The 56,233-nt window shown below is 73.3% G+C and carries 53 protein-coding genes and 1 pseudogene (1 of these 54 cut by a window edge); 31 read left to right on the top strand and 23 right to left on the bottom strand.

What is annotated here, in order from left to right; translation table 11 throughout:
• Window positions 1-484, top strand: the 3' end of a protein-coding gene (locus tag SPOPO_RS26605; RefSeq protein WP_019872782.1) for an iron-siderophore ABC transporter substrate-binding protein. It extends 614 nt beyond the left edge of the window; the window shows 484 of its 1,098 coding nt (coding positions 615-1,098); its start codon lies beyond the left edge, outside the window; its stop codon occupies window positions 482-484.
• A 71-nt stretch (window positions 485-555) separates the two neighbouring features.
• Here SPOPO_RS26605 and SPOPO_RS0100265 read toward each other — a convergent pair whose 3' ends face one another.
• A complete protein-coding gene (locus SPOPO_RS0100265) occupies window positions 556-1,878 on the bottom strand; it encodes an FAD-binding oxidoreductase (protein WP_019872781.1) in 1,323 nt (440 codons plus the stop codon).
• Between the two features lie 174 nt (window positions 1,879-2,052).
• Here SPOPO_RS0100265 and SPOPO_RS35995 point away from each other — a divergent pair.
• Window positions 2,053-3,813: pseudogene (locus SPOPO_RS35995) on the top strand (AfsR/SARP family transcriptional regulator); the annotation flags it as partial.
• A 1,158-nt stretch (window positions 3,814-4,971) separates the two neighbouring features.
• On the opposite strand, the gene SPOPO_RS35990 reads toward SPOPO_RS35995, so the two are convergent.
• Window positions 4,972-5,718 (bottom strand): PIG-L family deacetylase, encoded by a 747-nt coding sequence (locus tag SPOPO_RS35990; RefSeq protein ID WP_084670809.1) that lies wholly within the window; start codon window positions 5,716-5,718, stop codon window positions 4,972-4,974.
• A 162-nt stretch (window positions 5,719-5,880) separates the two neighbouring features.
• Between SPOPO_RS35990 and SPOPO_RS0100250 the strand changes: the two genes are divergently transcribed.
• The 3 genes from SPOPO_RS0100250 (at window position 5,881) to SPOPO_RS26590 (ending at window position 10,556) form a co-directional block, all read left to right on the top strand.
• Entirely contained in the window at window positions 5,881-6,792 is a 912-nt protein-coding gene (locus tag SPOPO_RS0100250) for a hypothetical protein (RefSeq protein ID WP_019872780.1), read from the top strand.
• Between the two features lie 423 nt (window positions 6,793-7,215).
• The gene (locus tag SPOPO_RS26595) at window positions 7,216-8,880 is read left to right on the top strand and encodes an ABC transporter ATP-binding protein (RefSeq protein ID WP_019872778.1); all 1,665 of its coding nucleotides are present in this window, start codon (window positions 7,216-7,218) and stop codon (window positions 8,878-8,880) included.
• Window positions 8,877-10,556: an ABC transporter ATP-binding protein gene (locus SPOPO_RS26590; protein WP_019872777.1), complete on the top strand. Its 1,680-nt coding sequence runs from the start codon at window positions 8,877-8,879 to the stop codon at window positions 10,554-10,556. The genes SPOPO_RS26595 and SPOPO_RS26590 overlap by 4 nt, the downstream gene beginning before the upstream one ends.
• A 19-nt stretch (window positions 10,557-10,575) precedes the next feature.
• Here SPOPO_RS26590 and SPOPO_RS0100230 read toward each other — a convergent pair whose 3' ends face one another.
• Entirely contained in the window at window positions 10,576-11,505 is a 930-nt protein-coding gene (locus tag SPOPO_RS0100230; protein WP_019872776.1) for a hypothetical protein, read from the bottom strand.
• Window positions 11,506-11,589: 84 nt separating this feature from the next.
• Window positions 11,590-12,528, bottom strand: a complete 939-nt coding sequence (locus tag SPOPO_RS0100225; RefSeq protein WP_019872775.1) for a hypothetical protein — start codon at window positions 12,526-12,528, stop codon at window positions 11,590-11,592.
• Between the two features lie 149 nt (window positions 12,529-12,677).
• Here SPOPO_RS0100225 and mshB point away from each other — a divergent pair, with 149 nt between their 5' ends.
• The 4 genes from mshB (at window position 12,678) to SPOPO_RS0100205 (ending at window position 16,548) form a co-directional block, all read left to right on the top strand.
• Entirely contained in the window at window positions 12,678-13,568 is an 891-nt protein-coding gene (gene mshB / locus SPOPO_RS0100220; RefSeq protein ID WP_019872774.1) for an N-acetyl-1-D-myo-inositol-2-amino-2-deoxy-alpha-D-glucopyranoside deacetylase, read from the top strand.
• The gene (locus SPOPO_RS32095) at window positions 13,565-14,047 is read left to right on the top strand and encodes a DUF6113 family protein (protein WP_019872773.1); all 483 of its coding nucleotides are present in this window, start codon (window positions 13,565-13,567) and stop codon (window positions 14,045-14,047) included. Before mshB ends, SPOPO_RS32095 begins: the two co-directional genes overlap by 4 nt.
• Before the next feature lie 115 nt (window positions 14,048-14,162).
• Window positions 14,163-16,076: a VanW family protein gene (locus SPOPO_RS26580; RefSeq protein WP_019872772.1), complete on the top strand. Its 1,914-nt coding sequence runs from the start codon at window positions 14,163-14,165 to the stop codon at window positions 16,074-16,076.
• A 13-nt stretch (window positions 16,077-16,089) separates the two neighbouring features.
• Window positions 16,090-16,548 (top strand): Lrp/AsnC family transcriptional regulator, encoded by a 459-nt coding sequence (locus tag SPOPO_RS0100205; protein ID WP_019872771.1) that lies wholly within the window; start codon window positions 16,090-16,092, stop codon window positions 16,546-16,548.
• A gap of 88 nt (window positions 16,549-16,636) precedes the next feature.
• Here the strand turns inward: SPOPO_RS0100205 and SPOPO_RS0100200 are convergent, their stop codons facing one another.
• Window positions 16,637-17,215 (bottom strand): dienelactone hydrolase family protein, encoded by a 579-nt coding sequence (locus SPOPO_RS0100200; protein WP_019872770.1) that lies wholly within the window; start codon window positions 17,213-17,215, stop codon window positions 16,637-16,639.
• A gap of 210 nt (window positions 17,216-17,425) precedes the next feature.
• Here SPOPO_RS0100200 and ddaH point away from each other — a divergent pair, with 210 nt between their 5' ends.
• Window positions 17,426-18,325, top strand: a complete 900-nt coding sequence (gene ddaH / locus SPOPO_RS0100195) for a dimethylargininase (protein ID WP_084671587.1) — start codon at window positions 17,426-17,428, stop codon at window positions 18,323-18,325.
• 28 nt (window positions 18,326-18,353) lie between these two features.
• Complete coding sequence (rocD, locus tag SPOPO_RS0100190; RefSeq protein ID WP_019872768.1) at window positions 18,354-19,571, top strand: ornithine--oxo-acid transaminase; 1,218 nt, start codon at window positions 18,354-18,356, stop codon at window positions 19,569-19,571.
• 132 nt (window positions 19,572-19,703) lie between these two features.
• Here the strand turns inward: rocD and SPOPO_RS0100185 are convergent, their stop codons facing one another.
• From SPOPO_RS0100185 to SPOPO_RS0100165, 5 genes are all read right to left on the bottom strand, one after another.
• Complete coding sequence (locus SPOPO_RS0100185; RefSeq protein WP_019872767.1) at window positions 19,704-20,258, bottom strand: hypothetical protein; 555 nt, start codon at window positions 20,256-20,258, stop codon at window positions 19,704-19,706.
• Window positions 20,255-20,908: a hypothetical protein gene (locus SPOPO_RS32090; RefSeq protein WP_019872766.1), complete on the bottom strand. Its 654-nt coding sequence runs from the start codon at window positions 20,906-20,908 to the stop codon at window positions 20,255-20,257. Before SPOPO_RS32090 ends, SPOPO_RS0100185 begins: the two co-directional genes overlap by 4 nt.
• Complete coding sequence (locus SPOPO_RS0100175; protein ID WP_156869408.1) at window positions 20,905-21,867, bottom strand: serine hydrolase domain-containing protein; 963 nt, start codon at window positions 21,865-21,867, stop codon at window positions 20,905-20,907. The genes SPOPO_RS32090 and SPOPO_RS0100175 overlap by 4 nt, the downstream gene beginning before the upstream one ends.
• A gap of 6 nt (window positions 21,868-21,873) precedes the next feature.
• On the bottom strand, window positions 21,874-22,710 hold the full coding sequence (locus tag SPOPO_RS26570) for a transglutaminase family protein (RefSeq protein ID WP_019872764.1): 837 nt from the start codon (window positions 22,708-22,710) through the stop codon (window positions 21,874-21,876).
• A 79-nt stretch (window positions 22,711-22,789) separates the two neighbouring features.
• The gene (locus tag SPOPO_RS0100165) at window positions 22,790-23,788 is read right to left on the bottom strand and encodes a GNAT family N-acetyltransferase (RefSeq protein ID WP_019872763.1); all 999 of its coding nucleotides are present in this window, start codon (window positions 23,786-23,788) and stop codon (window positions 22,790-22,792) included.
• A gap of 102 nt (window positions 23,789-23,890) precedes the next feature.
• Here SPOPO_RS0100165 and fdxA point away from each other — a divergent pair, with 102 nt between their 5' ends.
• Both fdxA and dapC read left to right on the top strand, forming a co-directional pair.
• Window positions 23,891-24,217, top strand: a complete 327-nt coding sequence (gene fdxA, locus SPOPO_RS0100160; protein WP_028984380.1) for a ferredoxin — start codon at window positions 23,891-23,893, stop codon at window positions 24,215-24,217.
• A 30-nt stretch (window positions 24,218-24,247) separates the two neighbouring features.
• Window positions 24,248-25,354: a succinyldiaminopimelate transaminase gene (gene dapC, locus SPOPO_RS0100155; protein WP_019872761.1), complete on the top strand. Its 1,107-nt coding sequence runs from the start codon at window positions 24,248-24,250 to the stop codon at window positions 25,352-25,354.
• A gap of 20 nt (window positions 25,355-25,374) precedes the next feature.
• Here the strand turns inward: dapC and SPOPO_RS26565 are convergent, their stop codons facing one another.
• From SPOPO_RS26565 to SPOPO_RS34045, 3 genes are all read right to left on the bottom strand, one after another.
• On the bottom strand, window positions 25,375-25,557 hold the full coding sequence (locus SPOPO_RS26565; RefSeq protein WP_033384839.1) for a hypothetical protein: 183 nt from the start codon (window positions 25,555-25,557) through the stop codon (window positions 25,375-25,377).
• 37 nt (window positions 25,558-25,594) lie between these two features.
• Window positions 25,595-26,287, bottom strand: a complete 693-nt coding sequence (locus SPOPO_RS26560; RefSeq protein WP_019872759.1) for a class F sortase — start codon at window positions 26,285-26,287, stop codon at window positions 25,595-25,597.
• A 77-nt stretch (window positions 26,288-26,364) separates the two neighbouring features.
• The gene (locus tag SPOPO_RS34045; RefSeq protein ID WP_156869406.1) at window positions 26,365-26,505 is read right to left on the bottom strand and encodes a hypothetical protein; all 141 of its coding nucleotides are present in this window, start codon (window positions 26,503-26,505) and stop codon (window positions 26,365-26,367) included.
• Between SPOPO_RS34045 and SPOPO_RS0100140 the strand changes: the two genes are divergently transcribed.
• Window positions 26,498-27,571 carry a hypothetical protein gene (locus tag SPOPO_RS0100140; RefSeq protein ID WP_019872758.1) on the top strand — a complete coding sequence of 358 codons (1,074 nt, stop codon included), beginning with the start codon at window positions 26,498-26,500 and terminating at the stop codon, window positions 27,569-27,571. The two genes, SPOPO_RS34045 and SPOPO_RS0100140, sit on opposite strands and share 8 nt — an antisense overlap.
• Before the next feature lie 105 nt (window positions 27,572-27,676).
• Here SPOPO_RS0100140 and SPOPO_RS35810 read toward each other — a convergent pair whose 3' ends face one another.
• Both SPOPO_RS35810 and dapD read right to left on the bottom strand, forming a co-directional pair.
• The gene (locus tag SPOPO_RS35810; protein WP_019872757.1) at window positions 27,677-28,609 is read right to left on the bottom strand and encodes a VldE C-terminal domain-containing protein; all 933 of its coding nucleotides are present in this window, start codon (window positions 28,607-28,609) and stop codon (window positions 27,677-27,679) included.
• 25 nt (window positions 28,610-28,634) lie between these two features.
• Entirely contained in the window at window positions 28,635-29,585 is a 951-nt protein-coding gene (gene dapD, locus SPOPO_RS0100130; RefSeq protein ID WP_019872756.1) for a 2,3,4,5-tetrahydropyridine-2,6-dicarboxylate N-succinyltransferase, read from the bottom strand.
• Window positions 29,586-29,636: 51 nt separating this feature from the next.
• Between dapD and dapE the strand changes: the two genes are divergently transcribed.
• Window positions 29,637-30,713, top strand: a complete 1,077-nt coding sequence (gene dapE, locus SPOPO_RS0100125) for a succinyl-diaminopimelate desuccinylase (protein WP_019872755.1) — start codon at window positions 29,637-29,639, stop codon at window positions 30,711-30,713.
• A 68-nt stretch (window positions 30,714-30,781) separates the two neighbouring features.
• Here dapE and SPOPO_RS0100120 read toward each other — a convergent pair whose 3' ends face one another.
• Complete coding sequence (locus tag SPOPO_RS0100120) at window positions 30,782-31,324, bottom strand: C40 family peptidase (protein WP_019872754.1); 543 nt, start codon at window positions 31,322-31,324, stop codon at window positions 30,782-30,784.
• Window positions 31,325-31,712: 388 nt separating this feature from the next.
• Between SPOPO_RS0100120 and SPOPO_RS0100115 the strand changes: the two genes are divergently transcribed.
• The 3 genes from SPOPO_RS0100115 to SPOPO_RS32085 all read left to right on the top strand — a co-directional run bounded on the left by SPOPO_RS0100115 (window position 31,713) and on the right by SPOPO_RS32085 (window position 35,200).
• Window positions 31,713-32,546 (top strand): LOG family protein, encoded by an 834-nt coding sequence (locus SPOPO_RS0100115; RefSeq protein WP_019872753.1) that lies wholly within the window; start codon window positions 31,713-31,715, stop codon window positions 32,544-32,546.
• 13 nt (window positions 32,547-32,559) lie between these two features.
• On the top strand, window positions 32,560-33,180 hold the full coding sequence (locus SPOPO_RS0100110) for an LOG family protein (RefSeq protein ID WP_019872752.1): 621 nt from the start codon (window positions 32,560-32,562) through the stop codon (window positions 33,178-33,180).
• Window positions 33,181-33,559: 379 nt separating this feature from the next.
• Window positions 33,560-35,200 carry an HNH endonuclease signature motif containing protein gene (locus tag SPOPO_RS32085; RefSeq protein WP_019872751.1) on the top strand — a complete coding sequence of 547 codons (1,641 nt, stop codon included), beginning with the start codon at window positions 33,560-33,562 and terminating at the stop codon, window positions 35,198-35,200.
• Between the two features lie 50 nt (window positions 35,201-35,250).
• Here SPOPO_RS32085 and SPOPO_RS0100100 read toward each other — a convergent pair whose 3' ends face one another.
• Window positions 35,251-35,745, bottom strand: coding sequence for a GtrA family protein (locus tag SPOPO_RS0100100; RefSeq protein ID WP_019872750.1), 495 nt, complete (start codon window positions 35,743-35,745; stop codon window positions 35,251-35,253).
• A 120-nt stretch (window positions 35,746-35,865) separates the two neighbouring features.
• Between SPOPO_RS0100100 and SPOPO_RS0100095 the strand changes: the two genes are divergently transcribed.
• Genes SPOPO_RS0100095 through SPOPO_RS0100080 form a run of 4 tightly spaced genes read left to right on the top strand, consistent with a single transcriptional unit; the run spans window position 35,866 to window position 39,712 of the window.
• Entirely contained in the window at window positions 35,866-37,017 is a 1,152-nt protein-coding gene (locus tag SPOPO_RS0100095) for a 5-(carboxyamino)imidazole ribonucleotide synthase (protein WP_084670808.1), read from the top strand.
• On the top strand, window positions 37,010-37,513 hold the full coding sequence (gene purE, locus SPOPO_RS0100090) for a 5-(carboxyamino)imidazole ribonucleotide mutase (RefSeq protein ID WP_028984377.1): 504 nt from the start codon (window positions 37,010-37,012) through the stop codon (window positions 37,511-37,513). Before SPOPO_RS0100095 ends, purE begins: the two co-directional genes overlap by 8 nt.
• A 1-nt stretch (window position 37,514) precedes the next feature.
• The gene (locus tag SPOPO_RS26545; protein WP_019872747.1) at window positions 37,515-38,393 is read left to right on the top strand and encodes a S1 family serine peptidase; all 879 of its coding nucleotides are present in this window, start codon (window positions 37,515-37,517) and stop codon (window positions 38,391-38,393) included.
• Between the two features lie 11 nt (window positions 38,394-38,404).
• Window positions 38,405-39,712, top strand: a complete 1,308-nt coding sequence (locus tag SPOPO_RS0100080) for a PD40 domain-containing protein (RefSeq protein WP_019872746.1) — start codon at window positions 38,405-38,407, stop codon at window positions 39,710-39,712.
• Between the two features lie 7 nt (window positions 39,713-39,719).
• Here SPOPO_RS0100080 and SPOPO_RS0100075 read toward each other — a convergent pair whose 3' ends face one another.
• Both SPOPO_RS0100075 and SPOPO_RS0100070 read right to left on the bottom strand, forming a co-directional pair.
• Window positions 39,720-41,117, bottom strand: coding sequence for an FAD-binding oxidoreductase (locus tag SPOPO_RS0100075; RefSeq protein ID WP_019872745.1), 1,398 nt, complete (start codon window positions 41,115-41,117; stop codon window positions 39,720-39,722).
• A gap of 105 nt (window positions 41,118-41,222) precedes the next feature.
• Window positions 41,223-42,530 carry a UDP-glucose dehydrogenase family protein gene (locus SPOPO_RS0100070; protein ID WP_019872744.1) on the bottom strand — a complete coding sequence of 436 codons (1,308 nt, stop codon included), beginning with the start codon at window positions 42,528-42,530 and terminating at the stop codon, window positions 41,223-41,225.
• A 258-nt stretch (window positions 42,531-42,788) separates the two neighbouring features.
• Between SPOPO_RS0100070 and SPOPO_RS26540 the strand changes: the two genes are divergently transcribed.
• From SPOPO_RS26540 to SPOPO_RS26530, 6 genes are all read left to right on the top strand, one after another.
• Window positions 42,789-44,222: an LCP family protein gene (locus tag SPOPO_RS26540; protein WP_019872743.1), complete on the top strand. Its 1,434-nt coding sequence runs from the start codon at window positions 42,789-42,791 to the stop codon at window positions 44,220-44,222.
• On the top strand, window positions 44,200-45,252 hold the full coding sequence (locus tag SPOPO_RS0100060) for a glycosyltransferase family 2 protein (protein ID WP_019872742.1): 1,053 nt from the start codon (window positions 44,200-44,202) through the stop codon (window positions 45,250-45,252). Before SPOPO_RS26540 ends, SPOPO_RS0100060 begins: the two co-directional genes overlap by 23 nt.
• Window positions 45,253-45,304: 52 nt before the next feature.
• Window positions 45,305-46,396, top strand: coding sequence for a glycosyltransferase (locus SPOPO_RS0100055; RefSeq protein WP_019872741.1), 1,092 nt, complete (start codon window positions 45,305-45,307; stop codon window positions 46,394-46,396).
• A 63-nt stretch (window positions 46,397-46,459) separates the two neighbouring features.
• Complete coding sequence (locus SPOPO_RS0100050; protein WP_169577131.1) at window positions 46,460-47,263, top strand: ABC transporter permease; 804 nt, start codon at window positions 46,460-46,462, stop codon at window positions 47,261-47,263.
• Complete coding sequence (locus SPOPO_RS26535) at window positions 47,263-48,351, top strand: ABC transporter ATP-binding protein (RefSeq protein WP_019872739.1); 1,089 nt, start codon at window positions 47,263-47,265, stop codon at window positions 48,349-48,351. The genes SPOPO_RS0100050 and SPOPO_RS26535 overlap by 1 nt, the downstream gene beginning before the upstream one ends.
• Window positions 48,352-48,585: 234 nt before the next feature.
• Window positions 48,586-49,953 (top strand): peptidoglycan recognition protein family protein, encoded by a 1,368-nt coding sequence (locus tag SPOPO_RS26530; RefSeq protein ID WP_019872738.1) that lies wholly within the window; start codon window positions 48,586-48,588, stop codon window positions 49,951-49,953.
• Window positions 49,954-49,971: 18 nt separating this feature from the next.
• Here SPOPO_RS26530 and SPOPO_RS0100035 read toward each other — a convergent pair whose 3' ends face one another.
• Window positions 49,972-50,706 carry a TIGR03089 family protein gene (locus SPOPO_RS0100035; RefSeq protein WP_019872737.1) on the bottom strand — a complete coding sequence of 245 codons (735 nt, stop codon included), beginning with the start codon at window positions 50,704-50,706 and terminating at the stop codon, window positions 49,972-49,974.
• Window positions 50,707-50,872: 166 nt separating this feature from the next.
• Here SPOPO_RS0100035 and SPOPO_RS0100030 point away from each other — a divergent pair, with 166 nt between their 5' ends.
• Window positions 50,873-52,051 (top strand): glycosyltransferase family 4 protein, encoded by a 1,179-nt coding sequence (locus tag SPOPO_RS0100030; RefSeq protein ID WP_019872736.1) that lies wholly within the window; start codon window positions 50,873-50,875, stop codon window positions 52,049-52,051.
• A gap of 11 nt (window positions 52,052-52,062) precedes the next feature.
• Window positions 52,063-53,148 (top strand): mannose-1-phosphate guanylyltransferase, encoded by a 1,086-nt coding sequence (manB, locus tag SPOPO_RS0100025; protein ID WP_019872735.1) that lies wholly within the window; start codon window positions 52,063-52,065, stop codon window positions 53,146-53,148.
• A gap of 32 nt (window positions 53,149-53,180) precedes the next feature.
• On the opposite strand, the gene SPOPO_RS26525 is transcribed toward manB, so the two are convergent.
• The 3 genes from SPOPO_RS26525 to SPOPO_RS0100010 form a co-directional block, all read right to left on the bottom strand.
• Window positions 53,181-53,738 (bottom strand): PGPGW domain-containing protein, encoded by a 558-nt coding sequence (locus tag SPOPO_RS26525; RefSeq protein ID WP_019872734.1) that lies wholly within the window; start codon window positions 53,736-53,738, stop codon window positions 53,181-53,183.
• A gap of 52 nt (window positions 53,739-53,790) precedes the next feature.
• Window positions 53,791-54,567 carry a thioredoxin-like domain-containing protein gene (locus SPOPO_RS26520; protein WP_051098245.1) on the bottom strand — a complete coding sequence of 259 codons (777 nt, stop codon included), beginning with the start codon at window positions 54,565-54,567 and terminating at the stop codon, window positions 53,791-53,793.
• 150 nt (window positions 54,568-54,717) lie between these two features.
• Window positions 54,718-55,461, bottom strand: coding sequence for a DUF3105 domain-containing protein (locus SPOPO_RS0100010; RefSeq protein WP_028984375.1), 744 nt, complete (start codon window positions 55,459-55,461; stop codon window positions 54,718-54,720).
• Between the two features lie 121 nt (window positions 55,462-55,582).
• Between SPOPO_RS0100010 and SPOPO_RS26515 the strand changes: the two genes are divergently transcribed.
• Window positions 55,583-56,233, top strand: a 651-nt coding sequence (locus SPOPO_RS26515) for a DNA-3-methyladenine glycosylase family protein (RefSeq protein WP_019872733.1), incomplete at its 3' end; no start/stop codon positions are given.

Genomic DNA, 56,233 nt, shown 5'->3' with positions numbered 1-56,233 from the left:
CGAGGTCGAGAATGCCTTCACCGCCGCCCGCGCGGCCCACCCCGAGTTCGCGGGCGTCCAGGCGGCGTACGCCGGTGTGCTGGAGGACGGGTTCTACACGGAGAACTCGCGCAGCTCGCGGGTCGCCATCCTGACCCAGCTCGGCTTCGAGATCCCGGCCGAGATCGACGACCTGGCCGACGCCGACGCCTCGTTCTCCGCGATCAGTGCCGAGCAGCTCGAGCTGCTCGACCGGGACGTCCTGGTCTGGGAGCTCGCGAGCTCCGACCAGCGCGCCACGGTCGAGAACCACCCGGTGTACGCCACCCTCGACGTCTCCCGGGAGGAGCGGGACGTCTTCGTCGACGAGGAGGAACTCGTCGCCGCGATGGCGTACATCTCGGTGCTCAGCCTCCCGACCGCGATCGACCTGCTGGTCCCGAAGCTCGCGGCGGTGCTGGGCGGGGACTCGGCTGACGAGGCGTCACCCAGCCCGACGTCCTGATCGAGACGCACGACGGCGGGCCCGGAGGGGGATCCGGGCCCGCCGCCGATCTTTCGGGGGGGGGGGGGGGGTCAGGGTCGGGCCGCGGCGGCGGCGAAGAGCCCGTCCGGGTCGTAGGTCGCGCGGACCTGATCAAGGCGCGCGGCCGCGGAACCGAAGACCTTCGCCGGGTCGGCCTGTTCATGCACGTCGGCGAAGTTCAGGTAGACGCCACCGTTGGCGAAGCGGGCCATGGCGGCGTGCGAGCGGCGGGCCCACCCCATCGCGGTCGCGTCGAGAGCGGGGTCGCTCCACGCCGCGTCGATCGAGAGGTTGAACCGCGCCCCGCGGTGCGCCCACGCGCCGCCGTCGGTGACGTGGTCGATCGCGCCGCCCATCGTCCGCACGATGGTCAGCGACCGCGGGGTGGGCCGGGTCGCGTCGCACTCGACCATCGCGTCGATCGCGGCGTCGGTGAGCTCGTCGAGGAAGTGCGACGTGAACAGGTACCGGTCGCCGGCGGGGAACCGGGCGTCCGGCGACCGCTGCACGTCGACGTAGTCGAACGTCCCCGACAGGTCGATCACCGCGGTGCCGAGCGAACGCAGCGGGGCGAGCACCGGCTCGGCCGGCAGGCACCACAGCCCGGCCTCGGGGGAGAGCGTGTCGGGCGCGGTGACCGCGTAGTCCCGGAAGCCACGCAGTACCTGGGCCGCCTCGTCGTAGCGGTACGCCACCAGCGCCTGCGCGACCTGCGGCCCGAGCGGGTGCAGCTCGAACTCGAACGACGTCACGACGCCGAGTCCGCGGCCGCCGCCGCGCAGTGCCCAGAACAGGTCGGCGTTCTCGGTCCGGCTCGCGGTGCGGACGACACCGTCGGCGGTGACGATCTCCACCGAGCGCAGGTTGTCGCAGGCGAGGCCGAACCGACGCTGCAGGATGCCCATCCCGCCGCCGAGGGTGTAGCCGGCGACGCCCGTGTCCGACACCTCGCCGCCGGGGGTGACGAGCCCCCACACCTGCGTCGCGCGGTCGACGTCGGCCCAGCGGGCACCGGCCTGGACGCGCGCCGTGCGGGCCACCGGGTCGACGTGCACGCCGGTCATCGCGGACACGTCGATCACGAGCCCGTCCTCCACCACCGCGGAACCCGCGACCTGGTGCCCGCCGCCGCGGACGCTGAGCAGCGGCCGGTGCTCCCGCGCCACCCGGACGGCGGCGACGACGTCGGCGACGCCGGCGCAGCGCGCGATCACCGCGGGGTAGCGGTCGATCAGCCCGTTCCAGACGTGGCGAGCCTCCTCGTACTCGGGGTGGGAGCGGTCGATCACCTGACCGCGCAGGGTGGCGCGCAGCTCCGCTGCGATCGCCTCCGCGCTGCCGGTCCGGGTGGCCCGGTCCTCGATCGCCGTCATGGCGTTCTCCTTCGTTCGCTTCGTTGCGTCTGCTCGATGGGCGCCGACCCTGTTCGCACCGGCTGCCACGGCGCTGACAGCGCACTGACACCGGGGCCGGCACGGCGTCGGTCCGCCGCGGGCACTGGGCCGGACGGGCGAAAATGAGGCCCGGAACTCGGGGTCCGGGCTGGGATGCTGAGCGCCATGGCGACCGGGACCACGCGCGCGGGGTTGCGCGTCGACGTCCTGGGGCCCCTGCGAGTCGGCGCAGGGGACGCCGAGGTCGACGTGCGCGGGCCGAAGCGCCGCGCGGTACTCGCGCTGCTCGCGGTCGTGGACGGACGGGCCGTCACCGACGACGCCCTGCTCGACGCCCTCTGGCCCGACGAGATCCCGGACTCCGGACGGGCGGCCCTGCACAGCCACGTCTCGCGCCTGCGCGCCCAGCTCGGGGCGGCGGGCGAGAACCTCGAACGGCTCGACGGCGCCTACCGGCTCCGGCTCGCCGCCGACGGCCTGGACCTGTCGCGCGCCGCGGCCGCGCTGGCGGACGCCCGGCGCCGGCTCGCAACCGACCCCGCCGCGGCCGACGACCTCGCCCGCGGGGCGCTCGCGCTGTGGCGTGGTCCGGTGCTCGCGGAGTTCGGGGACGTCCCGCCGCTCGCCGCCCAGTCGCTGGCGTGCGCGGACCTGCGGCGCGACCTGTCCGACCTCTCGATCACCGCCGCGCTCGCCGCGAACCGCCTCGAGGGGCTGGTCTCCGAGGCTGTCGCCGCGCTCGCGCTCGACCCGCTGCGGGAACCCGCGGTCCTGCTTCTGATGCAGGCTCAGGCCCGCACCGGCCAGGCGGCCGCGGCCCTCGACGCGGCCCGGACCTTCCGCGCCCGCCTCGCCGACGAGACCGGCCTGGACCCCTCCCCGGCCCTCGCCGCCCTGGAGCGCTCCATCGCCGCCGGCGCCCTCGCCCCCACTGGAGATGTCATCTCCAACGATTCCGCCCGATCCGGTGGAGATGTCATCTCCAGTGGGGGGCGGACGCGGGTCCGGGCGGGGGACTTCGCGACCCCGCCGGCGGTGCATCGGCTGGTCGGCCGCGACGACCAGGTCGCGGAGCTCGTCGAGCTGCTGCGGACCGAGCGGCTCGTGACGCTGATCGGGCCGGGTGGGGTGGGAAAGACCCGGCTGGCGCAGGCGGTGGCGGACCGGGTCGAGGCCGCGGGGTTCGTCGTCCTCGCCCCGGTGACCGAGGCGGCGGGGATCCCGGCCGCGCTCGCGACCGCGCTGGACGTCCGCGGGCACCACCCCGACCTGCTCGCGGCGTGCGTCGCGGTGCTCGCGGCGCGGCCCGCGGTGCTGGTCGTCGACAACTGCGAGCACCTGATCGAACCGGTCCGCGACGGGCTGGCGGCGCTGCTCGCGGGCTGCCCGGACCTGCACCTGCTCGCGACCAGCCGGTCCCCGATCGGGTTGTCGGCCGAGGTCCGCCACCGGGTCGGCCCGCTGGCCGACGACGCCGGCGTCGACGTGTTCTGCGACCGCGCCGCGCGTGTCCGGCCCGGGTTCGCGCCGACGGCGGCGGAGCGGCCCGTGGTGGCCGACATCGTCCGACGGCTCGACGGGATGCCGCTCGCGATCGAGCTCGCGGCCGGCCGGCTCGCGTCGTTCTCCCTCGCCGACCTGCACGAGCGACTCGACCGCGCCCTCGACCTGCTCGGCGACGGGCGCCCCAGCGCGGACGCCCGGCATCGCACGCTGCGCGACACCGTCCAGTGGTCGTACACGCTGCTGCCCGAGGGGGAGCAGCGCCTGTTCCGGCACCTCGCCGCGTTCGCCGACGGCGTCGACCTCGCGACGGCCGAGCGCCTCGCCGCCGACCTCGACGTCCCCGGCGACCCCGCCACCGCGCTGGCGCACCTGGTCGACGCATCGATGCTCGAGGTCGACCTCACGACCGGCCGCACCCGCTACCGGATGCTCGAGACCCTGCGCGCGTTCGGCGCCGACCGCCTCGCCGCGGCCGGCGAGAGCGCCACCGCCGCGGCGCGGGTCGTGTCGTGGTCCGTCGACCTCGCGGCGCACATCGACGAGCGGGGCCACAGCGCGGCCGAACCGGAGGCCGACGCGACGCTGCGCCGCGAGGTGCTCAACCTGCGCGCGGCGTTCGCCCTCGCGCGCGAGCACGGCCGGCTCGACGCCGCGGCCGCGATCGTGACGAGCCTGGCGGACGCCCGGTCCTGGCGCGACCTGACCCGGCTCACGGGCTGGGCGGAGGAGCTGCTCGCCGCGGGCTTCCCCGACGACCACCCGGGCGCGGTCGCCGTCCACGCCGGTGCCGCGATGGACGCCTACATGCGCGGCGACCACGTTGCCGCCGAGCGGTTCGGCCGAGGCGGGCTCGAGCTCGTCGAACGGGGTGGCGGGACGGGCGACGCGCGCCGCTTCCTGCTCGTCGCGCTGTCCTCCGCGGCGCTGACCCGGGCGGACTGGGACGCCGCGGTCGCCTACGACCTCGACGCCGAGAAGTACGCGACGCGGCCGTCCTCCTCACCCGCGGTCGGGGCGCTGGGTGCGCTGTACGGCGGCGACCTCGACCTCGCGCGCGAGCTGACCCGCCGCACGTTGGAGCGCGCCAACTACCCGGCGCTGCGCGCCTTCGCGCTCTACGTCGAGGGCGAGATCTCCTCGACGGCCGGCGACCTCGCCGAGGAGCGCTACGCCGAGGCGATCGCCCTCGCCCGGGCGGCGGGCGCGACGTTCGTCGTCGGCATCGCCTCGGTCGGCCGGCTCGCGGCGCTCACCGAGCGGGGCGGGTCGCCGAGGCGCTCGCCGGCTTCCGGGACGTCGTCGAGTACTGGGCGCGCGCGGGCAACTGGACGCACCAGTGGGTCACGCTGCGGAATCTCGCCGACCTCCTCGACGTCCTCGGCGACCCGGAGCCGGCGGCGATCCTGCGCGCCGCCGCCCACCGCGACCCCGACGCCCCGCCGTTGCCGCCCCCGACCGGGACGCTCCCGCCCGGGGCCGACCTCTCCCGCCCCGGTGCCCTCGCCACCGCCCGCGCCGCCCTGGCCCGCCACCTCACCCGAGCGCAGTCGGCCGGGTGAGGGTGGGTCAGGTCGCGTCGACGAACGACTCGTCGCGGACCCAGCGGGCGTAGAGGTCGGGGCCCATGCCCGCCTCGATGCCGGCGGTCTGGCTGGTCTGGGCGCGGAGCGCGGCGACCTTGCGGGCGAGCAGGCCGTCGTCGAGAACGAGGTCGAGGGCGAGGGAGTCGTCCGGCACCACGATCGGGCTCCCGGGTTCGAACGCGGGGAACTCGTCGTTGAGGTGGCCGAACTCGGCCCACCAGCGCGCGGGGACGGCGGTGTGGAGCAGGCGCGCACCCGGGGCGGCGGCGCGGCGGAACGCGGCCGTCGTCCAGGTCGAGACCGCGATGTGGTCGGCGTGCCCGGTCTCGCCGTCGGGGCCGAACGTGAGGACGGTGTCCGGCCCGATCGCGGTGATCAGCGCCGCGATCCGGGCGATCTGCGGCTCCGGGTCGAGGTCGGCGCAGCCGCCGTCGGGCAGGTCCAGCCAGTGGTGCTCGACGACGCCGAGGACGGCGAGCGAGGCCGCCATCTCCGCGGTGCGGACGGCCGCGAGGCGCTCCGGCGGCTCCTGCACCGGGTCGCCCCCGGCCTCGCCGCGGGTGGCGGTCACGCAGACGACGCGGGAGCCGGCGTCGCGGGCGGCCGCGTAGATCCCGCCGCACAGGTACGCCTCGTCGTCGGGGTGGGCCCAGACGCCGAGGATCGTGCCGAGGTCCGCGACCGCGGCCGGCAAATTGATCACGCTGCGTGCAGTTCTCACCGGAGTCATGGGGGTAGCGTCACCCGAACGGCTTACACGGCACTGACAGCGCCGCTGACAGCATCACTGACAGCGACGGAATCTGGCACGAACCGAGCGCTTGCGGCCCCGGCTCACCCGCCCCGGCGTTAGCCTCCCGCCAAGGCGAATTTCTTTCGGGTGAGGGTGACGGTGACGCTTCCGGAGACGATCTCCGCCCCGGCCGGGCTCCCGGCCCGGGCCCGGGACTGGCTCGACGTCGACCTCCCGCGCCTGCTCGTCGAGTTCGAGGCGGAGCTCGAGACCCGCCCGGTGCGGGTCGCCGACCTGCTCGCCGACGACGCCGCGCTCCTGCGCGGCTGGGCCGCGCGGATGCGCGAGGCCGGCACGACCGACCAGGCCGCCGCGACCTACGTCGCCGGCTGGTTCCCCGGGAGTGCCGGCCGGATCGTCGGGGTCGGTCTCGGCGCCGCCGGCGCGGGACTGCTGCTGTCGGCCGGGGCCGTGCGGTGGAACGTCGCCGCGGACGAGGGGTGGCCGCTCGACGGGCGGATCGACGACATTCCGGTCCTGGTCCCCCCGGGGCACCCCTGGGCCGGCCAGGACGGCGTCGAGACCGTCGCCGAGGACGAGCTGTTCGGGCGCACCGTCGAGAACCTGATCGCGTTCGCGGCGCCGCTGATCGAGGCCTGCAAGACCCTCGGGCCGGTCAGCCGGTCGAGCCTGTGGGACGAGGTCGCCGACGGGGTGGCCTGCGCGTTCAACTACCAGCCGCGCCCGCTCGACGCCGCCGCGATGGAGCGACTGCGCCGGGCGGTCGGGCGCCCCGGCGTCCCGTGGAAGGGTCGCCCGCGGCTCGCCAACGCCGACTCGGCCGTCCTCGGCCCCGTGCACGTCGCCCAGAAGGGCGGCTGCTGCCTCGCCTTCACGTGTGCCCAGGTCGACCCCGACGAGTCCACGCTGACCGACCGCGAGCGCGCCTGGCGCGCCCGCTTCCCGCTGGAGGCGAAGAAGCGGTACTGCGCCACCTGCAAGTTCCGCGATCCGGCGGACTCCGTCGCGCGGCAGGTCTACTGGCTGGAGCTCGAGCACGCGGAGTCCTGAACGGCCGTGACGCTCGTCCCACCGCCGGGACAAGCCGTCCCAAGTCAGGTTAGGCTTACCTAACTGGACTTGAGGAGGCGTCATGGCGGACCGGGAGTACGGGCTCACGGCCGGACCGGATGCGGTGACGGCCTGGGCGGTGCGGCTGGGCCGCGGACGCCGGATCTCCGGGTCGGCGTTCCGGGCGGGCGGGTTCGCGCTGCGCGTGCCGCGGCGACCGCACGCCGCCGCCGCTTCGGCCGCCGGTTCAGCCGCCGGAAAAGACGTTGACCGGGCCGACCGGACTCCCGATCGTGTCCCCGCGCAGCGGACCGCTCGGGTGAGCGAGGATCGGGGCGCTCCCTAGCTTCCCAGCTCCCCAGCTCCCGAGCCCGCGAGGATCCGCTGACCGGTCGCGCACTTCTCCGTTCGATCCTGCGGGCCGTGCGCCGGCCGCTGGGTCTCGCGCTCGTGGTCGGCCTTCTCTGGCAGGCGGCCGGCATCGCCGTCCCCTACGCGATCGCTCGCGCGATCGACGACGGCGTGCTGCCCGACGACCGGGCGGCGCTGGGGCTCTGGTGCGGGGTGCTGCTCGGGCTCGGCGTCCTGCGCGCGGTCGCCGCGGCCGGCCGGCACTGGTGGATCGACCGCGCCGGGATCCGCGGCGCGGTCTGGATGCGGCGCCGCCTGCTGGCGCACGTCGTCGACCTCGACGCCGACACGGCGGGTCGGCTCGGCGAGGGCCAACTCATCGCGCGGGCCACCGCCGACGTCGACACCCTCGACGACTGGGTCCGTGGCATCGCGACGCTGGTGACGGCGAGCTTCACGCTGATCGCCGTCGGGGTCGCGCTGCTCGTCCTTGGTGCCGGCCCGGCCGCGGTGGGGGCGGCTGCGGTTCCGCTCACCGTTCTGCTGACGGTTCGTCACGTCCGCGGTCAGCACCGGGCGTCCGCCGAGTTCGCCGAGGCCACCGGGGCCTTCACCGGGACGGTCAGCGAGCTCATCACCGGCGTCACGGCCGTGAAGGGGCTCGGCGGGGAGTCGGTCCTCGCCGCGCGAATCGGTCGCGCGTCCGACGAGCTGCGCGCCACCGCGATGCGCCGCGAGCGCGTCGAGGCCGCCTGGGTCTCCACCGCCGCCCTCGTGCCCGGCCTGGCCATCGCCGCCGGCGTCTGGCTGATCGGGGACGCCGCGCTGTCCGGTGATCTGGCGCCGGGTCAGTTGCTCGCGTTCATCGGCTGGATGGCGCTGCTGGTCGACGCCACCGAGACGCTGACGAGCCGCATGATCGACCGCGGTCAGGCGATGGCGGCCGCCGACCGGTTGCTCGAGGTGCTGGACGCCCCGGCGGCGGCGCCGGAGCCGGCGACGCCCGCCCCCGCGCCGCGCGGGGGCGGGGTCCGGTTCGCCGCCGTGCACGTCCACCGCGGCGGCCGCGAGGTGCTCCACGGGATCGACCTCGACGTTGCCGCGGGCGAGTGGGTGGGCGTGCTCGGGACGACAGGCGCGGGCAAGTCCAGCCTGCTCCGCCTGCTGCCGCGCCTCGCCGACCCGGCCGCCGGCCAGGTGCTCCTCGACGGCGTCCGCGTCGATCACCTCGCCCGCGTCGACCGCTTGGCCCACGTCGGCTACCTCGGGCAGTCGCCGGCGCTGCTCGCCGGAACGCTGGCCGAGAACCTGCGCCTGGCCGCACCCGATGCCGACGACGCGGAGCTGCGAGCCGCCCTCCGCACGGCCGTGGCCGACGACGTCCTCGACCAGCTCGGCCTGGACGGGGCGGTCGGCGCCGGCGGCGGGACCCTGTCGGGCGGGCAGCGGCAGCGGGTCGCGCTGGCCCGCGCGCTCCTCGGCGGCCCGCCGGTCCTCGTCCTCGACGACCCGACGTCCGCGCTCGACCCCGCCACCGAGGCCGTGGTGCTCACGCGTCTGCGCGCCGACCACCCGGGCGCGACCGTCCTCTGCGCCACCCACCGGCTCGCCACCGCCCGCGCGATGGACCGCCTGGTCGTCCTCGGCGAGGGCCGTGTCCTCGCCGCCGGCCCGTCCGCCGAGGTGCTCGCCGACGGTGGGCTCGGGGCGGCCGTCCTCGACCTGGTGGCGCGATGACCGGGCCGGAGACCCTGCCCGCCGAGCCGGACGTCCGCGGCGCGCTGCGGCGGGCCCGGGGCGTGCTCGCCCCGCACCGGTGGTGGTTGCTCGCGGCCGCGGTCGTCGGGCTGTTCGCGGCGGTCACCGAACTGGCGGTCCCCGTCCTGGCGGGTCTCGCCGTCGACGCGGTGGTCGACGGCGACCGCGACCGCCTCCGCGCCGTCGCGATCGCGTTCGCCGTCCTGGCCCTGGTCGGGTTCGCCGCCGAGCGGGCGAGCCTGCTGCTGACCGCCGCCGCGGGGGAGCGGGTCCTGCTCGACCTCCGCACCCGGGTCACCCGGGCTCTGCTCGCCCAGCCGCTCGGGTTCTTCGACGCTCACCGCGCCGGCGACCTGATCGCCCGCGCGACCACCGACGTCGCCGCCCTGTCGCGGTTCGTGCGCGACGGGCTGCGGCAGCTGCTCCACGTGTTCCTGCTGCTCGCGGTCACGCTCGTCGTCCTGGTCGTCACCTCCTGGCAGCTCACGCTGGTCGCGCTCTCCGTCGTCCCGATCCTCGTGGTCGCGATGCGGGCGTTCCACCGTGACTCGACCTCGGCCTACGCCCGCTACGCCGTCGGCCAGTCGTCGGTGACGGCCGTCGTCGCCGACCTCGTGCGGGCCCGCGAGGACGTCCAGGCCTCCGGCGCGCGCGCCGCGGCGCTGGCGCGCGGGGCCGGCCCCGACGCCGAGATGCTTGAGGCCAACGACCAGGCCCTGCGGGCGGAGAACAAGCTCGTCGCGGACCAGCTGAGCCACCTGATCGCGGTCGCGGCCGTCGTCGGCGTCGGCGGCCTGCTCGCCGCCGAGGGCGTCATCCGGGTCGGGGCGGTCGCCACCGTCGCCCTGGCGCTGCGTCAGATGTTCGACCCGCTTTCCAGTTTTGCCTGGCTCGTCGGCGAGGCGATCGAGGCGCGGGTCCGCCTGGTCCGCGTGCTCGATCTGGTCGACGCGGCCCCGCCGCCGCGCGCCGCGGAACGGACCCCACCACCCGGCGGCGGCGTGGAGCTCGCTCGCGTCTCCTTCGGCTACGTCCCGGGCCGTCCGGTGCTGCACGAGGTCAGCCTGCGCATCGCGGCCGGTGAGCACGTTGCGCTGGTCGGCCCGACCGGCGCGGGCAAGTCCACGGTCGCAAAGCTCGCCGCCGGGCTGCTGACGCCGGACTCGGGCGAGTGCCGCAGCGGGCCCGCGGTCTTCCTGCCCCAGGACGCGTTCCTGGTCGCGGGGACGCTGGCCGACAACCTGCGCCTGGTGCCCGGCGAGCACACCGACGCCGCGCTCGAGGCGGCCGTGCGCGCCGCCGGCCTGGAGGCCTGGTGGGCGCGGCTGCCCGCCGGGCTCGCGACCCCGGTCGACCCGGCCGGCGGCAATCTGTCCGCGGGAGAGCGCCAGCTCGTCGGCCTCGTCCGCGCGGCCCTCGCCGACCCCGACGTCCTCGTCCTCGACGAGGCGACCGCCGACATCGATCCCGCGACCGACGCGCTCGTCTCCGCGGCCCTCGGTCGCCTCGGCGCCGGCCGGACGCTGATCGTGATCGCGCACCGGCCCGTCACCGCGGCCCGCTATCCGCGCGTGATCCGCGTCGAGGACGGTCGGGTCACCGCGGGCGGGCAGGCCGCGCTCGACGGCGCCCGCGAGACGGAACCAGGGATCTGACTACCCGTCAGGATATTCGTCAGAGCGGGAGCGCGGTCTCCGGGCAGCTCGTCGGGGGCGGCTCGGGCAGGTAGAACGGCAGGTCGATCGGGAAGCCGTTCTGGATGTTCCAGGTGATCGAGAGGTACTCCGCCTCGCCGGCGCTGCGGACCAGCACCGGGCCGTCGGCGCGGAAGCCCTTGCCCACCGGGTAGGCGCTGGTGTCGGTGCACCCGCGGGCGACGTCGAGCTGCCCGGCGACCGGAATCACCAGCGTCGGCCAGTACGGGGAGTGCCAGCCGCTGGAGTACCCGGCCGGGACCTGGTGGCGGTACACGACGATCTGCGTGTGGTCGGTGAGGTCGATGCCGGCCGAGGAGTCCATGACCGCGGACGCGAGCTCGGTCGTCTCGCCCTCCACCCCGATGGGGCACCCGTTGGCCGCGGTGACCGGGTCGCCGATGCCGCCGGGGTTCGGCTCCTCGCCGGCGAGGATGTCGCCGGCCTGCGGGGTCGTCGGCTCGCGGTGCAGCTGGCCGTCGCTCTGCGGGACACCGAGCGCCTCGGACTTGACCGTGTAGAACTCGATCGCCACCGACGACGGGTTGTGCGTGACGCCGCGCAGCGTGCCCGCGTCCTTCGACCGCGCGACGTAGTACGCGGGGTACGGCCGCCAGTTCTGGACCGAGTTGCAGTTCGGGTAGTTCTGCAGGAGCCCGTCCTCGTTGCCGTGCATCGCGACGACGGTCGAGGGGCCCTTCCACGTGAGGATCTCGCCGGGGTCCAGGACGTGCCGCTGCACGGTGACCCGCTTCCCGGCCTCGACCGGGTAGGTGAAGTCACCGAACGCGACGCCGCCGATGACGACGTTCACGCCGCCGATCGGCATGGCCTCCTCCGCCGCCGCGGGTGCGGTCACCGACAGGGCCAGGGCACCCGCGAGGAGCGGGGCGAGGACGGATCGGCGCATGCAACAACTCCCAAAAGCTGAGGATTCCTTCGACGGTACGTTCCGTCCCGAACCCGGACAAGACGTCCGCGGTCGACGGTGCGGCTACTGGAGCACCGCGTCCGGGCAGTCGGTGGGCGGCAGTTCGGGCACGTAGAGCGGTCGGTCGACCGGGAACCCGTTCTGGATGTTCCAGGCCACCGTCACGTACTCCGCGGCCTCCGCGGTGCGGACCAGCACGTGCGGATCGAGGGCGAACGCCTGCCCGGGCCGCCGGACCGTGGCGTCGGTGCACTCGTGCTGGGTCGTGATCTCGCCGGCGACCGGGATCGCGAACGTGACGTCGTACGGCGAGAAGAATCCGCTGTTGTACCCGGCGGGAACGCGGTGCCGGTAGATCGCGATCTGGTTGTGGTCGACCAGGTCCAGCTGCGGCGGGGTGCCGGTGAAGGCGCCCTCGGCCAGCGTCTCGGTCTGCGCGAGCGTGCCGTCCGGGCAGCCGTTGGCGGGGACGACCGGGTCGACGGGCGCGCCGTCGGTGTTCTCGCCGACGTCGCCGATCTCCGGGATCTCGTCGCCCGAGTGCCGGTGGATCTGGCTCTCGTTCTGCACGGCGCCGACCACCTCGGAGGTGATCGTGAACAGCACGACCGGCACCTTGCCCTGGTTGACGGTCACGCCCTTGACCGTGCCCAGCTGCTCGGAGCGCACGGTGTAGTAGGCGGGGAAGGCGCGCCAGAGCTGCGTGCTCCGGCACGACGGGAAGTGCTGCAGCGGGCCGCTCTGGTTGATCGCGACCGTCGTACCCTCGCCGTCCCAGCGCACGATCTCGCCCGGGTCCAGGACGTGGCGCTCGATCGTGACCTGCTTGCCACTCGCCAGCGGGTAGGTGAAGCCGCCGAACGCGAGCCCGCTGGTCACGAGCGTGGTCTCGGCGCCGAGGGGCGAGCCGGCGGGCGCCGCGGCGGCCGGCGCGGCGAGCGGCAGCGACAGGGCGCCCGCGAGGACCCCCGCGAACAGCGAACGGACGGCCAACCGCGACATGGGACGACTCCGAAACTGAGGATTACCTAAACGGTACGTTCCCCCCGATACCCGAGCAATACGTCCGCGGCACCGGGCCCATCGTCCGGAGGGTCTGCGCCGCGGGCAGCCGCACCGGCCCCGTCAGGTGGGTCGACTAGATTCCGCCCATGCCCGCCCCGACCGCCGACCGCCGGATCGTCCTCGTCCACGCCCACCCGGACGACGAGGTGATCAACAGCGGGATCGTGATGGCCAAGTACGCCGCCGAGGGCGTCCACGTCACGCTCGTGACCTGCACGTTGGGGGAGGAGGGCGAGGTCCTCGTCCCCGAGCTCGCCCACCTCGCCGCCGACGCCGACGACGCCCTCGGGCCGCACCGCATCTCCGAGCTCGCGGACGCGATGGCGGCCCTCGGCGTCACCGACTTCCGGTTTCTCGGCGGCCCCGGCCGGTACCGGGACTCCGGGATGATGGGTGTCGCCTCCAACGACCGCGAGAACTGCTTCTGGCGGGCCGAGCTGGACGAGGCCGCCGCGCACCTGGTCGAGGTGCTCCGCGAGGTCCGGCCCCAGGTGCTCGTGACCTACGACGAGAACGGCGGCTACGGCCACCCCGACCACATCCAGGCCCACCGGGTCACGATGCGGGCCGCCGAGCTCGCCGCCGATTCCGCGTTCCGGCCCGACCTCGGCGCGGCGTGGACCGTCGCGAAGATCTACTGGTACGCGATCCCGTTCTCGTTCCTGCAGTCCGGCATCGACGCCCTCCGCGCGGCCGGGGACAACGAGTTCTTCAACGGCGTCGAGCGGGTCGAGGACCTCGGCATGGGCGTGCCCGACGAGCTCGTCACCAGCTACGTCGAGGGCGAGGAGTACATCGAGGCCAAGATGGCCGCGATGCGCGCCCACGCCACCCAGATCACCGTCGACGGCCCGTTCTTCGCGCTCTCGAACCACCTCGGACAGAAGATCTGGGGTGTCGAGTGCTTCCGCCTCGTCGGCGGCACCGTCCCCGCCCCGGCCGACGGCCCCGAGTCCGACCTGTTCGCGGGACTGTGAGCTCCAAGCCGTCCGCGGCGAAGCGGCGCTCCGCTCCCGCCAAGGCCCCGGCGAAGGTCGCCCCGCCGCACGCGACCCAGCCGCTCCCGGCGGTGCTGGGGACGGCGGCCGGACTGGTGGCGCTGGGGTTCCTCGTCGGGGCCGGCGGGTCGTTCCTCCAGGCGCGGACGGTCTCGGCCGGGGTCCGCTGGCCGCTCGGGTGCGTGTTCATGCTGGTCGTGCTCGGGGCGGTCGCGCTCAGCGCGGGGATGCTCACGCGCAGCCGCCTCGCGGTCGGGATGCTCGCCGCGGGCTGGGTGATCAGCGTCCTCGTCTTCACCGCGGGGCGGCCGGAGGGCGATGTGATCATCGCCGCCGACCTCGCGGGCTATCTGTACCTGTTCGGCGGTGTCACCGCGCTCGCCGCCGTGTCCGCCGTCCCGTTCGCCACGCTGCCGGCGCCTGCCTCGATCGCCGACCCGGAGACACCGCCGGCGTGATCCCGGCGCGGCGAGTACCCGGTTCCGCCGCCCGCGCCGCGGGCGTTTGGTGTACTTGTCGGCGTTGTCGTTCGGCGGGGCTGGTGGCCACGCGCCTTCAAGGGGAGCAGGTTTCGTGACCGAGTCCACCCCGGTCTCCTCGGCCGGTGGGTCCGGCGGGCGCCGGACCGCACTGCGTGTCGGGATCGTCGCCGGCGGGGCCGTCGCTGCCGTCGGGCTGCTGTACGGCGTCGCGGTGGCGACGACCGGCGGCAACATCCCGCGCAACACCGAGGTGCTCGGCATCCCGATCGGCGGGAAGTCGGTCGAGGACGCCCGGATGCACCTGTCCGTGGCGCTGCCCGAGCGGCTCCCGGACGCGATGACCGTTGTGGCCGGGGACAAACGACTGTCGCGGCCGACCGGCGAGCTCGGCCTGGACGTCGACCTCGAGGCCACCGCCGAGAAGGCGCGTGAGGGCTGGGCGTCCCCGTTCCGCGCGATCAAGACCCTCTTCGGGGCCGGCCGGGAGGTCGACCCGGTGCCGGCGGTCAACACCGAGACGCTGCAGACGGCCGTCGAGGAGATGAACGACGAGGTCAGCCTCGGGTTCGTCGAGGGCGGGCTGGACTTCTCCACCGGCGTCGCGAAGCCGATCGCGCCCGTCCCCGGCCGCGGCCTGGACGACGAGGCCGTCGCCGCCGCGCTGACCGACGCGTTCCTCGCCGGGGACAGCGAGGTCGCGGCCGCGATCGTCGACGTGCAGCCGGAGATCGACCAGGCCGCCGTCGACCGCGCCCTCGCGGGCATCGGGGCCAAGGCCATGTCGGGGCCGGTGACGATCACCGTCGCCAAGAACGCCGTCGAGCTGACGCCCGCCGAGTTCGGCCCGTTCCTGTCGACCGAGCCCGCCGACGGCGAGCTCCGCCTGGTCGTCGACGCCGAGGGGCTGGTCGACAGCCTCGAGGACGAGGTCGAGGACCTCGGCCGTCCGCCGCGCGACGCGAAGTTCCGGTTCGACGAGGAAGAGGAGACCGTCGAGATCATCCCGAGCCGCGCGGGGATCGTCCTCGACGCGCGGGTGCTCGGCGACAAGCTCGCGGACGTCCTCATCGGCGACGGGCCCCGCACCGTGGACGCCGGTGCGCGCACGCAGGCGCCGGAGTTCAGCACCGCCGACGCCGAGGCGCTCGGCATCTCGGACAAGCTCTCCAGCTTCAAGACCGAGTACCCGTACGCGGCCTACCGCGTCACGAACATCGGCCGGGCCGCCGAGCTGATCAACGGCTCGATCGTCATGCCCGACGAGATCTGGAGCCTGAACAAGACCGTCGGCGAACGGACCGTCAAGAACGGCTTCGTCCGCGGCTACATCATCAAGAACGGCCAGTTCATCGAGGACCTCGGCGGCGGTGTCTCGCAGTCCGCGACGACGACCTACAACGCCGCGTTCTTCGCGGGGCTCAAGGACATCGAGCACCACCCGCACAGCCTCTACATCAGCCGGTACCCGGCCGGCCGCGAGGCGACGGTCGCGTGGGGCTCGAAGGACCTGCGCTTCCAGAACGACTCCGGCCACCCCGTCTACATCCAGGCGACGCACAAGGTCGGCTCCATCGAGGTCTCGATGTGGGGCACCAAGGTGTGGGACGAGATCGAGTCGATCTCCTCGCCGCGGCGCAACATCGTCTCGCCGAAGACGGTCGAGTCCGAGGACCCGGACTGCGAGGAGCAGTCGCCGGTCGACGGCTTCGACATCACCATCACGCGCGTCTTCATAAAGGACGGCGAGGAGGTGAAGCGGGAGACCTACGACACCCACTACTTCCCGACCGACAAGATCGTCTGCGTCGAGCCGGGCAAGGGCACCAAGTCGCCGACGCCGGGCTCGAGCTCCTCGCCCGACCCGAGCCCGTCCCGCACACCGAAGCCGCCGAAGTCGACCCCGACGCCGAAGCCGGAACCGTCGCCGTCCGCGACCCCGACGACGACCTCGTCGGCCCCGCCGCTGCCCGTCGGTTCGGGCGACGACGACTCCGGCCGCGACTGAGCCGGAGGCTGGCGTGCCGGACCTCGACCCGCTGGACGCGCAGATCGTCGCGGCGCTGCAGGCCGACGCGCGCACCAGCTACGCCGACATCGGCTCCGAGATCGGCCTGTCCGCCCCCGCGGTGAAGCGGCGCGTGGACCGGCTGCGGTCGACCGGGGCGATCCGCGGCTTCACCGCCGTCGTCGACCCCGCCGCGCTGGGCTGGACGACCGAGGCCTTCGTCGAGCTCTACTGCGAGGGCCGCACGTCCCCGGAGAAGATCCGCGCCGCCGTCGCCCGGTTCCCCGAGGTCGTCTCCGCCTCGACCGTCACCGGCGACGCCGACGCCCTTCTCCACGTCCTCGCCCGGGACATCAAGCACCTCGAGCGGGTGGTGGAACAGATCGCCGCCGAGCGCTTCGTCACCCGCACCCGGTCCGCGATTGTGATGTCGTCCCTCCTCCGCCGCGCGGAGGGCAGCGGCCTCGCCTGACCGCCCTGATGTGAAAAAAGGGTGACACCCCTTACTGCGCAGTAAGGGGTGTCACCCTTTCTTGACATCGCGACTTCGGTCGAAGGAGTCAGCGGGCGGCGCAGAAGGCGAGGGTCCGCTCCCAGAACAGCTCGGTGCCGGCCTCGTCGTACTCGTCGGCCTTGGACGGGTCGGTGAACAGGTGGCCGCCGGCGTGGTAGTCGAAGACGTCGATGTCGGCGCCGGCCTGCTGGACCTGGCCGACGAAGTCGATCATCTGCTGCGGTTCCTTCCACGGGTCGTCCATCGCGTGGTGGAGCTGGACGGCGACCTCGGACGGCCAGGCCTTCCCGCCGATCTCGGCAAGCTCGACGGCGGTGGAGACGAGCACGACGCCGCTGACCGGCCGCTGGAGCGCGACGTACTGCGCCATCACGGCGCCGTTGGAGAACCCGAGCGCGAGAAACCCGTCGGGGAGGTCGAGCGTCGAGGCGAGGGCCCGGCCGATGAGCTCGTGGTAGCCGACCGTGCGGGCGAACGCGGTGGCGTCCTCGTAATCGTCGAAGACCTCACCGTCGTACTGGTCGACGACACGGACCTCGTGCCCGGCCTCGGTGAGGCGGCGGGCACCGTCGAGCTCGCCGGGACGGACGCCGAGGATCGAGTGGAACAGCGCGATGTGGGCCATGGGGAAGATCCTGCCCCGTTGCGTCCCGGCCGGCGCGGCTGACCCCGCTGCGACGGCGGAAAGTTCCGGCCGTGTTACCGACTCGGACATAACGGGGGCCGGTGATCCATCGCGTCGATTCGTTGCGCCAGAACGCAACGAAACGACGCTTACGCGCAACGCTTTGACCTGACGGGGGCGACGTCGCTTCCTACCGTCATAGGTATGACGATGCCTCACGTGACCGGGACTCCCGCGATCCCGGCTCCCGCCTCCGGCGCCTCGACCAGCCCGGCCACCGTCACCACGCTGCCCGGCGTCCGCGTCGCGCGCCCGCGGCACTACCTGATGTGCCGGCCGACCCACTTCGAGGTCACGTACGCGATCAACCCGTGGATGGACCCGAACGGTGAGCCCGTCGACACCGGCCTGGCGATGCGGCAGTGGGAGGGCCTGCGCGACGCCTACCGCGCGCTCGGCCACACCGTCGACATTCTCGAGGGCGTGCCGGGTCTTCCGGACATGGTCTTCGCCGCGAACGGCGCGCTCGTCGTCGACGGCAAGGTGCTGGGCGCGAGCTTCCTCGCCGCCGAGCGGCAGCCCGAGGGCCCCGCGTACCTGGAATGGCTGCGCGCGACCGGGCGATTCTCCGACTTCGGCTCGACGAGCACCGTCAACGAGGGCGAGGGCGACTTCCTCGACCTCGACACCGTCCTCCTCGCCGGCACCGGGTTCCGCACCTCGCGCATGGCGCACGGCGAGGCGCAGGAGTTCTTCGGCAAGCCGGTGATCTCGCTGCAGTTGGTGGACCCGAGCTACTACCACCTCGACACCGCCATCGCCGTCCTCGGCGACCACGACATCGCCTACTACCCGGGTGCGTTCTCGCCGGGCAGCAACGCGGTCCTGCGCCGGATGTTCCCGGACGCGATCACCGTCGACGCCGACGAGGCCGCGACGTTCGCGATGAACTCGGTCTCCGACGGCAAGCACGTCGTCGTCCCCGTCGAGAGCGTTCGGTTCGCCGCGGCCCTGCGCGAGCGGGGCTACGATCCCGTGCCCGTCGAGCTGTCCGAGTTCAAGAAGTCCGGCGGAGGTCCCAAGTGCTGCACCCTGGAACTGCGTTCATGACCTCGCCCCGCGCGCTCGGAGGTGCCGAATGACCGTTCCCGCTGCGCGCACCGCCGCCGCGGACCGCGCCGACCTGCGTGACCGCTGCGCGCACAACTACCACCCGCTGCCGGTCGTGGTGCGCGAGGCGGCCGGGTCCTGGGTGACCGACGTCGACGGCAAGCGCTACCTGGACTGCCTCGCGGCGTACTCGGCGCTGAACTTCGGCCACGGCCACCCCGAGCTGCTCGCCGCGGCGCGCGACCAGCTGGACCGGCTCACGCTGACCAGCCGCGCGTTCGACCACGACGGGCTCTACGAGTTCTGTGCCGAGCTCGGTGACCTCGCCGGCAAGCAGATGGTCCTGCCGATGAACACCGGCGCCGAGGCCGTCGAGACCGCGATCAAGGTCGCGCGCAAGTGGGGCTACGAGGTCAAGGGCGTCGCCCGCGACCGCGCGAACATTCTCGTCGCCGCGGACAACTTCCACGGCCGGACGACGACGATCGTCTCGTTCTCGACCGACCCCGACGCGCGCGACAACTTCGGCCCGTTCACCCCGGGCTTCACCGTCGTGCCCTACGGCGACGCCGCGGCGATCGAGTCCGCGATCGACGACAACACCGTCGCGGTGCTGATCGAGCCGATCCAGGGCGAGGCCGGGGTCCTCGTCCCGCCGGCGGGCTACCTGACCGCCGTGCGCGAGATCTGCACCCGGCGCGGGGTCCTGTTCGTCGCCGACGAGATCCAGTCCGGGCTGGGCCGAACGGGTGCACTGTTCGCGTGCGACCACGAGAACGTCGTCCCGGACATGTACCTGCTCGGCAAGGCCCTCGGCGGCGGCATCGTGCCGGTCTCCGCGGTGGTCGCGGACGCCGACGTGCTCGGTGTTCTGAAGCCGGGTCAGCACGGCTCGACATTCGGCGGCAACCCGCTCGCCTGTGCGGTCGGCCGCGCCGTCGTCCGGCTGCTTACGACCGGCGAGTTCCAGGAGCGGGCCCGCGTCCACGGCGCTCGCATGCACGACGGCCTCGGCGAACTGACGTCGATGGGTGTCACCGCCGTCCGCGGTCGCGGCCTCTGGGCCGGGATCGACATCGACCCCGCCGTCGGCACCGGCCGGCAGATCTGCGAGCGGCTGATGCACCTCGGCGTCCTCGCCAAGGACACCCACGGCTCGACGATCCGCCTCGCCCCGCCGCTGATCATCACCGGCGACGAGATCGACTGGGCCGTCGCCCGCCTGGCCGAGGCCCTCCGCGGCTGACCAGACACCGCCGATGAGCCCGCCGCCGGTGGCCGAACCCGGCCGCCCCCGTGTCAAGAAAGGGTGACACCCCTTACTCCGCAGTAAGGGGTGTCACCCTTTCTTTTCCACAGGCGGGTCCGACGGCGGGGGTCAGTCGGCGAGGACGGTGGCGGCGAGGACGGTGGCGGCGAGAGCGACGCGGTGGTCCTGAGTCCACGGGGGTCCGAGGCGGGCCCGGGGGCCGGTGAGGACGTCGGCGGCGCGGGCGCCGAGGCGGGCGGACGCCTGCGCTTCGGCGGTCTTCGCGTCGTAGCGGTGCACCGCCCAGCCGCGGGCGCCCGCCACCTCGGCGAGGACCTGCCGGTATCGCACCGCGTCGGCGCGGGCCTCCCACGGGACCTGGCGCGCGACGGCGAGGTCGGTCGGGAAGTCCGCCGGCCAGACCCGCAGGGAGATCGACACGATGCCGCTCGGCAGGTCGTCGAAGGCCGCGGCGGCGCAGCGGGCGATCGAGGCGCGGACGCGGTCGATCAGCGCCGCGATCTCCGCGTCGGAGGACACGCCGCGGTCGTAGTGGATGGGCGCCTCGGAGAGGCCCTCGTCGACGAGGGCGATCCGGCGCCGGTCGACGACCGCGTGCTCGGCGTCGGCCGTGACCGCGACCGCCCAGCCGAGGTGGTCCGCGATCCCGAGCCGGAGGGTCAACGCCGTCCGACCTCGGAGGCCAGGTCCAGGCCCAGCAACCGGTCCAGGTGCGCGAAGGCCTCGAACCGGGCGCCGGGGGAGATCGACGCGTCGGCGGCGAGCGCCTCCAGGGCCTCCAGCGCGCCGGGCAGGTCGAGGTCGTCCTCGACCCGCTCGACGACCGGGTCGACCCCGGCCATCGGCGCACTCGGATGCTCGGCCCACTCCGCGACCAGCCCGCGCCACCGCTTCAGGTCGTCGTACGCGTTCGCCAGCAGGCCGGCGTCGAGGATCGCCGGCTCGCGGTAGGGGAGGCGCAGCAGGGCCAGCCGCAGGGCGAGCGCGTCGACCGCGTCCTCGGCGGCCACCACCTCGCCGACGACCACGGCCCGCCCCGGCACCGGCGGCTCGGAGCCGACCTCGTGCACGACCAGCTCGGCCTGCTCGACCGGGTCCTGGAACGGATGCACGTTGACGTAGAGCAACTGACGATCCGTCAGCGAGCTGAACCCGGCGACGCCGGTCTGCCAGCGTTGCCGCTCGGCGACCCGGCGGAGCAGGTCGGCGACGATCGCGACGCGGACGCCGTCGCCGACCGCGATGCGGAGGATCCGGGCCGGCGCGGGCTTCACCTCGCGGAGCTCGCCGGTCGACGGGTCGAAGATCCTCACGACGACCCGCCTGCGAGCAGGACGGGGACGAGCACCTCGCGGACCAGCTTCACCGCCGGTCGCCAGCCCTCGGGCATCTCGTCGGTCGGGGGCGGGCCGGGGTCGAAGGCGGCGTACCCGGTCGTCACGATGACGGCGTCCGCCGCGGGCAGCACCAGGACGTGCTGGCCCGCCCAGCCGCTCGCGAAGAAGCCCATCGACTTGTCGACCCAGAGCCCGAAGCCGTAGCCCTTCCACTCGGGCGCGCCGCCGGTCGTGTGCGCGGTCGCCATTGCGCGGGCGTACTTGGCCGGGAGCAGTTCCTGGCCGTCGAGGCGACCCTGGTCGAGCCACAGCCGCCCGAACGTGGCCAGCGCGGGCCGGTCGAGCTGCAGGTGCCCGAACCCCAGCGGCAGTCCTTCCGGGTCGGTCAGCCAGGCCCACTCCTCGATTCCGAGCGGCCCGAACAGGCGCTCGGCCGCGTACTCCGCCAGTGGGCGGCGCGTCGCCTCGGCCAGCGCGGCGCCGAGCAGGTGGTACGCGCCGTCGTCGTAGCGGAACTTCTTGCCCGGGTCGGTGACCGCCGGCGCCGCGAGCCAGTGCTCGAGCCAGCTGTCGGCCCGCGCCATCACCGCGTCGAGCTCCCACGCCCCGTCGGTCTCGCTGCCGCGGGTCATCGTCAGCAGTTGCCGCCAGGTGTGCGGACTCGGCTTGGCCGGCGCGTCGAGGTCCGGGACGAAGCCGTCGGCCTGCGCGATCCCGACGAGGGTCGCGGTCACGGCCTTCGTCACCGAGAAGACGTCGGCGACGGCCGGCCCGCGCCGGTCCACCGCGAAGCGCACCTCGCCCCCGACCTCGACCAGCAGGCCGGACGTGCGCTCGTAGGCCGGGTTCGCCTCGATGCGGTCGAGGATCTCCGCGCACGCGCGCAGGACCTTCTTCTGGTGGAACGCGGGCTGGGAGCTCGTGGAGTTCGGCATCGACACTCAGTTCAGTCGGGACCGCGCGACACGGGCATCCTGACGGGCCGTCTTGGCGGCGAGGGGGTGGTCCTCCTCGACGCGGATCGCGTACGCCTCGAGCTCGTCGGCGGCGCCCGCGAAGTCGCCGGCGCGGGCGAGGGTCTCGCCGTGCTCGCGGCGGACCGCGGCGGGGCAGCCCGGGACCAGCAGCGACAGCTCCAGCGCCCACAGCCGGGTCCGGAGCCGGTCGGCCCGCCGGGCCCAGGTCGAGACGTTGGCGAGAATCCGCAGCATCGTGCGCGGGGTGTCCCACGGGCGCAGGTCCCGGGCGGTCGGCTCGTGCCCGAGGAGGGCGTACGCCGACGCGGTCGGGAACGGCGCCCCACCCGCGAACGGGTCGACGAGGACGAACGGCGCGTCCGGTCCCTCGGCCGGCTCGCCGGCGCGCTCGGGGTCGCCGATGCCGACGACGAAGTGCCCGGGCAGCCCGACTCCGTGGGCGGGGACGTCCAGGCGCGAGGCGACCTCGACCCACACCGTCGAGAGCAGGATCGGCAGGCCTCGCCGGCGCACGAGCACCTCGTTCAGCAGCGAGGACCGCAGGTCGTCGTAGTCGGCCTGAGAACCGGCGAAGCCGGCATCTCCGCCGAGGGTGGCGCGCAGGTGCCGACCCAGCGCCGCGGGTCGGGCCTCGCCGGGCAGGCCCGCGCCGACGATCTCGGCGAGCGCGTCGAGTCGGCCCAGTGCGGCGTCGACGTCGAGGTCGGCGTCCGCCTCACACGCCATCAGCAGGCAGGCGCGCGCGAGGGATCCCGCCGGATCGGCGACGACCGCGGCGAACTCCTCCCGTGACTCCCTCACCGCTGCTCCCTCACCGCTGCTCCCTCACCACTGCTCCTTCAACACCGTCCCTCAACACCGTTCCCTCGACACCGTTCTCTCAGCACTGTTCTCCGTCGTCGGTCCGCGGCCCGGGTGCCCGGCGGTAGTGGTAATGGTGATGCACCGTCAGGCCCAGACCGCGGTACAACGCGACCGCGCCCGTGTTGTCGGCCGACACCTGCAGGTACACGTGCCGGGCCCCGGCAGTGCGGGCGTGCCGGATCAGAGTCAGCATCACATGGCGGGCCAGCCCGCGTCGCCGTGCGGCGTCGGTGGTCTCCATCGCGAAGATGCCGAGCCAGCCGGCGTCGACCGCGCCCCGCCCGGTGGCGACCGTCTCCCCGTCGAGCACGACCTCGGCGAACACCGGCGCGGCCGCGCGGGTCAGGACCTCGATCGCGACCGGCGTCAGCGGCGCCTCCCGGTACCGGTAGACCCCGAGCCAGCCCGCCGACGGTGCGGCGCTCAGTGTCACCGGCGGCAGATCGTCGCGGTCGGGGCCGGCGGCCTGCAAGATCGCCGCGACGTCCCCGGTCATCAGGTGGATGCCGCCGACGCCGTACGGGCAGTCCCAGCCGCGCGCCGCGAGCCGGTCGTCGAGGTCCGCCGCGAGCGGGACGGGCACCTGGAACTGCGGCGTCAGCCCGCGCTCGGTGTACCAGGCGACGACGGCGTCGATCGCGGCCTCGGGGTCGAGGCCGGGGTCGCCGAGGGGGAGCGCGGAATTCGCCCGTCCGGTCCAGCCACCGGCCGCGCGCAGCAGCCACCCGCCGAGGCGCTCGGTCTCCAGGCCCTGCCAGCCGAGCGCGGCGACGGCCTCGACGTCCGCGTCGGAGACCAGGTCGTGCCGACGGGCGATCACCCGGCGCGCCGGGACGACCTTGCCCGCCACGAGGTCGACCTCGGCCACCCTGACGAGGTCCCCGTTTTTGCGACGTACAGTCAGAACCCCGCCGGACCAGGACTCAAGATCGCCGAGGACGTCGCCGAGGCCACCGTCGGGCAGCTTGCGGCGCACCGAGACGCGTGACCCGACGTCGGCCGCCGTGATCGACATCTCGTAGCGGATGGCAAAGCTCGGTGACAAATGTCAACCCCTGATTTGGACCCTGCGCCGTTGGCTGGATACTAGGTGCGGAAGCTCGAGGAGGACCCACCCGTGACGTACGTGATCGCGCAGCCCTGCGTCGACCTGAAGGACAAGGCCTGCATCGAGGAGTGCCCGGTCGACTGCATCTATGAGGGCGCCCGGATGATGTACATCCACCCCGACGAGTGCGTCGACTGCGGTGCCTGTGAGCCGGTGTGCCCCGTGGAGGCCATCTACTACGAGGACGACACCCCGGATCAGTGGAAGGACTTCTACAAGGCCAACGGGGAGTTCTTCTCCGACCTGGGTTCCCCCGGCGGCGCCGCCAAGCTCGGCAACACCGGTAAGGACCACCCCATGGTCGCCGCCATGCCCCCCCAGGAGCACGACCACTGACTTGGCGGCGCCAGCCGCCAAGGACTGTCGATGAGCCTCGCGTCCCGCCTGCCGGACTTCCCGTGGGACCGGCTCCAGCCGGCGAAGGAGAAGGCCGCCGGTGCCCCCGGCGGCCTGATCGACCTGTCCGTGGGCACGCCGGTGGACCCGGCGCCCCCGGTGGTCCAGGACGCGCTGTGCGCGGCCGCTGACGCTCCGGGGTATCCGCTGACCGCGGGCACGCCGGTCCTGCGCGAGACGATTGCGACGTTCCTCACCGAGCGGTTCGGGGTCGTCGGCCTGTCCTCGACCGCCGTGCTGCCGACGATCGGGTCCAAGGAGCTGGTCGCCTGGCTGCCGACGCTGCTCGGGCTCGGCCGCGGGGACGTCGTCGCGCACCCGGAGCTCGCGTACCCGACCTACGACGTCGGCGCCCGCCTGGCCGGCGCGACACCGGTGACGGCCGAGGACCCCGAGACCCTGGGCGACGCCGAGTCCACGGGCCCCGTGCGGCTGCTCTGGGTCAACTCCCCGGCGAACCCCACCGGCCGCGTCCTGGGCCCGGAGCGGCTCCGCGAGCTGGTCTCCTGGGCGCGGGAGCGGGGCGTCGTCCTCGCCTCCGACGAGTGCTATGCCGAGTTCGGCTGGGACGCCGAGCCGGTCTCCGTTCTGCACCCCGACATCTGCGGCGGGTCCCACGAGGGGCTGCTGGTCGTCCACTCGATGTCGAAGCGGTCCAACCTCGCCGGCTACCGGGGCGCCTTCGTGGCGGGGGACGCGGCGCTGGTCGCGGCCCTGCTGGAGGTGCGCAAGCACGCCGGGATGATCGTCCCGGCCCCGGTCCAGGCCGCGATGGTCGCGGGCCTGTCCGACCCGGCCCACGTCGCCGAGCAGAGGGAGCGCTACGCCGCCCGCCGGACCGCCCTGCGCGCCGCCCTGGAGGGCGCCGGGTTCACGATCGAGCATTCCGAGGCGGGGCTCTACCTGTGGTCCACCCGCGGCGAGAACTGCTGGACCACCGTCGACTGGCTCGCCGAGCGCGGCGTCCTCGTCGCACCGGGGGACTTCTACGGACCCGCCGGCGCCGCCCACGTCCGGGTCGCGCTCACCGCGACCGACGAGCGCATCGCGGCCGCCGTGGAGCGCCTGCGCAGCTGAGCGGCTGCCGTGGAACCGGCTCAGCCCAGGGCGATGATCAGCAGGAACGCCAGCAGCGCGACGCCGATGGCGCCGACGGCGACGTAGATCGGCGCCATCGAGTTGGCGCGGGGCTGATACGTCTCCGAACGCTCGACGAACGCGCGGAACATCTCGGTGTCGCCACCGGGGTCAACATCGTTCTCGCCAGTTCCATCGGCCATGCGGTCGACGATAGACCTCAATCGGGCTTTCGCGGGCTCATCGCCACCAGGAGGACCGGACCGGGACGTACGTGTCGGTCAGGGATGCGAAGACGATGACGCTGTCCTCGTAGCCCCCGTCCCGCGTGAACCGGCCTCCGCAGGTCACCAGGCGCAGCGCCGGGTGGTCGGTCGCGCCGTACACGCCCGCGGTCGGGAAGGCGTCGCGGGAGAACGCGGCGACCAGGTCGACGGTGAAGGTGGCGCGGCTGCCGTCCTTGCGGTCGACGACGACGACGTCGCCCTCCCGCAGCGCCCCGAGGTTGAAGAAGACGCCCTTGTCGGTCGGGGAGTCGAGGTGCCCGAGGATCACCGCCGGGCCCGGCTCGCCCGGGCTCGCGAGGTTGCGGTACCAGCCCGCCGGGGCGCCGGCGTCGTCCGGCGGGACCTCGATCGTGCGGTCCGGGTTCAGGCCCAGGCTGATCAGATCCGTGTCGATCCCGACCCGCGAGATCCGCAGGTGGGTGGGCTCGGACCGGCTCAGCGGCGCCACCTCGGTCGCCGCCGGGGCGAACGAGGCCGGCGCGATCAGCGGCTCGTCCGGGCCCGGGATCGAGTCGACGGGCTGGTCGAAGACCAGGCCGGGCCGCGGCGCGGACGAGGTCGCCTCCGTCGGGCCGTGGCCGAGCGCGATCGCCATCAGCCCGCCGCAGGCCAGCGTGGCCGCGACCGCGAGCGCGATCAGGGTCACGCGATCGGCGCGCTCGTCCCGACCCTCCGGGTCGGCCCCCGCCGCGCCGTCCTGCGTGCTGGTGTCGCCGGTCGTGATCAGCCCCGACGTCGCTCGAGGACGACGACCGACAGCGCGAGCGCCGTGATCAGCGCCAGCAGCCCGCCCGCGACCAGCGGGAGGTTGCTGTCGCCATCCGCCGTGCCGCCGAGACCGGTCGCGGGGGCCCCGGTGGGCACCGCGCCGGGCGCGACGTCCGAGTCCGTCGACGCGCTGCCGGACGCGCTACCCGAGGAGCTCTCGGCCCCGCTGTCGGAGGCGCTGTCCGAGGAGCTGCCGGACGTGCTCGCCGCCGGGCTCGCCGTCGGGGCCGCGGTGCTGTCCTCGGAGGCGGTGCTCGCCGACCCGGACGCCGACCCGGACGCCGACCCGGGGGCCGAGCTGGAGCCCGACGCGCTGCCGGAGCCCGAGTCGACCGCCGCGGCGGTCGGGGAGGACGTCGCGGAGGCGCTGGGGCTCGCGGTCTCGTCGGAGGCGGTGCTCGCGGACGCCGAGCCGGAGGCGCTGCCCGCGTCGACGCTGGTGGCGCCACCGGTCGAGGCGGAGCCGCTGGTGGAGCCGCTGGTCGAGCCGCTGGTGCTCGCCGAGGCGGTCGGGGCGGCGGTCTCGTCCGCGGAGGCGGTGCTCGCGGAGGCGGTGCTCGCGGAGGCTGTGCTCGCGGAGCCGTCGGCCGAGCCGGACGCCGAGGCCGACCCCGAGGTGCTACCCGCGACCGCGCCGGCGGTCGGGGCGGCGGTGCTGTCCGAGGGCTCACTCGCGGACCCACTGGTCGAACCGCTGGTCGAGCCGCTCGCGGACGCGCTCGGGGTCGCGGTGGAACTGGGGGAGGCGCTGGGGGACGGGCTCGGCGACGGGGTGGGGGACGGGGTCGGCGTCGGCGACGGGGTCTCGACAGTCGCGACCGGGCTGCCCTCCCCGGCGACGGTGGTGGGCTCGTCGTCGTCCTGGGCGATGCGGCCGATCAGCGACAGCGTCGCGGCGAGGCAGGCGATCGCGATCACCGCGGCCACGACCCAGCGCGCGTTGCTGCTGTTCGCGTTCTCACCGCCGTCGCCGCTGCCGCCGTCGCCACCCGCGTTGTTGCCGGGGCCGGCGGGGCCGGCGGGGCCGCCGGGGCCGGCCGGAGTGCCGGGGCCGCCGGTGTTGGCCGCGTCCGCGCCCTCGGCGGGGGTCGGGGTGCCGTCGCCCGGGCCCGCGGGTCCTTCAACGTTGGACACGGTCACTCCTCAGCAACGGCACCAGTGAACAACTTTCGACTTTATCCACTCGATGGTGACGGCAAGCATGTGAACCTGGCAAGAATGTCCCCAGTCACACCCATCCGCGCTGCTCAGGGCCGTTACGGGCGTGTCACCGGACGTCGACGTGGACGTGGTCGCGGTGCATCAGGGTCGCGTTGCCGGTGTCCCCGCCGGGCGGGGTGTAGTCCCGCCAGCCCTGGATCGAGCGGCGGGCGGTCCAGATCCGGCCGTCGTAGATGACCGTCGCGATGTTCAGGCGGTCGGCGTGGGCGACGAGCCACTGCGCGGTGGCCCACCCGTCGCGGCGGGCGGTCGCGTTGACCGGTCGGTAGAAGACGTCGACGGCCCGGCCGTCGTAGTGCGCGGACCCTTCCATGTGCCCGTCGGTGACCCCGCCCGCGGCGTACCCGCCGGTCGACTGGTTGCCGAAGGCGTTCTGGATCTCGTCGAGGACGGACTGCGCCCGCGGCGTCAGGCCCCGGCCGTTCGGCTCCTCGTCGCCGACGTCGCCGGTCCGGATCGCGCAGGAGAACGCGGCGGGGGAGTAGCCCATCAGCGTCGAGGCGAGCGCCCGGGCCCGCGTCTCGTGCTTGTTGTAGGCCTCGGGGAAGCCACTGCGCTGCACCTTCTGCGCGGCGTCGTTGATGTTCATCGTCTTGTAGTCGGGGATCTTCACGAGCGCGTCGTAGAACTTCCCGGCGGCGTAGACGGGGTCCTGAACCTGCGCCTCGGTGCCCCAGCCCTGGGACGGGCGCTGCTGGAACAACCCGAGAGAGTCGCGGTCGCCGTAGTCGAGGTTCCGCAGCCCGGACTCCTGCAGCGCGGTCGCGAGCGCGATCGTCGCCGCCCGCGCCGGCAGCCCCCGCCGCGCCGCGACCGAGGCGATGATCGACGCGTTCTCGGCCTGCTCGATGCTGACGCGCGCCTTCGCCCCGCCGGCCGTGGCCGTGCACGCCTCCTGGAGCACGATCCGGTCGGCCGCGATCCGGATCGCGACCAGCGCGAGCGCAGTCAGCAGCACGAGCGACGCCGTCACCGCCACGAAGGTCCGGGCGGGGCTGCGTCTCCTAGTCGTTGGCATGCAGGGCGGCGTTCAGCCCGCCCCATTCGCCGGTGCGCGCCAGCGCCTCCACGGCGCCCGTGACGCTGTTGCGCCGGAACAGCAGGTTGGGCTCGTTCGCCAGCGTCCGGGCGGCCACGACCCGGCCGTCGGGGAGCGTCACCTTCGTGCCCGCGGTGACGTAGCAGCCCGCCTCGACGACGCTGCCGTCGCCGAGGGGGATGCCGAGACCGGAGTTGGCGCCGAGCAGCGCGCCCTTGCCGACGGTGATGACGGTCTTCCCGCCGCCGGAGAGCGTGCCCATGATCGAGGCGCCGCCGCCGATGTCCGCGCCGTCCTCGACGACCACGCCGGCCGAGATCCGGCCCTCGACCATCGAGGTGCCGAGCGTCCCGGCGTTGAAGTTCACGAAACCCTCGTGCATGACCGTCGTCCCGGGCGCGAGGTGCGCGCCGAGGCGGACCCGGTCGGCGTCGGCGATCCGGACGCCGGACGGGACGACGTAGTCCGTCATCCGCGGGAACTTGTCGACGCCGAAGACCTGGACCGGGCCGTTGCCGCGCAGGCGCATCCGGGTCGTCTCGAAGTCGTCCGGGGCGCAGGGGCCGTAGTTCGTCCAGACGACGTTCGCCAGGTGGCCGAACTGCCCCTCGAGGTTGACGGTGTGCGGTCGCACGAGCCGGTGCGAGAGCAGGTGCAGGCGCAGGTAGACGTCGGACGCGTCGACGGGGGCGTCGGCGAGCGAGCCGAGAACGGTCGTCACGACCTCCAGCCGGACACCGCGGCGGTCGTCCTTGCCCGCGAGCGCGACGAGCTCGGGCGGCGGCGCCGAGTCGTCCGGGGCGCCGAGCGCGGGCGCGGGGTACCAGGTGTCGAGGATCCGGCCGTCGGACTCGAGGATCGTCGCGAGGCCGTGGCCCCAGGCGCCGGACGTGGAGAAGGCGGGAGTGTCGGTCACGCCGTCAAAGTTACCCAGCGCAGCTGTGAAGGGGTCGCTACGGTGGCGGGCATGGCGCGCGACCCGGGGGCGGACCTCGACCTCAGCACGGACGTGGTCACCCTGACGGGGGACCTGATCGACCGCCCGTCGGTCAGCGGCACCGAAGGGCCCCTCGCCGACGCCGTCGAGCGCGCGCTGCGGTCCTGCGCGCACCTGACCGTGGACCGGGACGGGGACGCCGTCGTCGCCCGCACGAACGCGGGCCGGGCCGAGCGGGTCGTTATCGCGGGGCACCTGGACACCGTCCCCGAGGCGGGGAACCTCGCCGCCCGGTTCGAGGGCGACCGCCTCTACGGCCTCGGCGCCTGCGACATGAAGGGCGGCCTCGCCGTCGGGCTCCGGCTCGCGGCGACGCTGACCGACCCCGCCCGGGACGTCACCTACGTCTTCTACGACAACGAGGAGGTGGCGGCGGAGCTCAACGGGCTCGGCCGCCTCGCCTCGGCGCACCCCGATTGGCTCGCCGCCGACTTCGCCGTGCTGATGGAGCCGTCGAACGCCGGCGTCGAGGCCGGGTGCCAGGGGACCCTGCGCGTCGAGGTCACGACCCGCGGCACCCGGGCGCACAGCGCGCGGTCGTGGAAGGGCGAGAACGCGATCCACGCCGCGGGCGAGATCCTGGCGCGGCTGGCCGCGTACACGCCGCGGCGCCCGGTCATCGACGGGCTGGAGTACCGCGAAGGCCTGTCCGCGGTCGGCATCCGCGGGGGTGTGGCGGGCAACGTCATCCCCGACGAGTGCGTGGTGACGGTGAACTACCGCTTCGCGCCCGACCGGTCCGGCGACGAGGCCCTTCAGCACGTGCGTGAGGTTCTCGCCGGGTGGGAGGTCGCGTGCACTGACCTCGCGCCCGGCGCGCTGCCCGGACTGTCGCGGCCGGCGGCGGCGGCGTTCCTCGCCGTCACCGGCAAGCCGCCGGCGCCGAAGTTCGGCTGGACGGATGTCGCTCGGTTCTCCGAGCTCGGCGTCCCGGCCGTGAACTTCGGCCCCGGCGACCCGAGCCTGGCGCACTCCCGCGACGAGTTCGTGCCCGTCGCGGAAGTGCGCGAGTGCGAGGAGAAACTCCGCGCCTGGCTCACTGCCTGACGACCTGCCTGAATTAAATCTGACTCTCGATCAGCTCTAGCGGCGATGGCCGTCGATGTGGCGGACCGTCAGAAATAACGGCCCGCGGTCCAGCGCTTGCTCCAGATCTTGTCGCGCTGGACGCGCTCACCCGGCCGCGGTGCGTGCCAGATGCGGTTGTTCCCCGCGTAGATCGCGACGTGGTAGACCCGACCACCGCTGGAGTGGAAGAAGATCAGGTCGCCGCGCTTGGGCTTCTTGATGCGCTGCGCCTTGTTGAACTGCTGCTGCGACGTCCGCGGCAGGTTCCGTCCCAACTTGTCGAGGACGAAGCGGGTGTAACCCGAGCAGTCGAAGCCGCGCGGGGTGGTGCCGCCGCTGCGGTACGGCACACCCTGGTAACGGGAGGCGACGCGAACGGTTCGTTTGCCGAACTCGGCACGCTGCTGCGCGCGGGTGGCGCGGGTGGCGCGGGTGGGCGGAGTCGTGGCGCGCTCGGCGGTGGAGACGGTCGGAGCCGTGGTCGCAGCGGAGGCCTCGGGGGGGCCGCCCAGTCCGGGGGCGACCGCGGCCAGAGGCGCGGTGAGGGCCACAGCCAGGGTGACCCCGGCCGCGTTGGTGAGCAGAGACATCGAATCCTCGGACCGCCGCAGAAGGCAGCGACCTGTGGCGCCCATGGCATGGACCAGGTCTGGAACTCAGGCTCGTATGGCCTGGCCTTCCGCTCCCGCCGGAGAAGTGTGAGGGGGCAACAACCGCTCGCGTAGGCGGGAGTGGGCGTCCCGCGACCGGGGCTCCGGAGCATCGGCCACTTCTTGGCCAGGCCTCGTCGTCGAGCGCCTCGTCCGGACGAGTGGACACTAAGCGATCTTTGCGGCCCCGAAGTGGAGTCAAGCTCACACTCGGTCCGCCGCCCGCGTGGAAACAGCCGGAAAACGTCCGAAAAAGTGATTCAACACACCCCTCTGTGGGGTTGCTGGTCTGGCGGCAGCGGGGCCTTTCGCCCGGTACCTTCGCGACATGAGCGAGGCGAACAACACGTCGCGGCCACCCGAGCGGCACCGCGGGCCGGTCGTGCTGCGCCGGCGTTTCACCCAGTCCGGCACGACGGACCAGCGCCTGCTCGACAGCGCCGGCCCCACCGACTGGGTGCACACCGACCCGTGGCGCGTGATGCGCATTCAGTCCGAGTTCGTCGAGGGCTTCGGTCTGCTCGCGGAGATCGGGCCGGCCATCACCGTCTTCGGTTCCGCTCGCACGCCCCGCGACCACGCGGAGTACGAGCTGTCCCGGCAGCTCGGCTACGAGCTCGCGCAGGCGGGCTACGCCGTGATCACCGGCGGTGGGCCCGGTGTCATGGAGGCCGCGAACCGCGGGTGCGTCGAAGGTGGCGGCACCTCGGTCGGCCTCGGCATCGAGCTGCCGTTCGAGCAGGGGCTGAACTCCTACGTCGACATCGGTATCGACTTCCGCTACTTCTTCGTCCGCAAGACGATGTTCGTGAAGTACGCGCAGGGCTTCGTCTTCATGCCCGGCGGTTTCGGCACCCTCGACGAGCTCTTCGAGGCGCTCGTCCTCGTGCAGACCGGGAAGGTCACCCGGTTCCCCGTCGTGCTCGTCGGCACCGACTACTGGGCCGGGCTCGTCGACTGGTTGAAGACCCGGATGGTCGAGGCCGGAAAGATCTCGCCGCACGACATGGACCTGATCGAGGTCACGGACGACGTCGAGCGCGTCGTCCACATCATGAAGGACGCGGACGAGGAGCGGCGTCGGCAGGAGATCGAGGCGACGGACGCCCTCGCCGACGACATCCGGGCGGGCCAGGCCCGGGCGGCGCACCCGTATCCCTGAGCCGGCGTCAGCCGTGGCCCGGATCTGCGTCTACTGCGCCTCCAGCGAGGCGATCGCGCCGCACTACGTCGACCTCGCGGGTGAGGTCGGCGCGGTGCTCGCCGCCCGGGGGCACGCCCTCGTCTCCGGCGGGGGCTCGATCTCCGCGATGGGCGCGCTCGCCCGGGCCGCCCGTGCCGAGGGAGCGCACACGACCGGCGTGATCCCGCAGGCACTGCTGACGTGGGAGGTGGCCGACCACGACGCCGACGAGCTCGTCGTCACCCCCGACATGCGGACCCGCAAGGGCGAGATGGACGACCGCTCCGACGCGTTCCTCGTCCTCCCCGGCGGCATCGGCACCCTGGAGGAGCTGCTGGAGATCTGGGTCGCCCGCACGCTCCGGATGCACGACCGCCCCGTCGTCGTCCTCGACCCCGACGGCCTCTACGACCCGCTCCGCGAGCAGATCCGCGTCCTCGTCGACCGCGGCTTCATGCGTCCCGCCTCCGCCGACCTGCTCCGCTGGACGACCTCGGTTGCCGAGGCGTTCGACGCGATCGAGGCCGAGCTCTCCGCCCCGGCCCCCGCCGCCGCCGTCGACCCCGCCGGCACCGCCGCCGACCCGTCCGAGCTCCTCGAGGCCGAGCCCTGACCCGCCGCCGCGTTCAACAAGGGGTGTCACCCCTTGTTGAGGTCGCCGCTGTAAAGAAAGGGTGACACCCCTTACTCCCGAGTAATGGGGTGTCACCCTTTCGTCGGGGTTATCCACAACCCGTTGGAGATGACATCTTCAATGGGGGTCGCGTGGTGTTGATGGGGCGTCAGAGGCGTTGTGGCACCGCGGATTCCGCTCCTCCGATCCCTCCGCTCCTCCGCGCCCCGCGCTCTCGATCCCGGCGAAAATGGACTGTCGGTGGTGCCCGCTAGGTTCAGTCGTGATGACGGGGACATCGACAGCAGCCACCACTTCCACGCCGAGTGCGTGGCAGGTCTCGCTCGGCCTGAGGCCGAGTGAGGCCGAGTGCGCGTCGATGACCGGGGCCGAGTCGGTCGCGGTGCTGCGCGCCGGCCAACGACAGCTCAACGCCGCGAACGCGGTCTGGCTGGGCATGGTGGCCGAGGTCGGGTCCCGGGGCCTGGACTCGCAGGAGGAGATCGTGCGCCTCGCGGCCCCGGACCGGTGGGGCGCCGATGAGGTCCGCACCGCGCTGCGGATCTCGGGCTATACCGCGAATGAGCTGCTGGACTTCGCCTGGGCGATCGTGCGGCGCTTCCCCAAGTTGCACGCCGCCATGGCCGCCGGGGACCTGAGCATCGAACGGGCCCGGGTGATCCACTTCTGGGTCCGGGACATGACCGACGAGCACGCCAACACCGTGATCGATGAGGTCCTCGGGCACTGCTCGATCGACGCCGACCGGCCCTGGACCAGTGAGCAGCTCGCCGCGCGGTGCCGCAAACTCGGGATTCAGCTCGACCCCGACTGGGCGCTGCGCCGGTTCACCGAGGCCCACCGGGAACGGCGGGTGATCTCCTGGCGCAACGAGGACGGCACCGCCACCCTGGCCGCGCAGAACCAGGACCCCGCCCGGGTCGCCGCCGCGATCGCGCGGGTGCGGAAGCTCGCCGATGACGCGAAGCGTGCGGGTGATCCGCGGCCGCTGGATCACCTGCGCTCGGAGATCGCGCTCAACCTGCTGGACGGCACTTACGCCGACTTCACCGACGAGCAGATCCTCGCCCACCTCGCCACCACCCGACCGGTCGAGGATGAAGAGTTCGCGCCGGAGACCGAAACCGAGCCGGAGCCCGAGCCGGAGCCGGAGGCAGCGCCCGCACCGGAGCCGAAGGCAGCGCCCGCACCGGAGCCGAAGGCAGCGCCCGCACCGGAGCCGGTGGCCCGGTCTCCGCACCACGGGGTGCAGCTCACCGCGAAGCTCTCCACCCTGCTCGGGATGGACCGCGACCCCGCCGAGCTCGCCGGGCAGGGACCGGTGCACGCCGAGTACGCCCGCGACCTCGCCCACCGACTGGCGGCGGGGCAGTGGCGGTTCGCGGTCACCGACCCCGCCGGGTACGCGATCAGCTCCGGGCTCATCAGCGCACGGCCGATCGACTGGCCCAAGCGCCGCGCGGGTGACCACGGCATCGTCGACCTGCTCATTCCCGCCACGCTGCTGCAGGCCCTGCTCGACCAGACCGTCACCAGCCCCGAAGTCGCGCTCTGGCGCCCCGTCCTGGTCGAGATCGGCCGCCACCACCTCCTCGCGACCGCCGGCGCCGACACGGACAACCCGGCCGGCCCGCCCACCCCGGAGGACCCGGACGACGCCCGGCGGCGCTTCCCCCGCCAAGGACTACGCCGGGACACCCAGCTGCGGATGACGACCTGCCAGGCCCCCGGCTGCCGCCTCCCGGCCGCGCGGTCCGAGATCGACCACACGATCGACCACGCCCGCGGCGGCCTGACCCTCGCGGGGAACCTCGGCCCGCTGTGCGAGCACGACCATGACCTCAAGACCAAGGGCGGGTGGCAACTGATCCGCCTCTCGGACCGGAAAGTCCGCTGGATCACCCGCCTCGGCGTCGGCTACGACGTCGAGATCCCACCCCTGATCGACCCCGGGGAACGACCAGCACCCCGCCCCGGACCCGACGAGCCAGCCGCCTGAGGCTCCCGGGGCGGACGAGGCTGCCCCGGGTCGCGCGCGGGGCCCGCCGCCTAGGCGGCGAGGGGCTCGGGCTCGTCGGCGGGGGTGTCGCGGGTCACCGGGGCGGTGAAGACGAACTTCCGGTAGGACCAGAAGCGGAACAGGGTCCCGAGCGCCATGCCGACGATGTTCGCGGAGATGTTGTCCGCGAGCGGGCTGGTGAAGTTCAGCAGGTAGTGGGAGACGCCGAGGCACGCGAGGGCGATCAGCAGGGCGACGCCGTTGAGCCCGAAGAACAGGACGTACTCGCGGCGGACGTTGCTGCGCTCGCGGTGCTTGAACGTCCACTGCCGGTTCCCGGCGAACGCGACGGTGGTGGCGAGGACGGTCGAGACGACCTTGGCCGTGAGCGGCTTGTCCTCCATCACCCCGTTACGCAAGAGGTTGAAGGTGCCGACGTCGACGATGAACGCGATCGCGCCGACGACGCCGAACTTGGCGATCTCGTGAAGCAGGTGCTCGACCCGGGCGTAGAGAGACCGCGCGAGTCCACGAGCAGAGTTCACGGGGCGTCAGTCCTCCAGATGCGCGGGCGGACGCCCGACTCGAGGGCTCAATCTACCCGTCCACCTTCCCTCTCAAGCGCCCCGACCGGGCGGCTAGCGTGTGCTCGTGACCGCATTGCAATGGTGTCGAGGGTGAACCGCCCGGTCGTCGGCATGGTCGGCGGCGGGCAGCTGGCCCGGATGACCGCCCAGGCCGCGATCGCTCTCGACGTCCGCCTGCGGGTCCTGGCCGCCTCCCCGGAGGAGAGCGCCGCGCAGATCGCGGCCGACGTCGTGATCGGCGATCACGACGACCTCGACACCCTCCGCGCGTTCGCGGCGGGCTGCGACGTCCTCACGTTCGACCACGAGCACGTCCCCACCGACCACCTGCGCACGCTGGAGGCCGAGGGGGTGGCGGTCCGCCCCGGGGCGGACGCGCTCGTCCACGCCCAGGACAAGCTCGCCATGCGCGAGCGTCTGACCGGCATCGGCGTCCCGTGCCCGGACTGGGCGTTGGTCACGACCGAGAGCGAGCTCGCCGAGTTCGGCGACCGGATCGGCTGGCCGGTGGTCGTGAAGACCCCGCGCGGGGGCTACGACGGCCGCGGCGTCCGCGTGGTGGCGACGGCGGCCGAGGCCGCCGACTGGCTCGCGCGCGGCCCGCTCCTGGCCGAGGCCCGCGTCGAGTACACCCGCGAACTCGCCGTCCAGGTCGCCCGGAGCCCGCACGGGCAGGCCGCGGTCTACCCGGTCGTCGAGACCGTCCAGCGCCACGGCATCTGCCGCGAGGTGTTCGCGCCCGCGGCGATCGACGAGGACCACGCGCTCGCCGCCCAGCGCGCCGCCCTGGCGATCGCCGCCGAGCTCAAGACCGTCGGGATGCTGGCCGTCGAGATGTTCGACACCCCCGCCGGTGTCCTGGTCAACGAGCTCGCGATGCGGCCGCACAACAGCGGCCACTGGACGATCGAGGGTGCGACGACCAGCCAGTTCGAGCAGCACCTGCGGGCCGTGCTCGACCTCCCGCTCGGGGAGGTCGGGATGACCGCGCCGGCCGCGGTGATGGCCAACGTCCTCGGCTCCGACGACCCCGAGCGCTTCCCCGACCTCTACGGCGGGTACCTGCACTGCCTGGCCCACGACCCGGGTCTGCACATCCACAACTACGGCAAGACGGTGGTCCCGGGCCGCAAGGTCGGCCACGTGACCGTCACCGGGTCCGACCCCGACGACCTGCTCGAGCGTGCCCGGCACGCGGCCGCGTTCCTGCGAGGAGAGATCGATGGTTAGCGCTGCACCCCTCGTCGGGATCGTCATGGGCAGCGACTCGGACTGGCCCGTCATGGAGGCGGCCGCCGGAGCGCTGAGCCAGTTCGACGTGCCGTACGAGGCCGACGTCGTCTCCGCCCACCGGATGCCGGCGGAGATGCTCGCCTACGGCCAGAACGCCGCCGATCGTGGCCTGCAGGTGATCATCGCCGGCGCCGGGGGAGCGGCCCACCTGCCCGGCATGCTCGCCTCCGTGACGCCGCTGCCGGTCATCGGCGTCCCGGTCCCGCTCAAGCACCTGGACGGGCTCGACTCGCTGCTCTCGATCGTGCAGATGCCCGCCGGGGTGCCGGTCGCCACCGTCGCGGTCGGCGCCGCCCGCAACGCGGGCCTTCTCGCGGTCCGGATGCTCGCGCTCGGCGACCCCGAGCTGCAGGCGAAGATGCGCCAGTTCCAGGCGGACCTCAACGCCGAGGCCAGGGCCAAGGGCGCCGCGGTGCGCGGCCGAAAGATCTGACGTGAACCGCCCGCGACGGCTCGGCGCCCTCGTCGCGGGCGCACTCGTCGCGGCCGCGCTCCCGTGGCCGGCTTCGGCGTCGGCCGCCGCGGCCCCGGCGTTCGGCGACCTGACCGCCCCGATCCGGCCCGGGATCTCGACCGAGACCGCGGGCGGGCGGTGCACCGCGAACTTCGTCTTCACCGACGACCGCGGCCGGGTGTACCTGGGGCAGTCCGGCCACTGCTCGCGCGTCCCGGACGAGAACGCTTCCTTCGACACCACGGCGTGCGAGTTCGGCACCCAGGCCCCGCTCGGGACGCGGGTGCCGCTCGGGGAGACGGGCATCTCCGGCCGGCTCGTGTACTCGAGCTGGCGGACGATGCCGGCGGTCGGAGAGCAGGACGCCGACACCTGCCGGTACAACGACTTCGCCCTGATTCAGGTCCCGGCATCCGCGGTCGCGGAGGTCAACCCCACCGTCCCGCTCTTCGGCGGCCCGACCGGGCTCAACACCGACGGCATCCGCGAGGGCGACCTGCTCACCGGATGGGGCGCCTCGCCCCTGCGGCAGGGTGTCCGTCCGATCGAGCCGAAGCAGACCTTCGGCGTCGGCACCCACCCGAGCGGCCGGGTGCACTTCGTCTACTCGCTCACCCCGGGCGTGCCCGGCGACTCCGGCGGTCCGTACCTGGACCCGGCCGGCCGCGCCGTCGGGAGCCTGTCCGAGATCACCCTCGACCCGCCCGCCGGCAACGCGATCACCGACGTCGCCCGTGCCCTCGCCTACGCCGAACGGCACGCGGGCTTCCGCGGGCTGCGCCTGGTCCCCGGGACGGGGGCGTTCCACGGCCCGGTCCTGCTTCGCGCCCTCCTGGTCTCGCCCGACCCACCCACATAGGGTTTCCGCCCATGAGCGCTGCGTACCGGAAGCGGACACCGTCGATCGCGGCCGGGGGCGCCGTGCTGGCCGCCGCCCTGGCGCTGACCGGCCTGGTGCCCGTCGCGCAGGCGGACAGCAGCGCTGCGGCGCCGGCCACGAACGACGACGGTCGGATCGTGTTCTCCTCGGCCCGCAGCGGCGACGTCGAGCTCTGGGTCGTCAACCCGGACGGGTCGAACCTGAAGCAGCTGACGACGGCTCAGGGCGCCGACCGGTTCGCGAGTTTCTCCGCCGACGGAGACCGGATCGTCTTCGCCTCGGCCCGTAACGGCGGCAGCGACATCTGGGTGATGAACGCCGACGGCACCGGCCAGCGGCGCCTCACCACCTCCGCGGCCGTCGAGACGCACCCGGTGTTCTCGCCCGACGGGTCGCGCGTCGTCTACACGCGCACGGTCGGCTCCACCACCGACCTCTGGACGATGAAGGCCGACGGCACCGGCCAGCGGGCGCTGACGACGACGGCGGGCGTCAACGAGGCCCACCCCGCGTACGCGCCCAACGGCTCCCGGCTGCTGTTCAGCGCCGAGGGCTCGGGCGCGATCGACGTCTGGTCGATGAAGCCCGACGGCAGCGACCGCAAGAACGTCACGAAGCTGAAGGCCGGCCGCGCGTTCTACCCGCGGTACTCGCCCGACTCGAAACGCATCACCTACACCCTCGACCCGCCCGGCTACCTCGCCGTGCAGGTCGCGAACGCGGACGGCTCGAACGCACGGACGATCGACGACGACGTCGCCAAGGATCAGTACTCGTTCTTCTCCCCGGACGGCACGCGCGTCGCGTTCACGACCACCCGCAACGGCGACAACGGCGACGTGTTCGTCGCCGACGCGAGCGGAACCGGTTCGGCCGCGCCGCTGATCGTCGGCTCCGGCGAGGACACCGCGTGGGACTGGGGCCGCCCGGGATCCGGCCCGACGCACCCGGCGTGCAAGTCCGGCGCCCCGGTGCCCAAGGGCTACCGGCTCAAGGTCGGCACCGCCGGCAACGACGTTCTGCGCGGGACCCGCGGCAAGGACCTGATCCGCGGCCTCGCCGGCAACGACGTGATTTCGGGCGGCGCGGGGAACGACATCCTCTGCGGCGGCGCGGGCAACGACAAGCTGCGCGGCGGGCCCGGCAACGACCAGCTCTTCGGCGACCTCGGCGCCGACGACCTGCGCGGTCAGGCCGGCAACGACCGCCTGGTCGGAGGCGAGGGCAAGGACAGCCTGGTCGGTGGCCCCGGGGTCGACAAGCTCGCCGGCGACCCCGGGGACACGCTCAAGCCCTGACGCCCCGTCAGCCCGCCGGCGGGATGTTGACGTTGCGGCGGAAGAGGTTCTCCGGGTCGTAGACGGCCTTGATGCCGGCGAGGCGCGCGTACTTCTCCGGGCCGTAGGAGGCGAGGATCCGTTCGGCGTCGAACTCGACCATGTTGTTGACGTAGTCGCCGATGCCGAGCGAGTAGGGCTGCAGGTCGGTCCAGAGGTTGCGGACCCACTGGCGCTCGGCCTCCCACGCCTCCATGTTCGGCGTCAGCGCGACGAGCATCGTGGCGTAGCGCGGGGTGCGGGTCGCGCCGTACGCGGTGGCGTTCTCGGCGACGGCGGAGTACGCGTGGTCGAGCCGGTAGAACAGCACCTGCGACGTCGGCACCGTGCGCCTGCCGAGGTGCGAGACGAACACGTCGATCGCGCCGTCGGAGAGCTCCGCGAGCTGGGTGCCCTTCTCGTAGCAGAACTGGCCGTGCGCGGTGGCCTCGTCCTGCATCTGCTGCAGCGCGACGTAGGGCATCGGCGTCGCGAAGCTGAACAGCGGCTCGAGCGCGGCGCCGACCTCCGCGCACTGCGCCGCGTGGTCCTCGGGCGAGCCGAAGCCGACGAGCACGAGCAGGACGCCCGGCTGAAAGTGGTGCTCGGCCGGGACGAACGGCGCGGGCGGGGCGTTGAGCAGGCCGATAATGACGTTGGAGTCCTGCGGGATCGACGGCACCTTGTCGCGCAGCATCCGCAGCGCGTCGGTCGCGCGCTCGACCTCCCAGAAGAACAGGCCCACCGACACCATCGGGCCCACCGGGTGCAGCGCGAACTCGAAGGTGGTGACGACGCCGAAGTTCCCGCCGCCGCCGCGCAGGGCCCAGAACAGGTCGGCGTGCTCGGTCTCCGAGGCCCAGACGATCCGGCCGTCGGCGAGGACGACCTCGGCGCCGGTGAGGTTGTCGATCGTCAGGCCGTGCAGCCGCGTCAGCCAGCCCATGCCGCCGCCGAGGGTCAGGCCGCCGACGCCGGTGTGGCTGACCATCCCGCCGGGTGTCGCGAGCCCGTGCGCCTGCGTCGCGGCGTCCAGGTCCGCGAGCAGCGCGCCGCCGCCGACCTTCGCGCGGCGGTTCTCCACGTCGACCTCGACGGAGTTCAGCCGCGCGAGGTTGATCATCAGCCCGCCGTCGCCGACGGCGTAGCCACCGGTGTTGTGCCCGCCGCCGCGGACCGAGATCTCCAGCCCGTTCTCGCGGGCGAACCCGATCGCCGCCGCGACGTCGTCGGGCCCGGCGGCCATCACGACCGCCGCGGGCCGGCGGTCGATCTGGGCGTTCCAGATCGAGCGGCCTTCGTCGTACCCGGAGTCGCCGGGGGCGTGCACCTCGCCCTTCACGGCGGAGCGGAGGAGGGCGAGGTCGGCAGAGCTCGTCGCGGTCATGCGGGTTCTCCAGACAGGGTGGGCCGGTTCGGTGGGGCCGGGCGTGCGGAGGTCACCCTAAGTGCCACCGGTGTCGCTGTGGAGTCCTGCGGGAGAACGGGTGAATCAGGGGCGGCCGAGGCTCCGGTACGTCCAGCCCGCCTCGCGCCACCGCTCGGGGTCGAGGGCGTTGCGCGCGTCGAGGATGACGCGGCTGCCCACGACCTCGCCGAGGACCGCCGGGTCGATCGCGAGGAACTCCGGCCACTCGGTGACGTGGAGGACGAGGTCCGCGCCCCGGCAGGCGTCGACCGCCGATGGGGCGTAGGCCAGCGTCGGGAACAGCGCCGAGGCGTTGTCCATGGCCTTCGGGTCGTAGACCGAGACCAGCGCGCCCTGCAGCTGGAGCTGCCCGGCGACCGAGAGCGCGGGGGAGTCCCGGACGTCGTCGGAGTTCGGCTTGAACGCCGCGCCCAGGACGCCGATCCGGCGGCCGAGCAGGGCGCCGCCGCACTCCTCACGGGCGAGCTCGACGGTGCGCGCCCGGCGACGCATGTTGATGGCGTCGACCTCGCGCAGGAACGTCAGCGCCTCGGCCGCGCCGAGTTCACCCGCCCGGGCCATGAACGCCCGGATGTCCTTGGGCAGGCAGCCGCCGCCGAAGCCGAGGCCGGCGTTCAGGAAGCGGCGCCCGATTCGCGGGTCGTGCCCGATGGCGTCGGCCAGGGCCGTGACGTCCGCCCCGGCGGCCTCGCAGACCTCCGCCATCGCGTTGATGAACGAGATCTTCGTGGCGAGGAAGGCGTTGGCCGCGACCTTCACCAGCTCCGCGGTCGCGAAGTCGGTGACGAGGAACGGGATGCCCGCGTCGATCAGGTCCGCGTAGACCTCGCGCAGCTTCGCCTCGGCGGCCGCCGAGCGCACGCCGACGACGAGGCGGTCGGGCTTCAGCGTGTCGAGGACCGCGAAGCCCTCCCGGAGGAACTCGGGGTTCCACGCCAGCTCGGCGTCCGCCCCGACCGGGGCGTGGGCGCGCAGGTGGTCCGCGAGCCGGGCGGCGGTCCCCACGGGGACGGTCGACTTGCCCACGACCAGGCAGGGACGGCGCAGGTGGGGCGCCAGCCCGTCGATCACCGCGTCCACCTGGGTCAGGTCCGCGCCCAGGTCCCCACGCTTCTGCGGCGTGCCGACGCAGGTGAAGTGGACGTCGCCGAACTCGGCGACCTCCTCGTAGGAGGTGGTGAAGCGGAGCTTGCCGCTGTCGAGGTGCTTGGCGACCAGCGGCTCCAGGTCGGGCTCGTAGAACGGCACCTCCCCGGCGGACAGGCGGGCGATCTTGGACTCGTCCACGTCCATGCCGAGCACGTCGAAGCCCAGTTCGGCCATGCAGGCGGCGTGGGTGACGCCGAGGTAACCGGTCCCGAGAACCGTCAAACGAGGCACGCGCCCCCTCCTTATGCTGGAACCCATGCTGCCAGCCTCACCGGCGCGGCCGGTGGCAGGACGTCGGAGCGGTCGGAATGCTCCGATCGGACGCATCGTGACGCTTGCTTGATCGTCTCAAAAGCATCTCCACAGGACGACTCGCGACGATATGCACGTCACGCGCCGCCCACGTGTTGATACTGAGAATCGCGTCTGGAATCTCGTCAGTGCCGTCCGGCTGCCCTCGTACGAAGGAGAACACGCGTCGTGCAGAGCGGGAAGCTGGCGGATGTCGCCCGGAAGTCGGAGCGGGTCCGCTTCCGCCGGGCGCTCGTCCTGCTCGCGATGACGCTCGTGCTGCCCGGATCGGCCCAGCTCATGTGCGGCAACAAGGTCGTCGGCCGGGCCGCCCTCCGGATCGTGGGCCTGATCGGGGTCGGAGCCCTGATCGTCTACTGGATCGAGGGCAAGGAGGGCCTGCTCGAGCTCGGCTTCGAGTCCTGGGCCCTGGTTTCGCTCCAGACCGGCATCGTCGTGCTCGGCCTGTGCTGGCTGGCGCTGTTCATGGACGCCTGGCGTCTGGGCCGACCGCCGGAGCTCGTCCGGTCGCACCGCCTCACGGTCTCGGTGCTCTCGCTGGTCCTGATGGCGCTGGTCGCCACCCCGGCGGCGTACAGCGCGAACCTGATCCAGACGCACCGCGACTTCCTGGAGCGGACGTTCACCGACGGCGGCATCCGCGACCTCTACAAGGGCCGACTCAACGTCCTGCTGCTCGGTGGCGACGGCGGTGACAACCGCGAGGGCATCCGCACCGACTCGATCACCCTGGCGAGCATCGACGTCTCCAACGGCAAGACCGTGCTGTTCTCGCTGCCGCGGAACATGCAGTACGCGCAGTTCCCGCCGGGCACGCCGATGGACGCCAAGTTCCCGAACGGCTTCCCGGACTTCTTCTTCGGCATCTACACCTACGGCGCCGAGCACCCCGAGCTGTTCCGCGGCGCCAAGGACCCGGGCGCCCTCGCGGTCCAGCAGGCCGTCGCCCAGACGCTCGGCGTGCCGGTCCACTACTACGCGATGGTGAACCTGGCCGGGTTCGAGAACCTGGTCAACGCCCTCGGCGGCGTCACCCTCCGCGTCGAACAGCGCCTGCCGATCGGTGGCGGCAAGAACCTGCAGGGCGTCACGATGCCGATCCGCGGCTGGATCGAGCCGGGTCTGCAGAAACTCTCCGGGTACAAGGCCCTCTGGTACGCCCGCTCCCGCGCGACGTCCGACGACTACGCGCGCATCACCCGCCAGAAGTGCGTGATGGGCGCGATCCTGCGCGCGGCGGACCCGGGGACGATCCTGCTGAAGTACTCCAAGCTCACGTCGGCGTCGCGCCAGGTCCTCACGACCGACCTGTCGATCGACGCCGTCCAGCGCCTCATCGGCGTCGTCGACGAGGCCAAGAACCAGAAGATGACGAGCGTCCAGTTCATCCCGCCGGCGATCAACCCCGCCGCGCCGGACCTGAACTTCATCCGGGCGCAGGTCCAGAAGGCCCTCCTCGCCGCCGAGCAGCCGGACCCGACCCCGGCGCCGAAGCCGTCGGCGACGCCCAAGAAGAAGAAAAAGGCCACCCCGACGCCGGCCGCGATCAAGGCGACCCCCGGTGAGGCGACGGCTCTCGATGACACCTGCCGGTATTCCTGAGCCGCGGGTCGCCGAGGACGGCCGGATCCTCGGTGCCACCCCGCCCGTCGCGGTCGTGATGCCGGTGCTCAACGAGCGGCGGCACCTGCGCACGGCGGTCGAGGCGATCCTCGCGCAGGACTACCCGGGCGAGCTGGAGATCGTGCTCGCCCTCGGCCCCTCGACCGACGGCACCGACGAGGTGGCCGCCGCGCTCGCGGACGGCGATCCGCGGATCCGCACGGTGCCCAACCCGACGGGAGCGACCCCGGCGGGGCTGAACGCCGCCATCGGCGCCAGCACCGCGCCGGTCGTCGTCCGCGTCGACGGGCACGCGATCCTGCCGCCGGACTACGTCCGCACCGCCGTCGAGGTCCTGACCAGCACCGGCGCGGACAACGTCGGCGGGATCATGGCCGCGCAGGGGGTCACGCCGTTCGAGCAGGCCGTCGCGCGCGCCTACAGCAGCTGGTTCGGCATCGGCGGCGCCCGCTTCCACCTCGGCGGCGAGGCCGGGCCGGCCGAGACCGTCTATCTCGGGGTGTTCCGCCGGGACATGCTCGAGCGCGTCGGCGGGTTCGACGAGCACATGCGCCGCGCCCAGGACTGGGAGCTGAACTACCGGATCCGTCGCGCCGGCGGGGTCGTCTGGTTCACGCCGAAGATGCAGGTCACCTATCGGCCCCGCGCGGACCTGCGCGCGCTGTCGAAGCAGTTCTTCCGGACCGGCCAGTGGCGCCGCGAGGTCATCCGCCGCCACCCGGACACCGCGAACGCGCGGTACCTCGCCGCGCCCGTCGCGGTCCTCGGCGTCGTCGGCGGGACGGCGCTGGCGCTGACCGGGCACCGGATCGGCCTCCTGGGCCCGCTCGGGTACCTCGCCGCGGTCGTCGCCGGGTCCGCCGCCACCAGCCGGGGCCTGCCCCCGACGGCCGCCGCGGCGCTGCCCGCCGTCTACGCGACGATGCACATGTCCTGGGGCATGGGCTACCTGCTCAGTCCGCGCGATCTCGCGCCCGACCCCGGACCGGACCCCGGCCCCGGGCGCTGACGTGACCGGCCTACGCGGGCGGCGTGCGCGGGAGGAACGCGCGGAACGGTTGGTGGCCGACGTCGAGCGGTTGCGCCGCCGTACCCAGACCGACGGCCCCGGGCCGTACGAGCGCTCCGAACGCCGGATGCGGGTCGCGCTGCTCGCGCCGGCCGACAGCCCGCACACCCGCCGCTGGGTGGAGTTCTACGCCGGGCAGGGGATCGAGGTCTACGCGATCAGCCTCCCGGCGGGGACGGCGGCGGGGACGGCGGGAGGGGAGCCGGGGCCGTTGCCGACCCGGGTCCGGACCGCCCACCTGCCGACGCTGCGCGGGGACGTCCCCTCGCCCCGGGCGGTGACGCGCCTGCGGGCGCTGCTCGACCAGGCCCGGCCCGACGTGATCGCGGTCCACCTCGGCGGACCGTACGGCCTCCTGGCGGCCCTCGCGGACCGGCACCCGTACGTCGTCCTCGCCGGCGCGGACCTGACGGCCGACCTCGGTGTCTCCTCCGCCGCGGGCCGGCGGACGCTCGAACTCGCCCTGCGGCGGGCCGACGCCGTCTGCGCCACCAGCCGCCTGCTGGCCGCGGCCGTCGGCCGGCACACCGACCGGCCGGTGTCGGTCACCCCGGTCGGCGTCGACACCGATCGGTTCGTGCCCGCGCCCCGGCCGCCGGACGGCCGCTTCCTGATCGGCACCGTCCCGGCCCCGCGCGCGGGTCTGGACCGCCAGCTCCTCGAACGTGCGCACCAGGAGCTGACCGACCGGCCCGGGGCGGACCCCGCCGACCTCGTCGTGCTCGGCTCCGCCGAGGCCGGCCTGCCCGGCGCGCTGGCGCGCCTGGACGCGCTCGTCGTCGGCACCGACCGCGACGGCCGGGCCCTGGTCGCCCTGCAGGGCCAGGCCTGCGGGGTGCCGGTCGTGGCGGCGGGCACCGGGGCGCTGGCGGAGTACGTGCGCGACGGCGAGACCGGCTTCGTCGTCCCGCCGGACGACCCGACGACGCTCGCGGACCGGCTCGCGGCGTTGCGCGACGACCCGGTCCGGCGCGCCCGGATGGGGGCCGCGGCGCGGGACCACGCCGTGACTTCGTACACATGGGTCCGGAATGCGACCCTGATGCTGGACGTCTTCGCAGGTTTGGGCCGGGGCGGGAGCTAACCTGACCAGCGAGTTCTGTGTCCCCGCCGACCGGGGAAGCCAGCGGGAAGGGGAGCGGGGGCCGTGAGGCGCGTACGCGCGATCGTGCAACGCCGCCGGATCCTGTTCCTGCTCATCGGACGGGACCTCAAGGTCCGCTACTCCGACTCGGCGCTCGGCTACGTCTGGACCGTCCTCGACCCCCTGCTGATGGGGCTCGTCTACTGGTTCGTCTTCGACGTCGTCTTCAACCGCGGCAAGGACATCGCGGGCGACCCGTACCTGCTCTACCTGCTGCTCGCGATGATGCCGTTCCAGTGGGCCAGCGGGTGCATCTCCGGCTCGACCCGTGCGCTCGCGGGGGAGGCGCGGCTGATCCGCTCCGTCGACGTTCCACGGGAGACGTGGATCCTGCGGATGATCGGGTCGAAGTTCGTCGAGTACGTCTTCACCCTGCCGGTGCTGCTGATCTTCATCTTCGCCTACGGGCAGGACATCCACTGGCAGATCGTGTTCTTCCCGATCGCCATGGCGATGCAGTGGACCCTGCTGCTCGGGATCGCGATGACCCTCGCGCCCGTGGCGGTCCTCGTGCCCGACACCGAGCGCCTGATGCGCGTCACCAACCGCGTCCTGCTCTACATGTGCCCGGTCATCTACGGGGCCTTCGCGATCTTCGACAACGAGAACATCCCCGGGTTCATGAAGGAGCTCTACTCCTGGAACCCGTTCACCACGATCTTCACGCTGTACCGCCTGTGCGTCTTCCCGGACGACGAGCTGCCGTTCCTCGTCGCCGTCCGCGGCGGCATCTCCTGCCTCGTCATCCTGGCCTTCGGCGTCTACATCTTCCGCAAGCTCGAGCCGGCCGTGCTGAAGGAGATCTGATGGCCGCTCGCAAACGGAAGCCGACGCCGCTGATCGAGGTGCGCAACGTCGGCATCAGGTTCCGCACCAACCGGCAGCGGCCCTTCCGCACCCGGGTGCGGGAGAGCTTCACCGCCGACGGCCGGCGCGCGCGCCGCGACCGCGGGCCCGACGAGTTCTGGGCGCTGCGCGACGTCTCGTTCACCGTCGCCGACGGGGAGGCCGTCGGCCTGGTCGGCCGCAACGGGCACGGCAAGTCGACGCTGCTCAAGCTCATCGCCGGCGTGATGATCCCGGACGAGGGGGCGGTCAAGGTCCGCGGGCCGGTCGCCCCGATGATCGAGGTGACCGGCGGCTTCGTCGGCGACCTGACCGTCCGCGACAACATCTGGCTCGCGGCCGGCCTGAAGGGCTTGACGAAGCGTCAGATCGCGGCGCGATTCGACGACATCGTCGAGTGGGCGGAGATCGGTCACCGGCTCGACACCCCGCTGCGGCACCTGTCCAGCGGTATGAAGGCCAAGGTCGGGTTCTCGGTCATCACCAGCATCGACCGGCCGATCGTCCTCGTCGACGAGGTGCTCTCCGTCGGCGACCGCGCCTTCCGGCAGAAGTGCTTCAACCGCATGGAGGAGCTCCGCAACTCCGGCAAGACGATCGTCCTGGTCTCCCACCAGGAGTCCCAGATCGAGCGCTTCTGCAAGCGGGGGCTCTACCTCCAGCACGGCCGGCTCGTCCACGACGGCCCGGTCAAGGAGGTCCTCGCGCACTACATCGCCGACGTCGAGAAGGCCGTCGACGAGGAGGCCGAGCGCGAGCGCGAGGCCATGGCCCGCCGCGCGCGCCGGGACGCCCGCCGCGCCCGTCTGGAGGCCGAGACCGCCGGCGAGAAGCCCGCGGCCACGAAGCCGGCGGGAGGGAAGCCGGCCGAGCCGACGCCGGCCGAGACGAAGCCGGCCGAGCCGAAGGTCGTCCCGGCCCAGGGAAGCGCCCCCGAGCCGCCGGAGGCCGCGGCGCCGGGGGAGGAGCAGCTCACCTTCGACGTCCAGGTCGAGGAACAGCCCGCGGGGGAGCCCGGTCGGGCGGAGAATTCGCGCACCGATTCCTGAGGTGCCCTGCGGCGCATTTGTCGGCGCCGCGAATTACACGGAAGTATTTCTGCTGGTCAGCGCCGAACTTGCGGCCCGGCACCGCGAAGCTGCAGGTCAGGGCGGGTGCCCGCGAGCGCTAATTCCAGATCTGTAATTCGCGTCCACCCATTGTGACGGGAGTTGCGGGTGGGATTTGATCCCAGTCGTAACACCAGAAACAAAAGACAACTTCCGTCACAGGAGTCGCGCATTATGCGCATTGCACCCGCCCTGCTCGTCGTCACGCTCGCGGCGTCGACGGCGTCGATCGCCGCGCCCGTCGTGGAGCTCCCGGGCCGGGTGTCCGCACACGTCGTCGCGCCGCGGATCTCCGAGGTGCCCCTCGCCATGCCCGGCGGGGTCCCCGCCGGCGTCGCCACGCTCGCGCCGATTCCCGCGCCCGCGTCGTTCGCGCTGCTCGGGCTCACCTGGGACCGCCCCGCGACCGCGACGCTGGGCGACCACGACCACGACCACGACCACGAGTCCGGACCGCAGTTCAGCGTCCGGACCCGGGCGGAGGGGACCTGGTCGGACTGGACCGCGCTGGAGGCCGACGGCGACGGGCCCGACGGGGACGTCGACGCCGCCGCGACGGACCCGACCTCGGCCGCCCGGTCCGGCGCCGCCGAGCGCCGGCTGGGGACCGCCCCGCTCTGGGTGGGCGACGCCGACGCGTTCCAGGTGCGCCTCGACCGCGTCGACCTGACCGCGCTGACCGGCCTGCGGGCCGTGCTCGTCGACCCGGGCCGCTCGGCGGCGGACGCCGACGTCGGCTCCGTGCCGCGCGTGGCCTCACAGGCGCACGCGACGATCGCCTGGCCGACCGTCTACCGGCGCAAGGACTGGGGCGCGGACGAGAAGCTGCGCAAGGGCAAGCCCCGTTACACCGGCCGGATCCAGGCCGCGTTCGTCCACCACACGGCCGGCACCAACGACTACACCCCCGCCGAGGTGCCGAAGATCCTGCGCGGGATCTTCGCGTACCACGTGAAGGGCCGCGGCTGGTCCGACGTCGGCTACAACTTCCTCGTCGACCGCTTCGGGAGGATCTGGGAGGGCCGGGCCGGCGGCATCGACCGCGCGGTGCTCGGCGCCCACACCGGCGGGTTCAACCGGAACAGCTTCGGCGTCTCCGTCCTCGGCGACCACACGGACACGGCGCCGACGCCCGAGACCCTGGCCGCGGTCGCGCGCATCATCGCCTGGAAGTTCGGGCTGACCGGCGACGGCACCGTGCTCGACCCGCTCGCGACCGTCGAGCTGATCTCCGAGGGCGGCGGCACCTCGCGCTACAAGTCCGGGACGCACGTGGACTTCGTCCGCGTCTCCGCGCATCGTGACGCCGGGCGCACCGAGTGCCCGGGTGGGTTGCTCTACGCCCAGCTGCCGGCGATCCGCAGCCAGGTCCGGGACATCCTCGTCGAGGAGTCGCCGTTCGGGCCCTCGCTGCCGGAACCGAGCCCGGGCGCGACGCCGGAGCCGCCCGCCGACGGGCCGGACGCCGCCGCGGGCCACGAGCCCGACGAGGCCGGCGACACCGAACCCGCCGACGAGGGCGGGGACTCGACCGCCGACTGATGTCGGCCGGTGCGCTGCTCAGCCCGGCGGCAGCGTCCGGGTGACGCGCTCGGTCTCGATCCGGCGGGGGAGCGCGGCCGGATCGGCGTTGCGGCACAGGACCACCGACGCCCCGACCGCGAGCGGGGCGAGCAGGCCGGCCAACAGCCCCTCGGGGGTGCGGAGCTCGGTGGTGACGAGCGCGCGGTCGGCGCCGGTCAGGCCCCACTCCGCGGCGGTCGCGCGGGCCGCGGCAACGAGGTCGGCGCCCGTGGCGGTTCCGCCGGCGCGCTCGAGCGCGGCGTCGGAGTCGGTGACCGGGGCCCACGGGGCGAACTGGTCGCCGTAGGCGGGGACCTCGGCGGCGTAGTCGTAGAACCCCGCCGGGAGTGTCGACGCGGGGGCGCCGAACGGGCGCATCGGGACCAGCACGCGCTCGCCCCGGCAGGCGGCGGCGCGCTCGATCCCGTCCGGGTCGGTGACGACGTGGTCGGCCTCGGCGGGGTCGCCGTCGGGGGCGACGACGACGCCGGCGGTCCAGCAGGCCAGGTACCAGACCACCGTCTGCCAGTGGGTCGGGAGCAGCAGCGCGATCCGGTCACCCGGCCGCGCCGCGAGGTCCTCGACGATCATGTTCGCCGTCTTCGCGATCCAGTTGTCCGCGGTGGTGAACGACAGCTCGACGCGCTCGCCGGTCGCGTCGTCGTAGAAGGTCACGAAGGGGCGCGCCGGGTCGGGACGGGCCGCCGCCCGCAGCAGGTCCGCCGGAGTCATGGTGTCGGAGCCTATTCGCCGGAGGTTCACCGCTGTGCGGCCCGCGCCGTGCGGCGGAGCGGCGTAGGCTTCCCCCAGGACCGGCGGGAAGGGCTCTCGCTTCAGGGCCCGGCTCCCGCCGGCGTTCGTGTCCGCCCGCTGTACTCATCCCCTGCTAGGAGTTCCTGTGGCGCCCCGCGTGCTCGTCGACGCCACCGCCGTGCCCGCCGACCGTGGCGGCCTGGGCCGCTACATCGACGGTCTGCTGCCCGCGCTGGCCGCGGCCGGCGCCGACCTCGGCATCGCCTGTCAGCGTCCCGACGCCGACCGGCTGTCCCGGCTGGCCCCGGCGGCCACCGTCCTGCCCGCCCCGAGCAACATCAGCCACCGCCCCGAGCGGCTGGCCTGGGAGCAGGAGGGCCTGCCCGCGCTCGCGCAGCAGATCGGCGCGGACGTCATCCACTGCCCGTTCTACTCGATGCCCGCGGCGTCGCCGGTCCCCGTCGTCGTCACCATCCACGACGCCTCGGTGTTCCACAACCCGGAGTACTACGCCGACGAGCGGGCCGAGTTCTACCGCCGCGCGACCCGCTCCTCGCTCGAGCTGGCGGCGCGGTTTCTCGTCCCCTCGCGGGCGACCCGCGACGAGCTCGTCCGCCTCTTCGACGCCGACCCGGCCCGCGTGGACGTCGCGTACCACGGCATCGACACGACGATGTTCCGGCCGCCGACGGACGCCGAGCGCGACCGCGTCGCGCAGCGACTCGGCCTGCACGGCATGCCGTACGTCGGGTCGCTCGGCGAGATGTCGAGCCGCAAGAACATTCCCGAACTGATCCGGGGCTGGGTGCTCGCCGCGTCCGAGATGGACGAGCCGCCCGCGCTGGTGCTCGCCGGCTCCTCGACGCCGGACCCCGCCGTGCTGGAGGCGGTGAACGAGGTCCCGTCCGGGCTGCGCCTCGTGCGCCCGGGCTACCTGCGCGCCGGTGACCTGCCCGGCTTCATGGGCGGCGCCACCGTCATGGTGTTCCCGAGCCGCAGCGAGGGCTTCGGCTTCCCGACCCTCGAGGCGATGGCCTGCGGCGCCGCGGTGCTGATCGCGCGCCGGCTCTCGCTGCCCGAGGTCGGCGGCGAGGCCGCGGCCTACACCGAGCCGGACGCCGACTGCATCGCGCGCAACCTCAAGCGGCTGCTGGAGGACGGCGAGCGTCGGCGCTCGCTCTCCGAGGCGGCGACCGCCCGGTCGAAGCTCTTCAGCTGGAGCAGCTCGGCGCAGATCCACCTCGAGACCTACGCCCGCGCCGCCGGCCTCGCGTCCACGAACGAGGCGAGCGACCCGAGCAGCGCCCGCCACCAGGCGGGCTGAGCGGGATCGGCATGACAGAGTCGGCCGACGCCGAGGCGGTCATCCTCGTCGGGGGTCAGGGCAGCCGGTTGCGGCCGCTCACGCTCACGACCCCCAAGCCGATGCTGCCGTGCGCGGGCGTCCCGTTCCTGACCCACCAGCTGGTCCGGCTCGCGGAGGTCGGCATCAAGCACGTCGTGCTCGCGACGTCCTACCGCGCCGAGGTCTTCGCCGAGCACTACGGCGACGGCGGCGAGCTCGGGCTGGCCATCGACTACGTCACCGAGACCGAGCCGCTCGGGACCGGCGGTGGGATCCGCAACGTCGCCGACCGCCTGACCGGCGGCCCGGACACGCCGGTCGTCATCCTCAACGGGGACGTCCTCTCCGGTCACGACCTGACTGCGCAGCTGCGGATGCACCGCGACGTCGACGCGGCGGTCACGTTGCACCTCGTCGGCGTCGAGGACCCGCGGTCGTTCGGGTGCGTCCCGACCGAGGCCGACGGGCGGGTCACCGCGTTCCTGGAGAAGACCCCCGAGCCGGTCACCGACCAGATCAACGCCGGGTGCTACATCTTCCGGCGCGACGTCCTCGAGGCGATCCCGACCGGGCGCCCGGTCTCGGTCGAGCGCGAGACGTTCCCCGGCCTGCTCGCCGCGGGCAGCCGCGTCCAGGGCTACCGCGAGGACGCGTACTGGCTCGACGTCGGGACCCCGGCCGCGTTCGTCCGCGGCTCGGCCGACCTGGTCCGCGGGGTCCTGCGCTCGCCGGCAGTCGCGGCGCCGGGGCCGGCGCTGATCGCACCCGACGCGCTCGTCGCCGAGGATGCGCAGATCACGGACGGCTCGGTGATCGGGCCGGGCTGCGTCATCTCCGCCGGGGCCGTGATCTCGGGGGCCGTGCTGTTCGACGACGTGTGGGTCGCCGCCGGCGCGCAGGTGCGGCGGTGCGTGCTCGGGTCCGGCGCGCGGGTGGGGGAGCGGTCGGTGCTCACCGACGCGGTCCTCGGCGACAAGTCGCTCGTGGGGAACGACAACGAGCTCGCCGCCGGGGCGCGGCTGTGGTCCTCCGCGGTGCTGCCGGACGCCACGATCCGGTTCTCGCCGGGCGCCTGACGCCGCGTCAGTCTCCGCCGGCGCCAGGGATCTCAGCCCGAGTTGGCCGCGAGCCGGGCGCGCTTCTTCTTCAGGTCGCTCGCGGCCCACCAGATGGTGAACAGCGCGACGACACCGCTGGCGCTCAACGCCAGGCCGGAGTACCAGCTGCTGAAGGGGAGGTCTTCCCACAGGGCCCAGACGAACCCGGCGGCGATGATGCCGCACGCGGACACGATCGACAGCATCGTGCCCCACTTGTTCGAGGCGGCGAGGTGCGCGGCGTCGACGACCTTGTCGTGGATCTGGTCGAAGAGCCGCTCGGCCCACCGGAACTCGAAGCTGAGAATCCACAGCCCGAAGACCACGACCAGCCACCCCGGGCCGGGGAGCGGGATCATCACGATGCCGGCCGCGAGGACCATGCCCCCGGCCAGCGCGATCCCGATCTTCCGGGCGAGCAGCACCGTCCGCCGGCGCTTCTTCGCGTCCGCGACCGCGCGCGAGTCGCTCGGGTCCGGTCGCAGGTCGCGAAGGTCATCGTCCTCCGCGATCTCGAGCATCTCGGCGAGATCCTCGGGCGAGGGGTCCTCAGGCACGGCGCGGCTCACTCGAGAAATCTAATCGGTCGATCGTCGGCAGGTGGTGCGGACGGGCGAACGCTCAGCGGATGTTCCGTTCCGGTGCGTCCGTCGCCGGGTACTTGTCCATGAAGTCCTGGACGGCCTGGCCGGAGAGGCGCTCGCAGAAGAGGCGGTGGCCGAAGCCCTGGCCGGTCTTGGGGTCCGGGGCGCTCCAGTGCGTCAGCGCGATGAACTTGTCCCCGGGGAAGTCGCCGTAGGTCGGGTCCCAGGGCGTCGCGATGAACTGCTGGTACTTGGCGTCGTCGCGCAGGCGCTTGGCGAGGTCCTCGATCTCGTCGAGGTCGCCGCCCTTGATCTCCGGGTCGTACCAGAGGATCGAGTAGCCGTGCTCCATGTTGTGCACGAGGTTCTCCACCGGCGGGTTGTCCTTCGTGGTGAAGAACGGCGTCGCGGCGAACGCGACCGGGTTGGAGTAGTGCTTGCCGGAGCTCGGCGGGACGTGGTCGTAGTCGACGCGCACGCCGACCTGGACGTGGTCCTGGCTGCCGCTGGCCTTGTCCTGGGTGATCTTGCCGCAGCCGGCGTCGCCGAGCGGGACACCGAAGGACGCGATCGAGCGATCGAGCGGGTCGTTGAACTTCTTGTCGACCCAGTTGTAGGCCGGCTTCGCGAAGAACGCCCCGGTTCCGACGAGGATGACCAGCATGAAAGCCGTCGAGCGGATCCGCTCCGACCGGCGCTTCTTGGCCCGGAGCGCCTCGATCCGCTGCCGACGGTCCTCGAACGCCGACTGCCCGCGAGCCGCGGGCACGTTGCCGCCCGAACTCGTCGTCTGCTCCGTGGTCCGGTCCGACACCGTGACCCCTCCCCGTTCGCCCCACGCGCGCAGCCGTTACCGGCCGCGCCGGGACAACCGTACGACGGAATCAGGGGTCTGACGCCACGTTTGGTCTTCCCCGCGACGGCGGGTCGGGCATATCGGACGAGACGTCAGCCGGATGGGTGACTACATCGTGTTCGGCTCGGGCGAGTCCGAGGACGGGTGCGCCTGGACGAAGGCCCGGATCGCGCCGCCGGAGACCTGCCCGCAGTACTGCCGGTAGCCCGTGGAGGTCGCGTAGTCGCCGGCCTCCTTCGGGGCGCCCCAGTGGGCCATGGCGATCGTCTTGCCCGCCGGGAACTTGCCGCGCGCGGCATCCCACGGGACCGCGATGAACTTGCGGGTCTCGTTGTCGTCGCGGAACTTCGCGGCGAGGGTCTTGAGGTCCTCGAGCTGCTGGCCGGTGACGGCGTCCGGGTCGTACCAGACGACGTTGTAGCCGTGCTCGAGGTTGTGGACGAGCTCCTCGAGGCGCGGGGCGTCGCTCTTGGTGTAGAAACCGCGGCTGTTGATCGTCGCCGGGGCGGCGAAGTGCCGGCCGTGGCTCGGCGGCGCGGTGTCGTAGTTGATCCGGACGCTCGGGTCGTTCTCGTGGTCGCCGTCGTTCGCGTCGACCTTGTCGGTCTGCGTGGTGTCGCACGCGGCGAGCGCGGTCGGGACGCCGAGCTCCTCGAACGCCCGCTTCTTCTCCTTGTCCTTGTTGACGATCGAGACGACCGGGATCGCGATCAGCGTCGCCGCGATCAGGATGCCGACGCCACCGAAGAGGAACGTCTTGCGGCGCTCGGCCGCCTTCTGCTGACGCTTGAGCTCCTCCACCCGTGCCTTGCGGTCCGCTCCCGCGCGGGGGGTCTGCTTCTTCTTCGCCACGGTGTGTGAGCCTTCTCGTCTCTTCGGCACGGTCTTCGGCAAGGGCAGTCGGGTGGCCGACTTCGCTGCCGGAGTCTACGGAGCGTGCCTTGGAGGTCCGGACGTCGGGCAGACTCGGCGTGTGTCGGGCGCGGAGCGGGAGTGGCGGTCGAGCCGTCCGCTGGACCTGCACCGCACGCTCGGACCGCTCCGGCGTGGCGCGGGCGATCCGGCCTACCGGGTCGACGCGGACAACGCGATCTGGCGGGCCGTCCGCACCCCGGAAGGGCCCGGCACCCTCCGCCTCGCCCTGCGGCGGGGCACCACGACCGTCGTCGGCGCGGCGTGGGGGCCCGGCGCCGAGTGGCTGCTCGACCGGATCCCGCGGCTGTGCGGCGAGGACGACGACGCCGAGGGGTTCGTCCCGGTCCATCCCGTCCTGCGCGACGCCGCGGCCCGCAACCCGGGCTGGCGGATTCCCCGGTCCGACCTGCTGGTCGAGGTCCTCGTCCCCTGCATCCTCGAGCAGAAGGTGACCGGCCGGCAGGCCCGCGCGTCCTGGCGGGAGCTGGTGCGCCGCTTCGGCGACCCCGCGCCCGGCCCGGCCCCGGCGGGAATGATGGTGCCGCCCGACGCCGCGACCTGGCTGCGCATCCCGTCCTGGGAGTGGCACCGTGCCGGCGTCGAGCCCGCCCGGTCCAAGGCCGTGCTCACCGCCTGCCGGCACGCGGGCCGCCTGGAGGAGACCCTCACCCTCGGCTCCGCCGTTGCCGACCAGCGCCTGCGCGCCCTG

The organism is Sporichthya polymorpha DSM 43042 (genome assembly GCF_000384115.1).
Classification (GTDB): Bacteria; Actinomycetota; Actinomycetes; order Sporichthyales; family Sporichthyaceae; genus Sporichthya; species Sporichthya polymorpha.
The sequence above is the reverse complement of the archived record's forward strand: the minus strand, read 5'-3'. Positions and strand labels throughout refer to the sequence as shown.

What these genes read in the sequence shown, in the direction of transcription:
- SPOPO_RS0100265 (WP_019872781.1), bottom strand. Translation starts at nt 1,878, where the DNA reads ATGACGGCGATCGAGGACCGGGCCACCCGGACCGGCAGCGCGGAGGCG.
- SPOPO_RS35990 (WP_084670809.1), bottom strand. Translation starts at nt 5,718, where the DNA reads ATGACTCCGGTGAGAACTGCACGCAGCGTGATCAATTTGCCGGCCGCG.
- SPOPO_RS26590 (WP_019872777.1), top strand. Translation starts at nt 8,877, where the DNA reads ATGACCGGGCCGGAGACCCTGCCCGCCGAGCCGGACGTCCGCGGCGCG.
- SPOPO_RS0100230 (WP_019872776.1), bottom strand. Translation starts at nt 11,505, where the DNA reads ATGCGCCGATCCGTCCTCGCCCCGCTCCTCGCGGGTGCCCTGGCCCTG.
- SPOPO_RS0100225 (WP_019872775.1), bottom strand. Translation starts at nt 12,528, where the DNA reads ATGTCGCGGTTGGCCGTCCGTTCGCTGTTCGCGGGGGTCCTCGCGGGC.
- mshB (WP_019872774.1), top strand. Translation starts at nt 12,678, where the DNA reads ATGCCCGCCCCGACCGCCGACCGCCGGATCGTCCTCGTCCACGCCCAC.
- SPOPO_RS0100200 (WP_019872770.1), bottom strand. Translation starts at nt 17,215, where the DNA reads ATGGCCCACATCGCGCTGTTCCACTCGATCCTCGGCGTCCGTCCCGGC.
- ddaH (WP_084671587.1), top strand. Translation starts at nt 17,426, where the DNA reads ATGCCTCACGTGACCGGGACTCCCGCGATCCCGGCTCCCGCCTCCGGC.
- rocD (WP_019872768.1), top strand. Translation starts at nt 18,354, where the DNA reads ATGACCGTTCCCGCTGCGCGCACCGCCGCCGCGGACCGCGCCGACCTG.
- SPOPO_RS0100175 (WP_156869408.1), bottom strand. Translation starts at nt 21,867, where the DNA reads ATGCCGAACTCCACGAGCTCCCAGCCCGCGTTCCACCAGAAGAAGGTC.
- SPOPO_RS0100165 (WP_019872763.1), bottom strand. Translation starts at nt 23,788, where the DNA reads ATGTCGATCACGGCGGCCGACGTCGGGTCACGCGTCTCGGTGCGCCGC.
- dapC (WP_019872761.1), top strand. Translation starts at nt 24,248, where the DNA reads ATGAGCCTCGCGTCCCGCCTGCCGGACTTCCCGTGGGACCGGCTCCAG.
- SPOPO_RS26565 (WP_033384839.1), bottom strand. Translation starts at nt 25,557, where the DNA reads ATGGCCGATGGAACTGGCGAGAACGATGTTGACCCCGGTGGCGACACC.
- dapE (WP_019872755.1), top strand. Translation starts at nt 29,637, where the DNA reads ATGGCGCGCGACCCGGGGGCGGACCTCGACCTCAGCACGGACGTGGTC.
- SPOPO_RS0100120 (WP_019872754.1), bottom strand. Translation starts at nt 31,324, where the DNA reads ATGTCTCTGCTCACCAACGCGGCCGGGGTCACCCTGGCTGTGGCCCTC.
- SPOPO_RS0100115 (WP_019872753.1), top strand. Translation starts at nt 31,713, where the DNA reads ATGAGCGAGGCGAACAACACGTCGCGGCCACCCGAGCGGCACCGCGGG.
- SPOPO_RS32085 (WP_019872751.1), top strand. Translation starts at nt 33,560, where the DNA reads ATGACCGGGGCCGAGTCGGTCGCGGTGCTGCGCGCCGGCCAACGACAG.
- SPOPO_RS0100095 (WP_084670808.1), top strand. Translation starts at nt 35,866, where the DNA reads ATGGTGTCGAGGGTGAACCGCCCGGTCGTCGGCATGGTCGGCGGCGGG.
- purE (WP_028984377.1), top strand. Translation starts at nt 37,010, where the DNA reads ATGGTTAGCGCTGCACCCCTCGTCGGGATCGTCATGGGCAGCGACTCG.
- SPOPO_RS0100080 (WP_019872746.1), top strand. Translation starts at nt 38,405, where the DNA reads ATGAGCGCTGCGTACCGGAAGCGGACACCGTCGATCGCGGCCGGGGGC.
- SPOPO_RS0100075 (WP_019872745.1), bottom strand. Translation starts at nt 41,117, where the DNA reads ATGACCGCGACGAGCTCTGCCGACCTCGCCCTCCTCCGCTCCGCCGTG.
- SPOPO_RS0100060 (WP_019872742.1), top strand. Translation starts at nt 44,200, where the DNA reads ATGACACCTGCCGGTATTCCTGAGCCGCGGGTCGCCGAGGACGGCCGG.
- SPOPO_RS26535 (WP_019872739.1), top strand. Translation starts at nt 47,263, where the DNA reads ATGGCCGCTCGCAAACGGAAGCCGACGCCGCTGATCGAGGTGCGCAAC.
- SPOPO_RS26530 (WP_019872738.1), top strand. Translation starts at nt 48,586, where the DNA reads ATGCGCATTGCACCCGCCCTGCTCGTCGTCACGCTCGCGGCGTCGACG.
- SPOPO_RS0100035 (WP_019872737.1), bottom strand. Translation starts at nt 50,706, where the DNA reads ATGACTCCGGCGGACCTGCTGCGGGCGGCGGCCCGTCCCGACCCGGCG.
- manB (WP_019872735.1), top strand. Translation starts at nt 52,063, where the DNA reads ATGACAGAGTCGGCCGACGCCGAGGCGGTCATCCTCGTCGGGGGTCAG.